This window comes from Mycobacterium sp. DL592 (assembly GCF_011694515.1).
In the GTDB taxonomy this organism is placed as follows: domain Bacteria; phylum Actinomycetota; class Actinomycetes; order Mycobacteriales; family Mycobacteriaceae; genus Mycobacterium.
The window spans coordinates 3,919,089-3,975,798 of the sequence record NZ_CP050192.1 but is presented as its reverse complement, the minus strand read 5'-3'; the positions used below and the strand labels follow the sequence as shown (position 1 = coordinate 3,975,798).

At 67.4% G+C, this 56,710-nt stretch carries 51 protein-coding genes and 1 riboswitch (2 of these 52 only partly in view); of the genes, 27 read left to right on the top strand and 24 right to left on the bottom strand.

The window, feature by feature from the left end:
* Nucleotides 1–935, top strand: the 3' portion of a protein-coding gene (gene guaA, locus HBE64_RS19105) for a glutamine-hydrolyzing GMP synthase (RefSeq protein WP_167105680.1). 634 nt of this gene lie to the left of the window's left edge; only the last 935 of its 1,569 coding nucleotides appear in the window; its start codon lies beyond the left edge, outside the window; the stop codon is at nt 933–935.
* Between the two features lie 7 nt (nt 936–942).
* On the opposite strand, the gene HBE64_RS19100 is transcribed toward guaA, so the two are convergent.
* On the bottom strand, nt 943–1,827 hold the full coding sequence (locus HBE64_RS19100; protein ID WP_167105677.1) for a fructose bisphosphate aldolase: 885 nt from the start codon (nt 1,825–1,827) through the stop codon (nt 943–945).
* Nucleotides 1,828–1,981: 154 nt separating this feature from the next.
* Between HBE64_RS19100 and HBE64_RS19095 the strand changes: the two genes are divergently transcribed.
* Nucleotides 1,982–2,668 (top strand): hypothetical protein, encoded by a 687-nt coding sequence (locus HBE64_RS19095; RefSeq protein WP_167105674.1) that lies wholly within the window; start codon nt 1,982–1,984, stop codon nt 2,666–2,668.
* A 31-nt stretch (nt 2,669–2,699) separates the two neighbouring features.
* Nucleotides 2,700–4,250: a DNA polymerase Y family protein gene (locus tag HBE64_RS19090; RefSeq protein WP_167109430.1), complete on the top strand. Its 1,551-nt coding sequence runs from the start codon at nt 2,700–2,702 to the stop codon at nt 4,248–4,250.
* Here HBE64_RS19090 and HBE64_RS19085 read toward each other — a convergent pair.
* The 4 genes from HBE64_RS19085 to HBE64_RS19070 form a co-directional block, all read right to left on the bottom strand.
* A complete protein-coding gene (locus HBE64_RS19085) occupies nt 4,241–5,242 on the bottom strand; it encodes a nucleoside hydrolase (protein ID WP_243841689.1) in 1,002 nt (333 codons plus the stop codon). The two genes, HBE64_RS19090 and HBE64_RS19085, sit on opposite strands and share 10 nt — an antisense overlap.
* Nucleotides 5,243–5,374: 132 nt before the next feature.
* The gene (locus HBE64_RS19080) at nt 5,375–7,183 is read right to left on the bottom strand and encodes an SDR family oxidoreductase (RefSeq protein WP_167105671.1); all 1,809 of its coding nucleotides are present in this window, start codon (nt 7,181–7,183) and stop codon (nt 5,375–5,377) included.
* Nucleotides 7,123–7,617: an acyl-CoA thioesterase gene (locus HBE64_RS19075; RefSeq protein ID WP_167105668.1), complete on the bottom strand. Its 495-nt coding sequence runs from the start codon at nt 7,615–7,617 to the stop codon at nt 7,123–7,125. Before HBE64_RS19075 ends, HBE64_RS19080 begins: the two co-directional genes overlap by 61 nt.
* An 8-nt stretch (nt 7,618–7,625) precedes the next feature.
* Complete coding sequence (locus HBE64_RS19070; protein ID WP_167105665.1) at nt 7,626–8,333, bottom strand: histidine phosphatase family protein; 708 nt, start codon at nt 8,331–8,333, stop codon at nt 7,626–7,628.
* A 93-nt stretch (nt 8,334–8,426) separates the two neighbouring features.
* On the opposite strand from HBE64_RS19070, the gene HBE64_RS19065 reads away from it, so the two are divergent.
* Nucleotides 8,427–9,296, top strand: coding sequence for a MaoC/PaaZ C-terminal domain-containing protein (locus HBE64_RS19065; RefSeq protein WP_167105662.1), 870 nt, complete (start codon nt 8,427–8,429; stop codon nt 9,294–9,296).
* Nucleotides 9,297–9,488: 192 nt separating this feature from the next.
* Here the strand turns inward: HBE64_RS19065 and HBE64_RS19060 are convergent, their stop codons facing one another.
* A complete protein-coding gene (locus tag HBE64_RS19060; protein WP_167105659.1) occupies nt 9,489–10,394 on the bottom strand; it encodes an AraC family transcriptional regulator in 906 nt (301 codons plus the stop codon).
* Here HBE64_RS19060 and HBE64_RS19055 point away from each other — a divergent pair.
* Together HBE64_RS19055 and HBE64_RS19050 are read left to right on the top strand one after the other, a co-directional pair.
* A complete protein-coding gene (locus HBE64_RS19055; protein WP_243841381.1) occupies nt 10,374–11,348 on the top strand; it encodes an NmrA family NAD(P)-binding protein in 975 nt (324 codons plus the stop codon). The genes HBE64_RS19060 and HBE64_RS19055 overlap by 21 nt on opposite strands.
* A gap of 5 nt (nt 11,349–11,353) precedes the next feature.
* On the top strand, nt 11,354–11,791 hold the full coding sequence (locus HBE64_RS19050; RefSeq protein WP_167105656.1) for a nuclear transport factor 2 family protein: 438 nt from the start codon (nt 11,354–11,356) through the stop codon (nt 11,789–11,791).
* Nucleotides 11,792–11,926: 135 nt separating this feature from the next.
* Here HBE64_RS19050 and HBE64_RS19045 read toward each other — a convergent pair whose 3' ends face one another.
* The gene (locus tag HBE64_RS19045) at nt 11,927–12,661 is read right to left on the bottom strand and encodes a VIT family protein (RefSeq protein ID WP_167105653.1); all 735 of its coding nucleotides are present in this window, start codon (nt 12,659–12,661) and stop codon (nt 11,927–11,929) included.
* Nucleotides 12,662–12,689: 28 nt separating this feature from the next.
* Nucleotides 12,690–13,631 carry an NADPH:quinone oxidoreductase family protein gene (locus tag HBE64_RS19040; RefSeq protein WP_167105650.1) on the bottom strand — a complete coding sequence of 314 codons (942 nt, stop codon included), beginning with the start codon at nt 13,629–13,631 and terminating at the stop codon, nt 12,690–12,692.
* A 53-nt stretch (nt 13,632–13,684) separates the two neighbouring features.
* On the opposite strand from HBE64_RS19040, the gene HBE64_RS19035 reads away from it, so the two are divergent.
* The gene (locus HBE64_RS19035; RefSeq protein WP_243841380.1) at nt 13,685–14,209 is read left to right on the top strand and encodes a helix-turn-helix domain-containing protein; all 525 of its coding nucleotides are present in this window, start codon (nt 13,685–13,687) and stop codon (nt 14,207–14,209) included.
* On the opposite strand, the gene HBE64_RS19030 is transcribed toward HBE64_RS19035, so the two are convergent.
* Nucleotides 14,191–14,892 carry a DUF899 family protein gene (locus HBE64_RS19030; RefSeq protein WP_167105647.1) on the bottom strand — a complete coding sequence of 234 codons (702 nt, stop codon included), beginning with the start codon at nt 14,890–14,892 and terminating at the stop codon, nt 14,191–14,193. The two genes, HBE64_RS19035 and HBE64_RS19030, sit on opposite strands and share 19 nt — an antisense overlap.
* Nucleotides 14,893–14,948: 56 nt before the next feature.
* On the bottom strand, nt 14,949–17,144 hold the full coding sequence (gene helR, locus HBE64_RS19025; protein WP_167105644.1) for an RNA polymerase recycling motor ATPase HelR: 2,196 nt from the start codon (nt 17,142–17,144) through the stop codon (nt 14,949–14,951).
* Between the two features lie 81 nt (nt 17,145–17,225).
* On the opposite strand from helR, the gene HBE64_RS19020 reads away from it, so the two are divergent.
* A complete protein-coding gene (locus tag HBE64_RS19020) occupies nt 17,226–20,519 on the top strand; it encodes an error-prone DNA polymerase (protein WP_208300507.1) in 3,294 nt (1,097 codons plus the stop codon).
* A gap of 78 nt (nt 20,520–20,597) precedes the next feature.
* Here HBE64_RS19020 and HBE64_RS19015 read toward each other — a convergent pair whose 3' ends face one another.
* Nucleotides 20,598–21,014 carry a TIGR03667 family PPOX class F420-dependent oxidoreductase gene (locus HBE64_RS19015; protein ID WP_167105641.1) on the bottom strand — a complete coding sequence of 139 codons (417 nt, stop codon included), beginning with the start codon at nt 21,012–21,014 and terminating at the stop codon, nt 20,598–20,600.
* A 23-nt stretch (nt 21,015–21,037) separates the two neighbouring features.
* Here HBE64_RS19015 and HBE64_RS19010 point away from each other — a divergent pair, with 23 nt between their 5' ends.
* A complete protein-coding gene (locus HBE64_RS19010) occupies nt 21,038–21,679 on the top strand; it encodes a nitroreductase family protein (protein WP_167105638.1) in 642 nt (213 codons plus the stop codon).
* Between the two features lie 8 nt (nt 21,680–21,687).
* Here the strand turns inward: HBE64_RS19010 and HBE64_RS19005 are convergent, their stop codons facing one another.
* Nucleotides 21,688–22,152, bottom strand: coding sequence for a tRNA (cytidine(34)-2'-O)-methyltransferase (locus HBE64_RS19005; RefSeq protein ID WP_167105635.1), 465 nt, complete (start codon nt 22,150–22,152; stop codon nt 21,688–21,690).
* Between the two features lie 261 nt (nt 22,153–22,413).
* On the opposite strand from HBE64_RS19005, the gene HBE64_RS19000 reads away from it, so the two are divergent.
* Genes HBE64_RS19000 through HBE64_RS18980 form a run of 5 tightly spaced genes read left to right on the top strand, consistent with a single transcriptional unit; the run spans nt 22,414 to nt 26,999 of the window.
* Nucleotides 22,414–25,092 carry a sensor histidine kinase gene (locus HBE64_RS19000; RefSeq protein ID WP_167105632.1) on the top strand — a complete coding sequence of 893 codons (2,679 nt, stop codon included), beginning with the start codon at nt 22,414–22,416 and terminating at the stop codon, nt 25,090–25,092.
* Entirely contained in the window at nt 25,089–25,502 is a 414-nt protein-coding gene (locus tag HBE64_RS18995) for a roadblock/LC7 domain-containing protein (protein WP_167105629.1), read from the top strand. The genes HBE64_RS19000 and HBE64_RS18995 overlap by 4 nt, the downstream gene beginning before the upstream one ends.
* Before the next feature lie 6 nt (nt 25,503–25,508).
* Entirely contained in the window at nt 25,509–25,877 is a 369-nt protein-coding gene (locus HBE64_RS18990) for a DUF742 domain-containing protein (RefSeq protein ID WP_167105626.1), read from the top strand.
* Nucleotides 25,858–26,439 (top strand): ATP/GTP-binding protein, encoded by a 582-nt coding sequence (locus HBE64_RS18985; protein WP_167105623.1) that lies wholly within the window; start codon nt 25,858–25,860, stop codon nt 26,437–26,439. The genes HBE64_RS18990 and HBE64_RS18985 overlap by 20 nt, the downstream gene beginning before the upstream one ends.
* Nucleotides 26,440–26,447: 8 nt before the next feature.
* A complete protein-coding gene (locus HBE64_RS18980) occupies nt 26,448–26,999 on the top strand; it encodes a pentapeptide repeat-containing protein (RefSeq protein ID WP_208300506.1) in 552 nt (183 codons plus the stop codon).
* Nucleotides 27,000–27,005: 6 nt separating this feature from the next.
* Here HBE64_RS18980 and HBE64_RS18975 read toward each other — a convergent pair whose 3' ends face one another.
* Nucleotides 27,006–27,737 (bottom strand): TetR/AcrR family transcriptional regulator, encoded by a 732-nt coding sequence (locus HBE64_RS18975; protein WP_167105620.1) that lies wholly within the window; start codon nt 27,735–27,737, stop codon nt 27,006–27,008.
* Between the two features lie 135 nt (nt 27,738–27,872).
* Between HBE64_RS18975 and HBE64_RS18970 the strand changes: the two genes are divergently transcribed.
* The 4 genes from HBE64_RS18970 to HBE64_RS18955 all read left to right on the top strand — a co-directional run bounded on the left by HBE64_RS18970 (nt 27,873) and on the right by HBE64_RS18955 (nt 32,053).
* On the top strand, nt 27,873–28,298 hold the full coding sequence (locus HBE64_RS18970) for an MmpS family transport accessory protein (RefSeq protein ID WP_167105617.1): 426 nt from the start codon (nt 27,873–27,875) through the stop codon (nt 28,296–28,298).
* Nucleotides 28,295–31,207 carry an RND family transporter gene (locus tag HBE64_RS18965; protein WP_167105614.1) on the top strand — a complete coding sequence of 971 codons (2,913 nt, stop codon included), beginning with the start codon at nt 28,295–28,297 and terminating at the stop codon, nt 31,205–31,207. Before HBE64_RS18970 ends, HBE64_RS18965 begins: the two co-directional genes overlap by 4 nt.
* Nucleotides 31,204–31,542, top strand: coding sequence for a DUF732 domain-containing protein (locus HBE64_RS18960; protein WP_371744012.1), 339 nt, complete (start codon nt 31,204–31,206; stop codon nt 31,540–31,542). Before HBE64_RS18965 ends, HBE64_RS18960 begins: the two co-directional genes overlap by 4 nt.
* Before the next feature lie 61 nt (nt 31,543–31,603).
* Complete coding sequence (locus HBE64_RS18955) at nt 31,604–32,053, top strand: DUF5078 domain-containing protein (protein ID WP_371744202.1); 450 nt, start codon at nt 31,604–31,606, stop codon at nt 32,051–32,053.
* 7 nt (nt 32,054–32,060) lie between these two features.
* On the opposite strand, the gene HBE64_RS18950 is transcribed toward HBE64_RS18955, so the two are convergent.
* The gene (locus HBE64_RS18950; protein ID WP_167105608.1) at nt 32,061–32,528 is read right to left on the bottom strand and encodes an MPT63 family protein; all 468 of its coding nucleotides are present in this window, start codon (nt 32,526–32,528) and stop codon (nt 32,061–32,063) included.
* 511 nt (nt 32,529–33,039) lie between these two features.
* Between HBE64_RS18950 and HBE64_RS18945 the strand changes: the two genes are divergently transcribed.
* Both HBE64_RS18945 and HBE64_RS18940 read left to right on the top strand, forming a co-directional pair.
* On the top strand, nt 33,040–33,780 hold the full coding sequence (locus HBE64_RS18945; protein ID WP_371744011.1) for a response regulator transcription factor: 741 nt from the start codon (nt 33,040–33,042) through the stop codon (nt 33,778–33,780).
* A 38-nt stretch (nt 33,781–33,818) separates the two neighbouring features.
* Entirely contained in the window at nt 33,819–35,345 is a 1,527-nt protein-coding gene (locus tag HBE64_RS18940; RefSeq protein WP_167109416.1) for a cell wall metabolism sensor histidine kinase WalK, read from the top strand.
* Nucleotides 35,346–36,952: 1,607 nt separating this feature from the next.
* Here the strand turns inward: HBE64_RS18940 and HBE64_RS18935 are convergent.
* Nucleotides 36,953–39,535, bottom strand: a complete 2,583-nt coding sequence (locus tag HBE64_RS18935; RefSeq protein WP_167105605.1) for an FHA domain-containing protein — start codon at nt 39,533–39,535, stop codon at nt 36,953–36,955.
* Between the two features lie 37 nt (nt 39,536–39,572).
* A complete protein-coding gene (locus tag HBE64_RS18930) occupies nt 39,573–40,772 on the bottom strand; it encodes an NADH:flavin oxidoreductase (protein ID WP_167105602.1) in 1,200 nt (399 codons plus the stop codon).
* 70 nt (nt 40,773–40,842) lie between these two features.
* On the opposite strand from HBE64_RS18930, the gene HBE64_RS18925 reads away from it, so the two are divergent.
* The 4 genes from HBE64_RS18925 (at nt 40,843) to HBE64_RS18910 (ending at nt 44,231) form a co-directional block, all read left to right on the top strand.
* Nucleotides 40,843–41,691, top strand: coding sequence for a bifunctional methylenetetrahydrofolate dehydrogenase/methenyltetrahydrofolate cyclohydrolase (locus tag HBE64_RS18925; RefSeq protein WP_167105599.1), 849 nt, complete (start codon nt 40,843–40,845; stop codon nt 41,689–41,691).
* A complete protein-coding gene (locus tag HBE64_RS18920) occupies nt 41,688–42,017 on the top strand; it encodes a DUF3017 domain-containing protein (protein WP_208300505.1) in 330 nt (109 codons plus the stop codon). The genes HBE64_RS18925 and HBE64_RS18920 overlap by 4 nt, the downstream gene beginning before the upstream one ends.
* A gap of 88 nt (nt 42,018–42,105) precedes the next feature.
* The gene (locus tag HBE64_RS18915) at nt 42,106–42,723 is read left to right on the top strand and encodes a TetR/AcrR family transcriptional regulator (protein ID WP_167105596.1); all 618 of its coding nucleotides are present in this window, start codon (nt 42,106–42,108) and stop codon (nt 42,721–42,723) included.
* Entirely contained in the window at nt 42,720–44,231 is a 1,512-nt protein-coding gene (locus tag HBE64_RS18910) for an FAD-dependent monooxygenase (RefSeq protein ID WP_167105593.1), read from the top strand. Before HBE64_RS18915 ends, HBE64_RS18910 begins: the two co-directional genes overlap by 4 nt.
* 4 nt (nt 44,232–44,235) lie before the next feature.
* Here HBE64_RS18910 and HBE64_RS18905 read toward each other — a convergent pair whose 3' ends face one another.
* The 5 genes from HBE64_RS18905 to HBE64_RS18885 are packed head-to-tail and all read right to left on the bottom strand — an operon-like array spanning nt 44,236 to nt 49,838.
* Nucleotides 44,236–45,399 (bottom strand): diguanylate cyclase, encoded by a 1,164-nt coding sequence (locus HBE64_RS18905; protein WP_167105590.1) that lies wholly within the window; start codon nt 45,397–45,399, stop codon nt 44,236–44,238.
* 11 nt (nt 45,400–45,410) lie between these two features.
* Nucleotides 45,411–46,583, bottom strand: a complete 1,173-nt coding sequence (locus HBE64_RS18900; protein WP_167105587.1) for a GGDEF domain-containing protein — start codon at nt 46,581–46,583, stop codon at nt 45,411–45,413.
* Between the two features lie 11 nt (nt 46,584–46,594).
* On the bottom strand, nt 46,595–47,329 hold the full coding sequence (locus tag HBE64_RS18895) for a class I SAM-dependent methyltransferase (protein ID WP_167105584.1): 735 nt from the start codon (nt 47,327–47,329) through the stop codon (nt 46,595–46,597).
* Nucleotides 47,326–48,465 (bottom strand): homoserine O-acetyltransferase, encoded by a 1,140-nt coding sequence (locus HBE64_RS18890; protein WP_167105581.1) that lies wholly within the window; start codon nt 48,463–48,465, stop codon nt 47,326–47,328. Before HBE64_RS18890 ends, HBE64_RS18895 begins: the two co-directional genes overlap by 4 nt.
* Nucleotides 48,466–48,476: 11 nt before the next feature.
* On the bottom strand, nt 48,477–49,838 hold the full coding sequence (locus HBE64_RS18885; RefSeq protein ID WP_167105578.1) for a bifunctional o-acetylhomoserine/o-acetylserine sulfhydrylase: 1,362 nt from the start codon (nt 49,836–49,838) through the stop codon (nt 48,477–48,479).
* Between the two features lie 44 nt (nt 49,839–49,882).
* A riboswitch (SAM riboswitch) is annotated at nt 49,883–50,003 on the bottom strand.
* Nucleotides 50,004–50,176: 173 nt separating this feature from the next.
* Between HBE64_RS18885 and HBE64_RS18880 the strand changes: the two genes are divergently transcribed.
* Nucleotides 50,177–52,414, top strand: a complete 2,238-nt coding sequence (locus HBE64_RS18880; RefSeq protein WP_167105575.1) for an NADP-dependent isocitrate dehydrogenase — start codon at nt 50,177–50,179, stop codon at nt 52,412–52,414.
* A 10-nt stretch (nt 52,415–52,424) separates the two neighbouring features.
* Here HBE64_RS18880 and HBE64_RS18875 read toward each other — a convergent pair whose 3' ends face one another.
* Nucleotides 52,425–53,267, bottom strand: a complete 843-nt coding sequence (locus HBE64_RS18875; RefSeq protein ID WP_167105572.1) for an alpha/beta fold hydrolase — start codon at nt 53,265–53,267, stop codon at nt 52,425–52,427.
* A 50-nt stretch (nt 53,268–53,317) separates the two neighbouring features.
* Here HBE64_RS18875 and HBE64_RS18870 point away from each other — a divergent pair, with 50 nt between their 5' ends.
* Nucleotides 53,318–54,118, top strand: coding sequence for an exodeoxyribonuclease III (locus HBE64_RS18870; protein ID WP_167105569.1), 801 nt, complete (start codon nt 53,318–53,320; stop codon nt 54,116–54,118).
* On the opposite strand, the gene HBE64_RS18865 is transcribed toward HBE64_RS18870, so the two are convergent.
* Together HBE64_RS18865 and HBE64_RS18860 are read right to left on the bottom strand one after the other, a co-directional pair.
* A complete protein-coding gene (locus HBE64_RS18865; protein WP_167105566.1) occupies nt 54,115–55,134 on the bottom strand; it encodes an alpha/beta fold hydrolase in 1,020 nt (339 codons plus the stop codon). The two genes, HBE64_RS18870 and HBE64_RS18865, sit on opposite strands and share 4 nt — an antisense overlap.
* The gene (locus tag HBE64_RS18860; RefSeq protein WP_208300504.1) at nt 55,134–56,180 is read right to left on the bottom strand and encodes an alpha/beta hydrolase; all 1,047 of its coding nucleotides are present in this window, start codon (nt 56,178–56,180) and stop codon (nt 55,134–55,136) included. Before HBE64_RS18860 ends, HBE64_RS18865 begins: the two co-directional genes overlap by 1 nt.
* Before the next feature lie 48 nt (nt 56,181–56,228).
* On the opposite strand from HBE64_RS18860, the gene trpS reads away from it, so the two are divergent.
* Nucleotides 56,229–56,710: the 5' portion of a tryptophan--tRNA ligase gene (gene trpS / locus HBE64_RS18855; protein ID WP_167105563.1), read on the top strand. Its footprint extends 535 nt past the window's final position; 482 of the gene's 1,017 nt are visible here — the first part of the coding sequence; its start codon is at nt 56,229–56,231; its stop codon lies beyond the right edge, outside the window.

Below are 56,710 nucleotides of genomic sequence, written 5' to 3'. Positions count from 1 at the left end.
GCGAGCAGATCGGTGACGGCAAAGCGATCTGCGGGTTGTCCGGCGGGGTGGACTCCGCGGTGGCCGCCGCGCTGGTGCAGCGGGCCATCGGCGACCGACTGACCTGTGTGTTCGTCGACCACGGCCTGCTGCGCGCCGGTGAACGCGCCCAGGTGCAGCGCGACTTCGTCGCCGCGACCGGCGCCAGGCTGGTCACGGTGGACGCCGAAGAGCGCTTCCTGGAAGCACTTTCGGGTGTGCACGACCCGGAGGGCAAACGCAAGATCATCGGCCGTGAGTTCATCCGCGCCTTCGAGGGTGCGGTGCGCGACCTGCTTGCCGAGGGCGACTCCGACGGCCACCCCGTTGACTTCCTGGTGCAGGGCACGCTGTACCCCGACGTCGTCGAGTCCGGCGGCGGCACCGGCACGGCGAACATCAAGAGCCACCACAACGTCGGCGGCCTGCCTGCCGACCTGAAGTTCAAACTCGTCGAGCCGTTGCGGCTGCTGTTCAAAGACGAGGTCCGCGCGGTCGGCCGAGAGCTCGGCCTACCGGAGGAAATCGTTGCCCGCCAACCCTTCCCGGGTCCCGGTCTCGGTATCCGGATCGTCGGTGAGGTGACGGCGGGACGTCTGGACACGCTGCGGCGCGCGGATTTGATCGCCCGCGAGGAGCTCACGTCGGCCGGGCTGGACGGCCAGATCTGGCAGTGCCCGGTGGTGTTGCTGGCCGACGTGCGTTCGGTCGGTGTCCAGGGTGACGGGCGCACCTACGGCCATCCGATCGTGCTGCGGCCGGTCTCCAGTGAGGATGCGATGACCGCGGACTGGACCCGGGTGCCCTATGAGGTGCTCGAGCGTATCTCCACCCGCATCACCAATGAGGTCCCCGAGGTGAACCGGGTGGTGCTCGACGTCACGAGCAAGCCGCCCGGCACCATCGAGTGGGAGTGATTTTCGGTTAAGTCCCTGAGGCAGCGGCGATTTCGGCGATCGCCGCATCCAGGGTCTTGTCGAACTCGGCGTCGCTCTGCTGGGCGGTCAGCCCCTCGGTGAGGGCGCGGGAGAAACTGGCGATCACACCGTGGTTGCGGGACAACCGCTCGCAGGCTTCAGCACGGGTGTAGCCGCCCGACAGTGCGAGCACCCGCATCACCTTCGGGTGATCGACCAGGTCGCGGTAGAGGTCGTCGGTGTCGGGCAAGGTCAGTTTCAGCATCACCTGTCGACCGTCGGCGAGCGCGCCGAGGTGGCGCAGGATCGCGGTCTTGAGCTGGTCCTCGGCGGCAGCCTTGCCGGGGGAGTGGATGTCGACCTCGGGTTCGATGATGGGCACCAGGCCGGCGGCCAGGATCTGGTCGGCCACCTCGAACTGCTGCTCGACCACCGCGTCGAGCCCACCGCCGGGAAGCTTGATGACCGACCGCATCTTGGTGCCGAAGATGCCCTTGCCCACCGCGCGCGCCAGCAGGTCGTCGAGGCCGCCGATCGGCTTCATCACCTGCGCGCCGTCCGCCTCGGCGGCCAGGCCCTTGTCGACCTTCAGGATCGGCACGACGTTCTTGACGTTCCACAGGTAGTCGGCGCTGGCGCGGCCCTCGATGTCGCGGTCCATGGTGTCTTCGAACAGGATCGCGGCCACGATGCGGTCACCGCCGAAGCTTGGGCTGGTGATGATCCGGGTGCGCATCTGGTGGACCAGATCGAACATCTGCTCGTCCCCGGAGTAGGCGTCTTCGGCGATGCCGTAGAGCTTCAGTGCCTTCGGGGTGCTGCCGCCGCTCTGGTCCAGTGCGGCGACGAAGCCGTTACCGTGGGCGATCTTGTCGGCCTGCTCGGTGTTCATCGTTTCATCGTGCCTGCGAACCTCGGGTCGGTGCGTCGAATCAGTCGATGTGGGGACTCCCGAGCGCTTGACGCTGTCGGTGGCCGGGTGTTTACTCACAGTATCGAACATATTTTCGAACATAGTGGTTCTCGATCGCAGCTGGAGGTGGGCGATGACGGCGGCGCTTGCCCGGGAAGAACACCGATTTAACCGTGCTGAGCAGCTACAACAGCTCCGCAAGCAGATGGCTGCGGTATCCGGCAAGGTAGGTGTCACCCGCCAGGTCGCCGAGCGTGCCGATGAGGTGCTCCCGACGTCGGAATGTTTGCTACCGATCCCTGAATCGCTGGCTGCACTGCTTCCCGGGGGGTTGCCGCGCGGTGCGGTGGCAGTGGTCTCGGGGGCTAGGTCGCTGCCGGTGAGCATGGCCGCTTCGGTGACCGCCGGCGGTGGCCATGTCGCCGTGGTCGGGGTGCCGGATTTCGGCTTGCTCGCCGCCGCGGAGATGGGTGCGGACCTGAGCCGGATCGCGGTGATCCCCGATCCGGGCACCGACCCTGTCGAGGTGGCCGCGGTGTTGATGGACGGCATGGACCTGGTGGTGCTCGGCCTGGCCGGTCGTACGGTCACCGCCACCCGGGCGCGGGCCGTGGTGGCGCGGGCCCGGCAGAAGGGCTGCACCCTGGTGGTCGTGCGGGGAGAGTGGCACGGCGCCTCGATCCGGCTCGACGCGCGGGTGCGTGGCTATGAGATGACCGCCGGGCGCAGTGGTGTCCCGGTGCCCGGCTGCGGGCGGATCAGCCGGGTGCGGTTGTCGGTCCGGGCCAGCGGGCGCTCCATCCGGTCGAGGACCGGCTGACGTGACCGCCCGGGTCCTGGCGATCTGGTGCATGGATTGGCCCGCGGTCGCTGCGGCGGTGGCGGCGGGGCTGGAGGCCACCGCGCCGGTAGCGGTCACCCTGGCCAACCGGGTGATCGCCTGCTCGTCGGCGGCCCGTGCGGCCGGGGTGCGCCGCGGACTGCGGCGGCGCGAGTCGCAGGCCCGCTGCCCGCAGTTGCATGTGGTCGCCGCCGACCCGGCGCGTGACGCGCGGTTCTTCGAAGGGGTGACGGCCGCGGTCGACGAGGTGGTGCCCCGCGCCGAGGTGCTGCGGCCCGGCCTGCTGGTGTTGGCTGTCCGCGGTGCGGCCCGGTATTTCGGCTCCGAGCAGGACGCCGCCGAACGGCTGGTCGACGCTGTCGCCGCCGCAGGTGTCGAATGCCAGGTGGGGATCGCCGACCAGTTGGCGACCGCGGTGTTCGCCGCCAAGGCCGGTCGGATGATCGAACCGGGCGGGGACGCGGAGTTCCTCTCGGCGCTGTCCATCCGGCAGCTCGCCGCCGAGCCGAGCCTGTCCGGCCCCGGCCGCGACGACCTGGCTGACCTGTTGTGGCGGATGGGTATTCGCAGTTTCGGCCAGTTCGCCGGATTGTCCCGCAGCGATGTGGCCTCCCGGTTCGGCGCCGACGCGGTGGCCGCGCACCGATTGGCGCGCGGGGAGCCGGTGCGCGGACCTTCGGGCCGGGAGGTGCCTGCCGAACTCGACGCCGTGCTCGACTGCGATCCGCCCATCGAGCGGGTCGACGCCGCCGCCTTCGCCGGCCGGACGCTGGCAGCGGCGCTGCACCGCAGCCTGGAGTCCGCCGGTGTCGGGTGCACCCGGCTGGCCATCCACGCCGTCACCGCCGACGGCGGTGAACTGACCCGGGTGTGGCGGTGTGCTGAACCGCTGACCGAGGACGCCACCGCCGACCGGGTGCGCTGGCAGCTCGACGGCTGGCTCAATCAACGCAAACCACAGGACCGACCGCGTGCGCCGGTGACGCTGTTGCGGCTGCAGCCGGTGGAAGTTGTTTCCGCAGAAGCACTTCAGCTGCCGCTGTGGGGTGGGGTGGGGGAGGAGGACCGGTTGCGGGCCCGCCGCGCACTGGTCCGGGTACAGGGGCTGCTGGGCCAGGAGGCGGTGCAGCTGCCGATGCTGTCCGGCGGCCGGGGCCCGGCCGAGCGGATCACCCTGACCCCGCTGGGTGACGAACAGGTGCCCAGGGCCGACCCGGACCGGCCGTGGCCGGGCCGGCTCCCGGAGCCGGCTCCTACGGTTCTGCTCGATGATCCGGTGGAACTTCTTGATGCGCAGGGCAATCCGGTCAAGGTGACCGCCCGGGGAATGTTCACCGCCGAGCCGACACATCTCGACGGCCAGTACCGCGGCGAGCTCAGGTGGTGGGCCGGCCCGTGGCCGGTGGACGAACGATGGTGGGACCAGGCCGGACAATCCCATACCGGACACACGGCACGAGCCCAGGTGCTGGTGGGTGGGCAGGCCGGGGAGGAGTCGGGAACCGCGCTGCTGCTGTGTTATCGGCAGCGCCGGTGGTACCTGGAAGGGGTTTACGAATGACCCAGCGCCCGGGCGAACGGCCCCACTCGTTCGATGAACCGGTCGAAGAAGGCCGCCGGGTCCACGCCGACACCGATGTGCGCGTTGGGTTCCCGTCCCCAGCGGCGGCTCCAGTCCGCGATCGTCATGGCCCGGGTCAGCGTCCCGGTCAGTTCTACATCGACGGTCGCCGCCCGGGTGGTGATGACGCCCGGGTCCAATGCGACGGCTGCTGCCAGCGGGTCGTGCAGGTGAGCCAGGAACCCTTCGCCCTGGTCGAAGTGGAACTCGAAGTAGAACCGCATCGCGTCCTCGAGCGCGCGGATCAGCGGATTGTCGGCCACCGACCGGGTTCCCCTGGCATCGAGCACACTCATCGCCACCGTCGCCGACTCCGCCGCAGCGGCCAGGCGGCTCAGGATCGCCGGCGTCAGCGCGATGTTCTCGGTCAAATTCAGCCCGCACACGATCGGAAGTTGATGCGGTTCAATCGCATTCGACTCCACAGCCCGCCCCCAGGCAGCGAACACCTCGGCGGCGGCCTCCGGGTCGACGCTGATGTTCCACTCGGCCACCGGGGTGGTGTTGCCGCGGTAGTCGAAGGACCCGCCCATGATCACCAGACGGCGCAGCAGCGACGGCAGCTGCGGGTCGGCCCGCACGGCCAGGGCGAGGTTGGTCAGCGGGCCGGTCACCAGACCGATCAGCTCTCCGGGGTAGGCGTGTGCGGCCCGCACCCACGCCTCGGCGGAGTCGTAGGACGTCAGTTCGCGGCGGTGAGCGGGGAGCTCGGCATAGCCGAGGCCTGCTGGACCGTGGGTGTCCTCGGCGGTGCGCATCGTGTCAGCCAGCGGCTGCTCGGCGCCCCGCGAGACCGGGATGTCGCCGGCCTCGCACAGTTCCAGCAGTCCGAGGTTGTTGCGGCACACCTGGTCGACGTCGACGTTGCCGCCCGTGGAGGCGATGCCCACCAGATCGGCGTCGGCACTGGCGAGTAGGTAGACCAGGGCCATCGCATCGTCGACGCCGGTGTCCACATCGGCGAAGACGGGCAGCCCTGCCACCTGGTCGTTCCCCGTCGTCACCGCGGTAACGATACCGGCCGGGTCGGCGCTACGCGCTCAGGCTGCTTCTCGGACGGCACCTCACCAGTGCACGCCCGGAACCAGCCGCACCGCCCGTTTCACCGGCCGTGGTGTGCGCAACCGCACGACCCGACGGCGCGGCCGGTCGCGGGCCGGTCGTGCCGGCGGTGGGGCGGGAGCTTCACCGCGGGCGGCAGGGGAGTCCGGATAGCCGAGGTAGAGCTGATGCAGGGCCCGCCGGGCCAGCTTGGGGGTGAAGTACTGGCCGACATCGGCCAGTGTGCCCAGCGGGGTGTCAATGCGGACCGGCTTGTCGACCAGGGCGCGCACCACCATCGCGGCGGCGTGCTCGGCGCTGATCGGCGGCACCGGATTGCGCCATCCCGACGGCGCGATCATCGGTGTCTTCACCAGCGGCATGTGGATCGTCGTGAATGTGATGTTGTCCGAAAGGGTTTCGGTGGCCACCACATCGGCGAACGCATCGAGTGCGGCCTTGCTCGGCAGGTAGGAGCTGTACTTCGGGTTGCGTGCCTGCACCCCGGCGCTGGACACGTTGACCACATGCCCGAAACGCCGCACGCGCCAGTGCGGCAGCAGTGCGAGCACCATCCGCACCGCGCCGAAGTAGTTGACCGCCATCACCCGCTCGTAGTCGTGCATGCGGTCGGTCGAGGCACTCACCGAACGGCGGATCGACCGGCCGGCGTTGTTGACCAGATAGTCGACGTGGCCGAAGCGGCCCAGGATCTCGGCGATCGTCGTGTCCACCGACTCGTCGTCGGTGACGTCGCAGCTGAAGCTGTACGCCTGACCGCCGTCCGCGCGGATCTCGGCCACCAGTTCGTCGAGCGCCGCCCCGTTGCGTGCCAGCGCGAACACCGTGGCGCCGCGCTGCGCCACCGCCAGTGCCGACGCGCGGCCGATGCCGCTGGATGCGCCGGTGATGATCACGTGCCTGCCCACCAGCGGTCCGGCCGGGTCGCCGGTGCGGGTCCGCTTCGGATCGAGGTGGGCCGCCCAGTAGCGCCACAGTGCCGGGCCGTACGAGCGGAACGCGGGCGGATGAATACCACTGGACGCCAATGCTTCCCGCGTCAGATCAGCGGTGAACGTCGTCGGCGTATCGGCGGAATCCAGCGCTCCCGTTGGGACGCCGAGCTGCGTTGCGGCCATGTCCCGCAACACTTTTGCCCGGCCGCGTGCATGTAGCACAGGCCCGCCGATAGCTGCCGGCAACGACCCGCGCACCGGCGGGAGGCCCGCCTCGCGCGCCACCGCGCGGTAGACCTGCCGTAATCCGACCGTATCGTCGGCGGTGAGGTGGAACGTCTGACCGTCGTAGCCGTCAGCGTGCATCAGTTCGACCAGGGCGTCGCAGACGAAGTCCACCGGCACTACGTTGGCGCGGCCGATGTCGGGCAGCAGGATCGGCGTGATCGCCGGCAGCGCGGACAGCCGGGCCAGTAGCGGAAACAAGTGCAGCGGCCCGACGATCCGGTCGGACTCTCCGCTGTGTGAGTCGCCGACGACGACGCCGGTCCGGTAGATCCGGAACCCGACCCCGGACATGCGGACCAGATGTTCGGCGGCGAACGCGGCGCGGTGCTGGGCGCCGGGCAACTGCTGGCCGACGTCGAAGTCGTCCTCGGTGAACTCGCCACGGTAATCACCGGCGACCGCGATCGACGACACGTGGTGCAGCCGGGCGCCGGTGGATCGAGCCAGCGCGACGGCCTCTTCGGTGGACCCGGGTGCGCAGTTGACGACGTGCTCGACCGGCCCGTCGTCGGCGTCGTCGAGGGCCGTCAGTCGGGCCGCGACCCGGCGGCCAAGAAACCCGGTACCGCCGGTAACGACATAGCGCATGGGGACATCGTGGTCGGCCCGCAGGCTGCGGTCAAGACGCGGCGGCGACCTCGTTGCGGAACCAGTCCGGCCACTGCCGCTTCTCGAACGTCGTCGCATCGACGCAGACGTGGATCATGGTCGCCTCGGCCACCCACGTCCTCGCCGCGCCGGATCACATAGGTGCTGCGCAGCGACGTCCGGCCCGGTGGGTCGAGGGCGACCTCGATGACCAGGTCGTCGTCGAACCCGGCCGGCCGCCGGAACTGCAGCTCAGCGGCGGCCACCACCACGTCGATCCCGCGTTCCACCAGAATCTGGATGCCGCCCACCAGCTCGCGCAGCGCCTCTGTGTGGGCCATGTCGACCCAGGTCAGGTAGTGGCCGTTGAACGCTCGGCCCTGCATATCGCATTCGACGTAGCGCACGCGCAACGGCATGCTGAAGTTGGCCACACCGGAGCTTAGAACTCAGTGATGCCGTCCCAGTCGACCAGCGTCCACCCGTCGACGGGGTTGCCGGTGATCACGACCCGGCCGGTGTTGGGCAGCGGGTGGTCGGTGGCCAGGCTGTCCTTGCCGTTACGCACGTTCAGCAGTGTCCACAGCATGATCGAGGCGGCGCTGGAGAACGCGACGGGTTTGGTGTCGCCGCTTTCGTAGATCCGCTGCACCGCGGAGCTGAACTTGCTGTTGAACTCGGTGCCGCTGACCGATCCCGGAATGCTGAAGTTGGTGAAGCCGCGCATCCAGTCCATCGGCGCCACCAGGTACGTCGCGGCGGCGCTGTCCATGCTGGCGCCGTTGAACCAGCCCGCCGAGATCTCGTTGAGGCCGGGCAGCACGTTCACCGGCTCGCCCAGTGCTTTCGACATCGGGGCCGCCGTCTGCTGCGTACGTACCATCTCCGAGGCGTAGATCCCGTCGTAGCCATTGCTTTTCAGCCGATTGGCCACCGAGTCGGCCTGCTGCTCGCCGGTCGCCGTCAGCGACGGCCCGGGCACCGATGTGTCGATGATCCCGTCCTTGTTGGCCTGAGACTCCCCGTGCCGGATGAAGGTCAGGGTGATCGACCGCGCCTTGGGTGCCGAAGAACCGCAGGAGGCGACGAGAGCGACCGCCATCAGTGCGGCCAGGACCGCGACGAGAGACCGAAGACGCGAACGATGCATGCCAATAGCGTGCCTTGTCCCCGGCTTCGGCGTGCGAGATTTTCGGGAGTGCGACTATTGAGTCGACTATCTAAAGACCCCAGGAGCGGCGCAATGGCACTTGATCCCACGGCAATCGGAGCCCGGACCGAACCACAGCTCTACGAGTGGACCGAACGCGACACGCTGCTCTACGCATTGGGCGTGGGCGCCGGCGTCGACGATCTGGCGTACACCACCGAGAACAGCCACGACATCGCCCAGCAGGTGCTGCCCACATTCGCGGTGATCTGCTGTACGGGCTTCGCCGCGGTCGGCAAAGTGGGGTCGTTCAACTTCGGCCTGCTGCTGCACGGCTCCCAGGAGATCCGGCTGCATAAGCCGCTGCCCGCTTCCGGGTCGCTGTCGGTGGTATCCGAGGTCGCCGACATCCAGGACAAGGGTGAGGGCAAGAACGGCATCGTGATGATGCGTGGGATCGGAACCGACCCGGCCACCGGTGAACTGGTCGCCGAGACGTTGTCGACGGCCGTCATCCGAGGCGCCGGAGGATTCGGCGGGCAGCCCGGTCAGCGGCCGGCCGCCCCGGAGTTCCCCGACCGCGAGCCGGATGCCCGTGTCGTCGCACCGACCCGGGCCGATCAGGCGTTGATCTACCGGCTCTCCGGTGACCGCAACCCGCTGCACAGCGATCCGTGGTTCGCCCGTGAGATGGCCGGCTTCCCGACGCCGATCCTGCACGGGTTGTGCACCTACGGTTTCGCCGGGCGCGCGCTGCTGGCCGAGCTGGCCGGCAACGACGCCTCGAAGCTGACGGCGGTCGCCGCGCGGTTCTCCGCTCCGGTGTTCCCCGGCGAGACGCTGACGACGTCGATCTGGCGAACCGAGGCGGGCAAGGCCATCTATCGCACCGAGGCGGCCGGACCCGACGGCGCGGGCGCCCGGGTGGTACTCGACGACGGCGTCGCCGAGTACACGAACTGACCGTCAGGCGGCATGGGTGATCGTCGGCGTTGAGTTGGGGGTTGCGGGCCGGGCCCCATGCACGCGGTTGACTCTGTCCTATGAGCACATTCCGTCGTCGATTCGGAGTTGCCGACGGCACCTCACTTTGCCTTCTAGACAGAATTCCTTACGTATCAGGCGCACTCGGTCAGCAGGTTGGTCACAGTTGGCTCATGGGTGGCTGATGGTCGCGAGTTGCCAACGTCGGGGCGGCTGGCCGTGGTGGCGATGGAACGCGGTGGTGAACGCGTAGACCGAGCTGTAGCCAATCTGGGCGGCGATCTGTCCAAGGGTTGCGTCGGAGGCGAGAAGCAGGTCGCGAGCTAGAGCCATGCGCCAGTCGGTGAGGTAGCGCATGGGTGATTGTCCGAGCACCTGCTGAAATGCGCGGGCGAAAGTAGCCCTGGACATGTGCGCGATCGCGGCGAGTTCGTCTACAGTCCACGGCTTTTCGGGCTGGCCGTGGATAGCGTGCAGGGCCGGTGCCAAGCGCGGATCTGAAGCTGCATGGAACCACGCTGGCGGATTTGAGCTGCGTGTCAGTCCAGAGCGAAGCCCGAACACGACGAGCACGTCGAGCAGCCTGTCGAGCACTGTTTGGCGGCCGGGCTGCGCGTGCAACATTTCTCGGGACAGCAGTGTAACGACGGCGTGAATCGGATCGTCAACGGTCGCCGGCAGCGGGAGCATCGGAGGAAGTGCGTCGACCAATCCTTGTCCAATGTCACCGGCGAAACGGTAAGCGCCGCACAGAAACACCGAGGCGCCGCCCTGTGAGTCGGCTTCCTCCGCATCGGGCAGCGACTGGAACTCTTCGTGCGTCACGCACGTCGCCCCGGGCTGGTCGCCGATGAAATGATCCGGGCCGCCGCGCACCAATGCCAGATCGCCGGGGCGCAGTTCAATTGGGTTGCCGATGCCGTCGAGCCACAGCCACGCGCTGCCCTGAACGACGGCGTGGACGGCCAGCTGGATCGTGCCGGGTAGCCGCAATCCCCACGGAGGTACCGCCGTAGAGCGCGCGAAGACGCCGCCAGAAGCGCGAGCACGCACCAGATGCTCCTGCAACAAATCCACACGTTGAGTGTTTGGCACAATTTATTGAGTGTCAAGATCATTGAAACGCTCATCTGGTGTACCGAGTATTGGGTTATGAACAACGTCAACAAACCCGTGCTGGTCCTCGGTGCTACCGGTAAGACCGGATCGCGGGTGGCTGCCAGACTGGCCCGCCAAGGGGTGACAGTTCGCACGGCGTCACGCTGCGGCCGTCAGGTCCGGTTCGACTGGGACGACCCCACGACCTATCGCCTGGCACTCGACGGCGCCGGAGCCGTCTACCTTGTCCCACCGGTGATGCGGATGGATTATCAGGGAATTGTCTCGGAATTCCTCGACCAGGCCGAGCACGCGGGGGTCAGGCACATCACTTATCTCAGCGCGTACGGCGTGCAAGACGCTGCACCCGAGCTTGCACTGCGCGCGGTCGAACTGGATTTGTTGGAACGATCGGCGCTGACTCATTCGATCATCCGGCCCGCGTGGTTCATGCAGAACTTCAGTGAGGGCTTCCTGGCGCCGGCCAACAACACGATCGTCGCACCCAACGGCGACGGCGCCGAAGCTTTCGTCGATGTCGACGACATCGCTGCCGTGGCCGCGGCCACATTGGCCGATCCCACCACACACGCAGGGGCGACGTATGCCCCGACCGGCCCTGAAGCGTTGACGATGACCCAGGCCGCCGAGATCATGTCCGTGGCCGCCGGTCGCGCGATCACCTACTCCGCCATCGATCAGAACGCCTGGATCGAGGCGATGCTCGCCGCCGGCGTGCCACACGACTACACGGTCATGCTGCGCTTGCTGACCTCCACCATCGCCAGCGGCAACGGGTCACAACCCAACGATGATGTCCGTACCGTGACCGGTCGACCACCGATCAGCTTCACCACCTTCGCCGCGCAAGCGGCGGATGCGTGGACGTGGATGCGTGGACACAGCATCGCCGCAACCGGACAAGGAAGGTAATGACAATGAGCACCATCGCGAACCTGGACGACTTCGCGGCGCTGGACCCGTTCTTCCGGATCATCGAACAAGGACTGCACGGCCTTGTCGATCCCGGGCACTTCTTCGACCTGATGGCCGAGAACGTCGTGACCGAATATGTGATCACCGTGCCCGGATACCCGCCACGGGTCGAGGGCCGACAAGCACTCGCCGAGCTCTACCGCCCCTACGGGACCGCCATACAACTGGAGCGCTGCTTCGACCTGGCCGCCTACCACGACCCCGCCAAGAACGTCGTGATCCTCGAATACGCCTCCGAAGGCCACACCGTCAACGGAAACCACCCCTACACCAACCGATTCATCTCCGTAATTACCCTGCGCGACCGCAAGATTGTGCACTGGCGCGACTACCTCAACCCTGTCGCGGTATTCAATGCACTCGGCTGGCCCACCCATTGAGCGACCTCCGGCCAGCGTCACACAACACCCGCGCCAGTATCAGGCCACGTCTGATGTTCCAAAGCTCGCGGCGTCCAGGTTGCCGGAGGTTCTCCAAGCCACCACGCCTGCGACCAAGGTCATGTTCAGCTGACGCTAGGTGACGGCGCCGCCGACGAGGTGGCCGATGCCGAACGTGATCGCCATGGCCAGTGCCCCGCCGATGACCACCCGCTGAATCGCGCGGGTGACGTTGGCCCCGCCCAGGCGGGCGCTGATCCAGCCGGTGAAGGCCAAGGCGACGAGCACGCCGACGAAGGTGATCGGGATACGCAACGCCGGCGGCGGCAGCAGGATCGCCAGCAGCGGCAGGATCGCACCGGCCGTGAACGCGACGGCCGAGGAGATCGCGGCCTGCCACGGATTGGTCAGTTCCTCTGGGTCGATACCGAGTTCGATGTCGATGTGCGCGGCGAACGCGTCGTGGTCGGTGAGTTCCTCGGCCACTGTGCGGGCCGTGGCGGGCGAGAGTCCCTTGGCCTCGTAAAGCGCAGCCAACTCCTCGAATTCGGCACTAGGCTGGGTGTCCAGTTCGCGGCGCTCCTTGTTCAGCAGGGCCTTCTCGGTGTCGCGCTGGGTGCTGACCGAGACGTACTCGCCGACGGCCATCGACAGTGCGCCTGCCGCCAGCGCGGCGATGCCCGCGGTGAAGATCGGGCCGCGCTCCACCGTGGCGGCGGCGACGCCGACGACGATGCCGGCGGTCGACACGATCCCGTCGTTGGCACCGAGCACCGCCGCTCGCAGCCAGTTCAGTTTGCTTCCGACACCGCTGTGGTGCGGCTCGGCGGCATGCAGCTGCGGATCGGGGGAATCAGGTGTCGCGGTCACAGGGAGAGCCTAGAGCCACCGGCAGGTGTCAGCCGAGTTCGACGACCACTTTTCCGGTGGAGCGGCGCTCGGCCAGGTCGGCAAGCGCGGACGCGACGTCCTCGAGTGGGTACACCGCACCGATCAGCGGATCGATTGCGCCACTGACCGCTAGGTCCTGCAGCTGCGTGACGGCGGCCTGCCGCACGTTCGGGTCGACCGCGAGCACACCGAACGAGCAGCCGCGCACGTCGACATTGCGCAGCAACAGCAGGTTCGCAGCGACGTTCGGTATCTCGCCTGCGGCGAACCCGACCACGACGATGCGGCCCTCCGGGGCGAGCGCGCGCAAGCTGTCCCGGAATCGCGTCTGGCCGCCGACAGGGTCGACGACCATCTGGACCGGACCCTCGAGCTGAGTCCGCCACTTCTCGCCGACGACCACCCCGTCAGCTCCCAAAGCTGTTGCCACCGAGGCTTTTTCCTCGGTCGATACGCATCCGATGACCCGTCCCCCCAGGGCTTTGGTGATCTGGACGACGGCGCTTCCGACACCGCCGGCGGCGCCGTGCACCAGCACCGTCTCGCCTGGCTGCAGCCCGCCGCGGCGCTGCACCGCAGCCAGCGCCGTGAGGTAGTTCAGCGGGAGCGCCGCACCCTGCCGGTAGGTCATCGGGTCGGGTAGCGCGAACGTCGTCTCCTCGACCGCGGCCACCCGTTCTGCGTGGGCGCCGAAGCTGAGGGTCATCACCCGGTCGCCCACCCGGAACTGGCTGCCCGGCGGCGCCTTGATCACATCTCCGGCGGCCTCCCAGCCGAGCGTGAATGGAAGGCGTTGTCGCACTTGGTATTCCCCACGAGTCATCAGCAGGTCGGGAAACGACACCCCGGCTGCACGAACCGCGACGACGAGTTCACCCTCGGGTTCGGGTGCGTCACTGAGCACGACCGCCGCCGGCCCGCTCTCCTCGATGACCTGCACTGCGCGCATCCCGGCTTCCTCTCAGTCTTAAAATGGAATGCAGCGCACAGTATCAGAATGAGATGCAGAAAGTCGATGCAGAGTCTCAAACTGATACGCTGACCGTCGTGCGCTATGAAGAGCTCGCCGACGTCGCCTGCTCGATCACCCGCCCGCTGGTGGTACTCGGCGACAGATGGACGTTCTTGCTGGTCAAGCAGGCATTTGCCGGCACCACGCGCTATGAGGACTTCCTGGAATCGCTCGGGATTCCGCGCGGCCGGCTCGCCGACCGGCTCGATCGTTTGGTCGACGAGGGCATCCTGCGGCGCGAGCCCTACAAGGCTGCCAACAGCCGAACCCGCGATGCCTACCGGCTGACCGACAAGGGCCTGGCGCTATACCCCGTGCTGATGGCACTACGCGACTGGGGCGATACCTACATGGCCCCCGACGGCCCGCCCGTCCACTATCGCCACCGCGGCTGCGGCGGCGAGGCTCACATTCGCCTCGAGTGCGACACCTGCCACGAGGAACTCACCGCGCGCGACGTCGCCCCCGAGGCGGGGCCGGGAATGACGGCGTTGGCTCAAACCTCGTCGCCGTAGGCCGCAGCGATGGTCGGCGAATCGGCCCAACCCGAGTAGGTCGGCCGCTGCGGCCATCCGTCGGGGGAGTCCTGCCATTCCTCCTGCCGCCCGTACGGCAGCACGTCGATCAGCGCGAAGGAGTGGCTCAGCTGCTCGGTGCCGCGGCCGTTGGTATGCCATGTGCGGTAGACGGTTTCGCCGTCGCGCAGGAAGACGTTGACCGCGAAACCTTCACCGGGGGCCGCGTCGACGTCGGCGCTGAACGAACTCTCCGACGAGGAGTACCAGTCCATCTTGTTGCCAACCCTCTTCTTGTAGGCCAGCGCCTCCTCGATGGGACCATTGGTGACGATGACGAAGCGGGCGTCGTAGTTGTCGAGGAATTCCAGCCGGGTGAACTGTGAGGTGAAGCCGGTACAGCCCGGGCACTGCCACTGGGCTCCGTCGGTCCACATGTGGTTGTAGACGATCAGCTGCGGCCGGCCGTCGAACACCTCGGCCAGGGAGACCGGCCCGTCCGCCCCGATCAGGACGTACTTCGGCATCTCGACCATCGGCAGCCTGCGGCGCTGGGCGGCGATGGCGTCGAGTTCACGGGTTGCGGCCTTCTCGCGGGCGCGCAGCTCGTCGAGTGCGGTGCGCCAGGCCTGCTGGTCGACGATCGGCGGTAGAGCGGTCTTGGGCGGTGCGGTATCGGTCACGGTGAATTCTCCTGTCCTGGGTTCTTTCGTCTATCGACTCCGCAGCGGGCCAGAACTCATCGCACCGCGAGCCCGGTCAGGGCCGCGGGCAGTGGCCGCTGATGCAGCACGCCCAACCGCTGGGTGGCCCGGGTGAGCGCCACATAGAGTTCGGCGGCACCGCGCGGCCCGTCGGCCAGGATGCGGTCCGGCTCGACCACCAGCACCGCGTCGAACTCCAGGCCCTTGGTCTCCGCCGGGGTGACCGCACCCGGAACACCCGGCGGCCCGATCACCACGCTGGTGCCCTCGCTGGCGCCTTCGGATGCGACGAATTCGTCGATGGCGGCCGCCATCGTCTCCGCGGTGACCTGGTGGGACCACGGCCGCACCCCGCACGCGCGCACCGATTCCGGCGGCCGGACATCGGGGGCGAAGTCGGCGAGCAGCGCCGCGGCGACCGCCATGATCTCGGCGGGGGTGCGGTAGTTCACCGACAGCGGCCGGTGGACCCACCGGCCGGGGACGTAGGGCTCGAGCATCTCCGCCCACGATGTCGCCCCGGCCATCGAACGGCGTTGCGCCAGATCGCCGACGACGGTGAAGGACCGGCTCGGGCAACGTCGCATCAGCACCCGCCAGTCCATCTCCGAGAGCTCCTGGGCCTCGTCGACCACCACATGCCGGTAGGTCCAATCCCGGTCGGCGGCGGCACGTTCGGCCAGATCGCGGTTGTCGCGTTCGAGGAAGCGCTCGGCGAGATCCTCGGCGTCGAGGAGGTCCTGGGCCAGGAGGTGGTCTTCGTCGTCCATCATGTCTTCGCGGTCGACCATGTTCTCCAAGACGCCTGCGGCATAAGCCGTTTCGGCTTGCCGTGCCCGCTCGGCGGCATCGTCGGCCGGCTTGTCGGGGCCCAGCAGGTCGGCCAGCTCGTCGAGCAGCGGAACGTCCGACACGGTCCACGCGGTGCCGTCCTCGCGGTGCAGCGACGGGTCGGCACCGGCGGAGCGAAGGCGCTCCGCCGAGGTGTAGAGGGTGCTCAGCACGTCCTGCGGGCTCAGGATCGGCCACAGTTCGTCGAGGGCCTTACAGAACTGTGCGTTGTCGTCGAGCTCGGAGAGCAGGTCCGCGCGCACCTTCTCCCAGGCGTCGGGATTGTCCCGGGTCAGCCAGCCCCGGCCGATGCGGGCGATCGCGCGTTCGGTCAACACATAGGTGACGATCTCCTGGAACACCGCGCGGGCCTGGTTGTGCGGTAGCCCGCTGGCGCGGGCCTCGTCGATGGCCCACTGGGCGGCGTCGGCGGCGATCTGCATCTCGACATCGGCCAGCGGGATCTGGATCGGCTCCTCGGGCAGCCGTTGCCGGTCGGCGATCGCCGCAGCCAACACATCCAGCATCGCGCGGGATCCCTTGATACGGGCGACATTCGGGGAGTCCTCGGCGGTGACGTGCAGGCCGGGGACCAGATCGCCGACCGTCATGAAGACCACCTCGGACTCGCCGAGGGAGGGCAGCACCCGGCTGATGTGGTTCATGAACGCCTGGTTGGGTCCGACGACCAGCACCCCGTGACGTTCGATCCGCGCCCGCTGGGTGTAGAGCAGATAGGCGACGCGGTGCAGGGCCACCACGGTCTTACCGGTGCCGGGGCCGCCCTCGATGACCAGCACGCCGGGATGGTCGAGCCGGATGATCTCGTCCTGCTCGGCCTGGATCGTCGCGACGATGTCGCGCATACCGTCGCCGCGGGGTGCGTTGACGGCGGCAAGCAGGGCGGCGTCACTGCTGAACGGGCTGTCGTCACCGGCGTCGGCGTCGGGGCGGCCGAACACCTCGTCGGTGAAGTCGAGCAGGCGGCGACCCCGCGAATGGAACTGCCTGCGCCGCCGCATCCCCTGTGTACTGGCGGCGGTGGCGACGTAGAACGCGCTGGCCACCGGTGCCCGCCAGTCGATCAGCAGCGGCTCATGGTCATGCTCGTCGGAGATCCCGATGCGGCCGATGTAGAGCCGTTCACCGGTAACCGTGTCCAGCCGTCCAAAGCACAAGCCGTGGTCAGCCACGTCCAACCGGGCGACGGATTGGGCCAGCGCACGCACCTCGGCGTCGCGGGCGACCAGCGTTCCGCCGTCCTGAACGTCGATCGGGCCGCCGTACGCGGCGCGGTACTGGGCCTTGACCCGTCTGCGCTTGCCGTCGAGCCTCTCGTAGAGACCGGCCAGGTAAACCCGCTCGGACTCCAGTTCACGATCGTGCCTTTCGGACGTCATACCCCTCGTTTCCATTGCTCCTATCCGTCATTGTCCGCTACCACCTGGTCTTAGAACATATGTTCGATTAGGCTGACCGGGGTGGGATGGCACAACGGCCCGCCGAGTTGGGGCGAGATGGAGCGGGTGCTCAACGGCAAGCCGCGCCGCACCGGTCAAGCCCTGGGGGAGCCGCACGCCGACGGCGGGGACAGCCCGGCCTGGTCCCGCAAGCGGCAACCCTACGAACCGGCCGGTGCGCAACCGCTGCGTTCCGGTGTTCCCTATGCCGAGTTGCACGCGCATTCGGCCTACAGCTTTCTCGACGGGGCCAGCACCCCGGAGGAGCTCGTCGAGGAGGCGGCGCGGCTCGACCTGCGGGCCGTGGCGCTCACCGACCACGACGGCCTCTACGGGGTGGTGCGCTTCGCCGAGGCCGCCAAGGAACTCGACATGCGCACCGTCTTCGGTGCCGAGCTGTCGCTCGGCAACACCCCGCGCACTGACGCCCCCGATCCGCCGGGCCCGCATCTGCTGGTGCTGGCCCGCGGGCCGGAAGGTTACCGCCGGCTGTCCCGTGCGATCGCCCGCGCGCACCTGGCCGGCGGGGAGAAGGGCAAACCGCTCTACGACTACGACGCGCTGGCCGAGGCGGCCGGCGGGCACTGGCACATCCTGACCGGATGCCGCAAAGGCCATGTCCGGCAAGCGCTCTCGGCTGGCGGTCCGGAGGCTGCCGCGCAGGCTCTTGCCGACCTGGTCGACCGGTTCGGGGCCGACCGGGTCAGTGTCGAGCTCACTCATCACGGTGACCCGCTCGACGACGAACGCAACGCGGCCCTGGCCGCTCTCGCGCCGAGATTCGGGCTGACGGTGGTCGCCACCACCGCCGCGCATGTGGCCGAGCCCGGGCGGGGCAGGCTGGCCATGGCGATGGGTGCGATCCGGGCCCGCCAGTCTCTGGACTCCGCGGCGGGTTGGTTGGCCCCGCTGGGCGGGTCGCACCTGCGCTCCGGTGACGAGATGGCCCGGCTGTTCTTCGAGTATCCCGAAGTGGTCACTGCCGCAGCCGATCTCGGTGAGCAATGTGCCTTCGGGCTCGCGCTGATCGCCCCCCAGCTGCCGCCTTTCGACGTCCCCGCGGGGCACACCGAGGACAGCTGGTTGCGCGAGCTGACCATGCTCGGGGCCGCCCGACGCTACGGCCCGCGGGACGGTGCGCCGAAGGCCTACGCCCAGATCGAGCGGGAGCTCGATGTCATCTCCCAGCTGAAGTTCCCGGGCTACTTCCTGGTGGTACACGACATCACCGAGTTCTGCCGTCGCAACGACATCCTGTGCCAGGGGCGCGGATCGGCGGCCAACTCGGCGGTCTGCTACGCACTGGGGGTCACTGCCGTCGACCCGGTGGCCAACGGTCTGCTCTTCGAGCGGTTCCTGTCCCCGGCTCGCGACGGGCCGCCCGACATCGACATCGACATCGAATCCGACCTGCGCGAAAAGGCCATCCAGTATGTCTACGACCGCTATGGCCGTGACTATGCCGCTCAGGTCGCCAACGTCATCACCTACCGCGGGCGCAGCGCGGTGCGCGACATGGCCCGTGCGCTGGGCTTCTCGCAGGGCCAGCAGGACGCCTGGAGCAAGCAGATCAGCCGCTGGGACGGGCTTGCCGACTCGCCCGATATCGAGGGCATCCCCGAGTCGGTGATCGAGCTGGCATGTGAGATCAAGAACCTGCCCCGGCACATGGGCATCCACTCCGGCGGCATGGTGATCTGTGACCGGCCGATCGCCGACGTGTGCCCGGTGGAATGGGCGCGGATGGCGAACCGCAGTGTGCTGCAATGGGACAAAGATGACTGTGCGGCAATCGGTTTGGTGAAATTCGACCTACTCGGCCTCGGCATGCTCTCGGCGCTGCACTACTGCATCGACCTGGTTGCCGAGCACAAGGGTATCGAGGTCGACCTGGCCCGGCTGGACCTGTCCGATAAGCGCGTCTACGAGATGCTGCAGAAGGCCGACTCGGTCGGGGTGTTCCAGGTGGAGTCCCGTGCGCAGATGGCCACCCTGCCGCGGTTGAAGCCGCGGCTGTTCTACGACCTGGTGGTGGAGGTGGCCCTGATCCGGCCCGGCCCCATTCAGGGCGGCTCGGTGCACCCCTACATCAAGCGGCGCAACGGCCTGGAACCGGTGATCTACGACCATCCTTCGATGGAACCGGCCCTGCGAAAGACGCTGGGGGTGCCGCTGTTCCAGGAACAGCTGATGCAACTGGCGGTGGACTGCGCGGGGTTCTCGGCGGCCGAGGCCGACCAGTTGCGCCGAGCCATGGGTTCCAAACGCTCCACCGAGAAGATGCGGCGCCTGCGTGACCGGTTCTACGCCGGGATGGCGCAGCGGCACGGCATCACCGGGGAAGTCGCCGACCGGATCTACGAAAAACTGGAGGCATTCGCCAATTTCGGCTTCCCCGAAAGCCATTCGCTGAGCTTCGCCTCGCTGGTGTATTACTCCTCGTGGTTCAAGCTCTACCACCCGGCGGCGTTCTGCGCGGCACTGCTGCGTGCCCAGCCGATGGGCTTCTACTCCCCGCAGTCGCTGGTCGCCGACGCCCGCCGCCACGGCGTCACCGTGCACGGACCTGACGTCAACGCCAGCCTTGCCCACGCCACGCTGGAGAACCACGGGCTCGAGGTGCGGCTGGGGCTGGGTGCGGTGCGCCACATCGGTGACGAGCTCGCCCAGCGCATCGTCGATGAGCGGGCGGCTAACGGAGCGTATGCCTCGCTGCTGAATCTAACTGAGCGCGTTGTACTTTCGGTACCGCAGACCGAGGCGCTGGCCACCGCCGGGGCGCTGGGCTGCTTCTCGATCACGCGTCGCGAGGGGTTGTGGGCGGCCGGGGCGGCGGCCACCCAGCGTCCCGATCGGCTGCCCGGGGTCGGCTCGTCGTCGCATGTGCCTGCGTTGCCGGGAATGACCGAGGTGGAACTGGCCGCCGCCGACGTGTGGGCCACCGGCATCTCTCCGGACAGCTACCCGACACAGTTCTTGCGCGAGGACCTCGATGCGATGGGCGTCGTTCCGGCCGATCAGCTTCTCGGCGTGCCTGACGGCAGCCGGGTCCTGATCGCCGGGGCGGTGACCCACCGCCAGCGCCCGGCCACCGCCCAGGGCGTGACGTTCATGAACATCGAGGACGAGACCGGCATGGTCAACGTGCTGTGCACCCCGGGGGTGTGGAGCCGGCACCGCAAGCTGGCGCAGACGGCCTCAGCCCTGCTGATCCGCGGTCAGGTGCAAAACGCCACCGGCGCGGTGACGGTGATCGCCGAACGGATGGGCCGCATCACCATGAAGGTGAGCTCGCGCTCGCGGGACTTCCGTTAATGGGCGTCGGGTGTGCGGTTTCATCCGCGACATGCCGCGGTTGGGGTATGGGAGCGCACACTCGACCGAGCGGGCGCGTTAACCCTCGGCCGTCGGCGTGGTCCACACCTTGTCGACGCTGATCCGAAGCCGCAGGTTGTAGCCGGCCATCGCCTCGGTCAGGCCGAACCGGTCGGCGGCCTCGCGGTACTTGGCCCAATACGGTTCGTCGTCGCGGGGGTCGGCATCCTCGGAGTCCACCACGGCGGCGCCGCCGATGACGATGATGCCCGACCCGTTTCCGTCGGAGTCCAGGTTCAGGCTCACCTGCGGGTGGGCCCGAACGTGGCGCACCTTGGCCGCAGTCGGGGTGGTGTAGACGACGACGTCGGTGCCGTCGAAGTAGAACCACACCAGTTTGGGCACCGGCTGGCCGGATTTCGCCACGGTGGTGAGCCAGCCGTAGTGATCGGCGACGAGTCGATCGGTTACTTCAGGAGTCAGGTCGGGGGCCATGAACCCGAATGTAGTCTCCAGACATGACACTCGATCTGACCGCTGATGAACTCCTGACCTCCACCCGATCGGTGCGCAAGCGGCTCGACTTCGACAAGCCGGTGCCGCGCGAGGTTCTGATCGAGTGTCTCGACCTGGCGTTGCAGGCGCCCACGGGATCCAACGCCCAGGGCTGGCAGTGGGTCTTCGTCGAGGACCCCGCCAAGAAGAAGGCCATCGCCGACATCTATCGCGCCACCGCCACTCCGTACCTGGACATGCCCAGCCCGGTCCGTGGCGACATCCGCGACGAGCAGCAGGGCGCGGTGCGCAGTTCAGCGTCGTACCTCAACGAGAACCTCGAGAAGGCGCCGGTGTTCCTCATTCCGTGCCTCGAAGGCCGTCCCGAGGGTGCCGATGCGGGAATGCAGGCCTCGTTCTGGGGTTCGCTGCTGCCCGCGGTCTGGAGCTTCATGCTGGCCCTGCGCTCACGTGGCCTCGGCACCGCGTGGACCACGCTGCACCTGATCGGGGAGGGTGAGAAGAAGACCGCCGAGCTGCTCGGGATCCCCTACGAGCAGTACACCCAGGGCGGGCTGTTCCCGATCGCCTACACCAAGGGCACCAGCTTCAAGCCGGCCAAGCGGCTGCCCGCCGAGCAGCTGACCCACTGGGACACCTGGTGATCTAGCCGCTAGACGCCACCGGCGAAGCCGTGCTGCCGCCACGCCTCATAGGCGGCGACGGCTGCCGCGTTGGACAGGTTCAGTGAGCGCCGCCCCGACAGCATCGGGATGCGCACCCGGGCGGTGATGTGCGGGTCGGCCAGCGTCGCCTCGTCCAGCCCGGTGGGTTCGGGCCCGAACAGCAGCACATCGCCGGGCAGGTAGTCGACGTCGGTGAACGGCTGCTCGGCGTGGGCGGTGAATGCGAACACCCGCGCGTCGCCGACCGCCGACCACGCCGCCTCCAACGACGGATGCACGGTCACCGACGCCAGGTCGTGGTAGTCCAGGCCGGCTCGGCGCAGCTTGGGTTCGGACAGGTCGAAGCCCAGCGGCTCGACCAGGTGCAGTTCGCATCCGGTCGCGGCCACCATCCGGATCGCGTTACCGGTATTCGGCGCGATGCGCGGTTGGTAAAACATCACCCGGAACATCCGATGATGATCTCAGTTGTGCCGCAGTGCAATTTGCTCGCCACCCCGAAAAGCCGCGCACTGCTCTCCGCGCAACCTCTCTGTTCAGTAACGACTATGGAGATGCCGGGCCAACGCTGTCATACTCGACGGATTGCCAGGCGTAATTCGCTGTCTCGTCGGCATGCCACGGGTGAGCGATGACCAGGAAGTCTCAATGAAGCAGGCGGGAACACTGAATAACGGTGCAGCGGTCGTCAGCCCGGCCGCAGTGCAGTGACCATGTTCGCCACCCCGGACGGGGTGGGGCAGTTGCCGCCGGACCCTCAGCAGCCGGCCGCGCCGGTGAAGCGTCCCTCCCGGTGGTCACTGCGGAACTGGCCGGTACGCCGCAAGGTGTTCGCGATCGTCGCGATCCCGCTCGCCCTTGCCCTGGCCTTCGGCGGCGCCCGGGTCTACGCCGGCCTCAACTCGGCCCGCAATCTGCAACTGGCCGCCGACCGCGTCCAGATGATCCCGTCGATCGAGAACTACATGACCTCGCTGGAGGGGGCGCTGCTGGCGTACTCGTCCAACGGCGACACCGCGGCGGCCACCAACACTTTCGACAGCGCCAGGGCGTCGCTGCAGCGCAAGCTCAACGACACCGATGTCGCCGCCGACGTCCGCACCGGCGTCACCAACATCCTGGCCGGCGGCCAGAAACTGCTCGGCGCGGTCTCGTCGAACTCGATCGGGCTGCGGGAGCGCATCACCACCTATGCGCCGATCCTGCTGACCGCCGAGGACGCCATCAACGGCTCGGTCCGCCTCGACGACGAGACGCTGCGCGCCCAGACGCAGGGCCTCAGCCGTGCCGTCGGTGCCCGCGGCCAGATGTTCATGCAGGAACTGCTCGTCGAGCAGGGCGGTGAGCTAGCCGAGCCGGAACTGCGGACCTCGATGATCACCCTGGCCGGCACCGAGCCGTCGACGTTGTTCGACATGAGCCAGGTGCTCGGCGTCGGCTCGCCGGACGCCAAGATCCTCCAGGGTGAGATGGTTCGCCGGATGGGCATCATGTCCAACCCGGACGCCGTCCTGGTCGGCAACCTCGACCTGCGCCAGTCACTGCAGGCCACCGACAAGATCGCCGCGGATCTCGTCACCAGCACCACCGCGCAGATCACCAAGTCCGTGCAGGCACTGGCCGACGACCGCCGCAACGCCGCCATCCGCGACGGCCTGCTGGTTCTGGCCGCGTTCGTCATCGCGCTGATCATCGTGTTCCTGGTGGCCCGGTCGCTGATCCGGCCGCTGCGCACGCTGCGCGACGGCGCCCTGAAGGTGGCCCACACCGATCTCGAGCAGGAGATCGCCCGGGTCCGCGGCGGTGACGAGCGCGAACCTGAGCCGTTGCCGGTCTACACCACCGAGGAGGTGGGCCAGGTCGCGCACGCGATCGACGAGCTGCACATCCAGGCCCTGCTGCTCGCCGGTGACGAAGCCCGCCTTCGGCTGCTGGTCAACGACATGTTCGAAACAATGTCGCGGCGCAACCGCTCCCTGGTCGACCAGCAGCTCGCGCTGATCGACCGGCTCGAGCGCAACGAGCAGGATCCCGAACGGCTGGAGAGCCTGTTCCGGCTGGACCACCTCGCCACCCGGATGCGGCGGATCGGCGCCAACCTGCTGGTGCTCGCCGGCGCCCAGGTGTCCCGTGAGCAACGAGACTCGCTGCCGCTGGCCAGTGCGATCAACGGTGCGGTGTCCGAAGTCGAGGACTACAAGCGGGTGGAGATCGGCGCCGTGCCGGACTCGGCCCTGGTGGGCAGGGTCTCCGGCGACGCGGTCCACATGCTCGCCGAGCTGATCGACAACGCGCTGCGCTATTCGCCGCCGATCTCGCCGGTACGCGTCACCGCGGTGCACACGAGCAACGCCGGTGTCCTCATCGAGGTCCACGACGACGGTATCGGCATGACCGATTCCGATCTGCGGATCAACAACATGCGGTTGCACGCCGGCGGTGAGGTCAGCCCCGACAACACCCGGCACATGGGCCTTTTCGTCGTCGGCCGGCTCGCCCACATGCACGGCATGGTGGTGCGGCTGCGCAACACGATCGCCGGACAGCCGTCCTCGGGCACTACCGCCGAGCTCTACGTGCCGCCGTCGCTCCTCGAACACGGCGCACCCATCGGCCCGGACGCCCGGCCGTTCGACGCCGAGACCCGATCGCAGGCCCACGACGACGAGGATGCCCGGGCAGCCCTGTTCGCCGCACCCGCGCTCGAGGGCCAGCCCGTCGCCGAACCATCCGGGCTGCCTCGGCGCTCGCCGGGATCCAGCGGAATCACCGGTGCCCCCGCCCCAGCGCCCGAACCGCAACCAGAGCCAGAACCCCAGCCGTCGCGATGGTTCGCCGACGCCGAAACACCCGCCGCCGAGCCGGCAGCCGCACACGATCAGCCGACCAACACCTCCTCGTTCTTCACCTCCCGGGAACGCGCGGAGAAGGACCTCGAGGAGACACCCATCGACATCGGCGACCTCGACGCGCTGGCCGTAGACCTGGCGGCACCGGACGCCGAGGACACCGACACCGACTTCATCTACCAGAAGATGCTCTCGGAGTTCCTGGTCGACCCCAAGACGGTCGCGGTGCCGCAGGACTGGAAGTCGGTGTGGGACAACGGCTGGGCCACCGCGGCCGACGTCGACAACGTGCCGGTGCAGGCGCACACCGAAAACGGCCTGCCGGTGCGTGAGCCCGGCGCCCGGCTGGTTCCCGGAGCGGCCGAGCCGAACACCCTGGCGGCCAACGGAATCCAGCCCGCTGCACCGCCCGCGGCCCCTGAGCTTCCGCGCCGCGATCCCGAGGCCGTCCGCAAGTCTTTCAGCAGCCACTTCGGCGGGGTGCGGGCCGCCCGCGCCAACACCCAATCCGGTCCCACCGAGAACGGACGAGATCAGCAATGACCTATCCGCCACGCGCGCAGAACAACTCGCTGGACTGGCTGGTGTCAAACTTCGCCCGCGAGGTGCCCGGTGTGTCGCATGCGGTGCTGGTGTCGGTGGACGGTCTGCTGATCGCCGCCAGCGAGGCGCTCCCGCGCGACCGTGCGGAGCAGCTGGCCGCCGTCACCTCGGGCCTGGCCAGCCTGGCCGCCGGTGCCGCGCAGCTCTTCGAGGGCGGCCAGGTGCTGCAGTCGGTGGTCGAGATGGCCGGCGGATATCTGCTGGTGATGCGGGTAGGGGACGGCTCGCAGCTGGCCACGCTGGCCACCCCGAACTGCGATATCGGCCAGATCGGTTATGAGATGGCTGTTTTGGTCGAGCGGGTGGGCAACGTCGTCTCCTCGTCGCGTCGAGCCCCGCAACCGTCGTGATCCGCCATGGACGAATGGGCGGCACCTGAGGCGCAGGCGAACATCGTTCGCCCGTATGCGCTGACGTCCGGCCGCACCGACACCACCGTCGAGTTGCCGCTGGAGGCTCCGGTCCAGACCGTGGGCTCGGCTACGACGCCGCACTGGCCCTCCGGTGACGTCCGCGGGAGGATCTGTAACCTGTGTGCCGACAGCCCGTCGGTGGCCGAGATCTCGGCCAAGCTGGGATTGCCGCTCGGTGTCGCGCGGGTCCTCGTCGGTGACTTGGTCGCATCGGGATATCTTCGGGTACACACAACACTGACCGACCGCTCCTCGGTGGACGAGCGCCGTGAACTCATAGGGAGGACCCTGCGTGGCCTACGAGCCCTCTGAGGGGCGCCCTGCTGCCTCGACGAAGATCGTCATCGCCGGTGGGTTCGGCGCCGGCAAGACGACGTTCGTCGGAGCGGTGTCCGAGATCATGCCGCTGCGGACCGAAGCGATGGTGACCGACGCCTCGGCGTCCGTGGACGTACTCGAGGCGACGCCGGGCAAGTCGACGACGACGGTGGCGATGGACTTCGGCCGGATCACGCTCGACAGCGATCTGGTGCTCTACCTGTTCGGCACGCCCGGGCAGCGCAGGTTCTGGTTCATGTGGGACGACCTGGTGCACGGGGCCATCGGAGCGATCATCCTGGTCGACGTGCGTAGGCTGCAGGACAGCTTTCCCGCGGTCGACTTCTTCGAACACCGCAATCTGCCATTCCTGATCGCGGTCAACGAATTCGACGGTGCCCCAAGCTATCCCACTGACGAAGTCCGCAAGGCACTCACCCTGCCGGACACCACGCCGGTGATCACCGTCGACGCCAGGGACCGCAAGTCGGCCACCGACGCGCTGATCGCGGTCAGCGAATACGCTCTGGCCAGCCTCGCGCCGAGCCACCCCTAGAGGCGCAGGTGCCGACCTGGGCCGACCAAGAGTTCGTCGGCCACGACTTCCGTGACGAGGACCTCGCCGGTCTGCAGACCGAACGGGTGGTGTTCACCGAATGCGACTTCGGTGGTGCGAACCTGGCCGAGTCCGTCCACCTGGGCTCGGCGTTCCGCAACTGCCGCTTTCTGAGAACAACACTGTGGCACAGCACCTTTCGCAACTGCAGCATGCTGGGTTCCACATTCGAGGGCTGCCGGATCCGGCCCGCGGTCTTCGACGAGGTCGACTTTACGCTGTCGGTGCTCGGCGCCGCCGATCTGCGCGGGGTCGACTTGTCCGGGTGCCGGCTGCGGGAAGCGGGCCTGGTGCAGGCCGACCTGCGAAAGGCGGTGCTACGCGGGGCTGATCTCAGTGGCGCCCGGACCAACGGTCTGCGCCTCGAGCAGGCTGACCTGCGCGGCGCACGGGTGGACGCCTCCCTGTGGACGACCGCGGCATGCCGGGGCGCGAAGATCGATGTCGCCCAGGCGCTGGCGTTCGCCGTCGCCCACGGCCTCGACGTCACCGGGCAGTGACGACGGCTACTGCCCCCGGGCGGAGGTCGCGGGTGTACCCGCAGGCTCCCAGGTGTTCATGGCCAGATCGAGTTCGTCCTCGCTGAGTGCCCCGACCGGCAACGGAACCTGGTCGGGGCGACAGCGCAGACCCTCGATGAACAACGCCACATAACGCCGCCATAGGTCAGGTCTGACCTCACCGGCGAACTCGCTGACCGTGCCGGCAAGCAAACTGATGAGCGGCATGTCCGGGGCGGCGATTTCCGGGCGGAGGTGGCCGTCGGCCTGCGCACGGTCGACGAGTCTGGTCAGCGCGGGGACCAGGTTTTCCTTGACGGCGTCGACCCGGCTGCCCGCGTAGTGCTTGCTGAATGCGATCTCGCGAAGGCCCCGGTCGGTCGCTGTCACCGAGCACATCTGCTCGACGAACCACACAAACCCCTGCCACGAATCCGCGTAATGCATCGCCTGCTCGGCGAGCGCAGTCAGCTCGGTCAGCCCGTCTTCGAAGATCGCCTCCAGCAGCTCCTCTTTGCTCGCGAAGCGCCGGTACACCGTGCCGACTCCGACGCCTGCGTGGTGAGCCACCTCGTTGAGGTTGGGCTCCAGACCTTTTCGAGCGAACAGGTCGCGAGCGGCGTCGATGATGCGCTGCCGGTTGCGTTGCGCATCCTTGCGCAGCGGGCGATCCGATGTCGAGTGGGGCGTCACCTGAGTCAGTGTAACGACCGACACAGCGAAGCGGATTGACTTCATCCGCTTATCCGGTTAGCTTTTCTGCTTAGCAATGCTCAGTACCGCGCTGGCCGCCGAATTCGGGGTCGCTGTCCACGCTGAAAGGCCACATGTCATGAGATTTGTCGACGGCACACCACTCGAGCGGTGTTCGCAGTGACGCGGGTTCTGAGCCGGCTGTGGATTCCCGTGCTCGTGGTGGTCGTCGCGACGGTGGGAGCGGTCGCGGTAACGAACGCCCGCACGGTCTTCGGTTCCAACCCGGTGATCGTGACGCAGAAAACCTCGGACAGCGCAGAGGACTTCGATCCCAAGGTGGTGACCTACGAGGTGTTCGGTTCGGGCGCAACGGCAGTGGTCAACTACGTCGACCTCGACGGCCGGCCCCAGCGGACCGGGAGCGTGACGCTGCCCTGGTCGGTGACGCTGACCACCACAAACCCCTCGGCGTCGCCGAACGTCCTGGTTCAGGGCGATGGGGATTCAATCGGATGCCGGATCACCGTCGATGACGTGGTCAAAGAGGAGAGGACCGCAACGGGCATGAATGCCGCGACCTACTGCCTGGTGAAGTCCGCATGAGCCTCGACGTCGGTGACGCGCCGATCGACGCCATCCCCGCGGCGCGCCATCGCGCGCACCCGCGCATTCCGCGGTTCATCCGCGCGTTCGCAGTCCCGATCATCCTGGGCTGGATCGCGCTGATCGTGGTGCTGAGCACCATGGTGCCCTCGCTCGAGGACGTCGGAAAGTTGCGCTCGGTGTCGATGAGCCCCAACGACGCGCCGTCGCTGATCGCGACCAAGCGGGTCGGTCAGGTGTTCAAGGAGTACGACACCAGCAGTTCGGTGATGGTGGTTCTCGAAGGAGATCAACCCCTCGGCGCTGATGCACACGCCTTCTACGACAAGATCGTTCAACAGCTGCGCGCCGACCCCAAGCATGTCCAGCATGTCCAGGACTTCTGGGGGGATTCGTTTACTGCGTCCGGCGCCCAGAGCGCCGACAACAAAGCCGCCTATGTGCAGGTGTACATCGGCGGCGATCAGGGTGAAACACTCGCCAACGAGTCGGTAGAGGCGGTCCGCAAGGTCATCGCGGACACTCCGGCCCCGCCTGGGGTGAAGGCCTATGTCACCGGACCTGCTGCCACCACCACAGACCAGAACGCCGTCGGCGACAAGAGCATGCAGGTGATCGAACTCGTCACATTCGCCGTCATCGCCGTCATGCTGTTGATCGTCTATCGATCGATCGTCACCACGCTCATCGTGATGGTGATGATGGGGCTCGGACTGTCCGGCGCTCGGGGGTTGGTCGCGTTCCTCGGCTACCACAACGTTTTCGGGCTGACGACATTCGCGACCAACATGGTCGTCACGCTGGCGATCGCCGCGGCGACGGACTACGCGATCTTCCTGATCGGCAGATATCAGGAGGCCCGCCGCGCAGGCAAAGACCGCGAGTCGGCCTACTACGACATGTTCCACGGCACCGCCCATGTGGTGCTGGCATCGGGTTTGACCATCGCCGGTGCCACCTTCTGCCTGCACTTCACTCGGCTGCCCTATTTCCAGACCATGGGAATCCCACTGGCGTCCGGCATGGTGATCGTGGTCGCCCTGTCGCTAACTCTGGGCCCGGCGTTGATCTCGGTAGCGAGCCGCTTCGGCCGCGTCCTGGAGCCCAAAGGAGTTGGGAAGCAGAAACTGTGGCATCGAGTTGGGACTACAACCGTTCGTTGGCCCGGTGCCATCCTGGTCTGCGCTGTGGCGGTCTCACTGGTGGGCCTTCTCACCCTGCCCGGCTACCACACCACCTACAACGACCGAATCTACTTGCCCAGCAGTGTGCCGGCCAATGTCGGCTACGCAGCGGCGGAGCGCCATTTCTCCCGGGCCAAGATGAACCCCGACCTGCTCATGGTCGAAGCCGACCACGATCTGCGCAATCCGGCCGACTTCCTGGTGATCGACAAGATCGCCAAAGCCCTGGCCCGGGTGCACGGGATCGCCCAGGTCCAGACCATCACCCGGCCGGATGGCAAGCCCATCGAACACTCCACGATTCCATACTCGTTGAGCCAGAACGCCACTGGCCAGCTGATGAACAATGACTACCAGCAGACCATCATCGCCAACACTTTGAAACAAGCCGATGACATGCAGGTGACCATCGATTCGATGACCAAGATGGAGGGCATCACGCAGCAGCTCTCCGATGTCACCCGAAGCATGTCCGACAAGATGAGCGTCACCTCGGACGACATCGCGACGGTGCGCGACCACCTTGCCGACTTCGACGACCAGTTCCGGCCGATACGCAACTACTTCTATTGGGAGCCGCACTGTTTCGACATCCCGATGTGTCAGTCGCTGCGCTCGGTGTTCGACTCGCTGGACGGCATCGCGACGATGTCGGACGACTTCCAGCAGCTGCTTCCCGATATGCGGCGCATGTCCGACTTGACGGGGCAAATGGTCGCGGTGATGCCGGGGATGATCGAGTCGATGAAGAGTCAAAAGCAGTTGATGCTCAACCAGTATCAGGCCCAGAAGGCACAACAGGACCAGACCATGGCCTCGCTCAAGGACAACACGGCGATGGGCCAGGCCTTCGATCAGGCCAAGAACGACGACTCGTTCTACCTGCCGCCGGAAGCGTTCGACAATGACGATTTCAAGCGCGGCATCAAGCTGTTCCTGTCACCGGACGGGCATGCCGTGCGGTTCACCATCGTCCACCAGGGTGACCCGCTGACCGAGGAGGGCACCTCGCGCATCGAGCCGCTCAAGATCGCCGCCGAGGACGCCATCAAGGGAACGCCGTTGGAGGGGGCCAGGATCTACCTGGGTGGCAGTGCGGCGATGTACGCCGACATGCAGCAGGGTGCCAACTGGGATCTGATCATCGCCGCGATTGCTGCACTGATCCTGATCTTCGTCATCATGGTGATCCTGACCAGAGCGCTGGCCGCCGCGGCCGTCATCGTCGGGACCGTGGTGCTGAGCCTGGCCGCATCCTTCGGCCTGTCGGTCCTAATCTGGCAACACCTGATCGGCCTCCCGCTGCACTGGATGGTGATGCCGATGTCGGTGATCGTCCTGCTGGCCGTCGGCGCGGACTACAACCTTCTTCTGGTGTCGCGGATGAAGGAAGAGATTGAAGCCGGCGTGAACACCGGGATCATCCGGGCGATGGTGGGTACCGGCTCGGTGGTCACCGCGGCCGGTATGGTCTTCGCGTTCACCATGGCCTCGATGGCGGTCAGCAAGATGATCGTCATCGGACAGGTCGGAACGACGATCGGGCTTGGTCTGCTGTTCGACACCCTGGTGATCCGGTCCCTGATGACACCGTCGATCGCCGCCTTGCTGGGACGCTGGTTCTGGTGGCCGCAGCGCATTCGTCAGCGTCCGCGTCCCCAGCCGTGGCCCGCGCCCAAAGCGCCGCAGCAGGTCACCCCGCAGCCCGAGGAGGCCCTGGCGTGAAAAAGATTGCCGCACTGGCTGTTCTCACCACCCTGATGATTCAGGGAGCACCTGCCGCCCATGCCGATCCGGACACCGATTTCGCAAACCAGCTGCACGCCGTCGGGGTCTACGGCCCGCGCGACTACAACGCGTGGATCGCGAAGATCGCCTGCGAGCGGCTGGACGGCGGCATCGATCACAGCGCAGCTGACTCGGCGCGGTTTGTCGCCAGGCAGCTGTCGAAGGATGCGACCACGGTGCAGTCATGGCAGTTCGTGGCGCTGGCCTACTCCATCTACTGCCCGGACCGCCAGCTGCTGTTGCAGCAGGCGGCGAACGCCCGGCCGGTCTGAGACCGCCCGTCTCCGTCACAACGAAAAGCAAGGATTATCAATGTACGTTCGCCGAACAGCTATGGTCTTCGCAGCAGCGGTCGCGGGTCTGACAATGGTTTCCGGGGTTCCCGGCACGGCGGCAGCAGACGCCACCGACGACTACCCGATCCCCAAGCGGATCATCCAGACCACATGCACCGTCGACCAGTACATGGCCGCGGCGCGCGACACCTCGCCGATCTACTACGAGCGCTACATGATCGACTACAACAACCGGCCCGTCGACATCGAGGATGCCGCCCGCGACCGCATCTACTGGTTCTTCGCACTGGACGCCGCGGGCCGCCGCCAGTACTCCGAAGACACCGCGACCGACATCTACTTCGAGCAGATGGCCACGCACTGGGGCAACTGGGCGAAGCTGTTCTTCAACAACAAGGGCGTCGTCGCCAAAGCCACCGACGTCTGTGCCCAATACCCGCAGGCCGACCCGGGCGTCTGGAACTGGGGACCCAACCAGCGGCAGTGATAACTGGCTACTTCCAGACCAGCAGGTCGGTCACACCGTTGTTGTAGACGACCTGGGTCGGAGCCGGCCCGGTCACGTCGAAGTACAGCTTGCCTGTCGACTTGGCGCCCTGCGGCAGCGTCGCGGCGCTGATGCCGGCCGGGGTCGCCGCCTGCCACAGCACCTGGTAGTTGGTGCCGTTCGCGGCGCGGGCATTGAAGTCCGGAATGATCGGCGTCACAGTACCTTTGGCCGCCCGCACCGCCGCGGTGGCCTCCCACAGCTTGCCTGCCAGCGGGTAGCCGGGGATGGTGTCGCTGCTCGGCTTGAGGTTGCTGACCTGCCACACCGTGATCACGTTGCCGCCGTCGTCGGCAAGGTGGTTCCAGCCACCGAACGTATCCGTCGTCGGGTCCGTGGGTGCCCCGGCCGCTGTCGGCGCCATCGCGATCGACAGGCCCACTGCTGCGGCGACAATAGCCGTCCTCATCGTCATGCCGGGCACCGTACGGGCGTTCGGTGAACATCTTCTGACCATTGAGCCAACGTTTCGCGTTGCTCTGTCCCCGCGTCGCCATGAGGCTGTGGCCCGGCTGTTTCACATCGCGGCCAGATTCACAACCGCCATCGCGGCCGTGCCGATCGAAACTGCACGATCGCGGACCCAGCATAGATGCATGGCCGCTTTGTCCGTCCATGATCCATCTCACCTCGTCGAGCTTGGCTGCCGTGCGCTCAAGCAGCTTCTCGAAGAGGACGGCGTCTAACGCGTGGGCGAGTGTTCCTAAGATCCGTAAAGTGTTGAGCCGCGGCCTGGTTCGGCCCCGACGTGCCCCCGGCCGTGCTGGCCCGGACTGGACGTACGACGTAAGCGCAGATGTGGGATGCGTCACGCGCGAGCGGCGCAGTCATAGGTTCACGACAGGCTCTCCATACTTCGAACCTAGTTCAGCGGGCGAGACTGGCACAGTGGCACAAGATCACGATCTGGAGCGAGGGTGACAGCCATGGCTGGCATCAGGCTCGCAAGCCTGTGCCGCCTGGACGGTATGCCTATCCATGCGCTGGTCGTCGATGATGAGCCGATATTGGCAGAAATGGTCTCGATGACGCTGCGCTATGAAGGGTGGCGCGTGGACACCGCTGGAAGCGGGGCGGCAGCGCTCAAGTCCGCACGCGAGAGTCCGCCAGACGTGGTCATCCTGGACATAATGTTGCCTGATATCAGTGGCCTGGAGGTCCTGGAGCGACTGCGAGCGGACCGCCCTGGCCTGCCACTGCTGTTGTTGACTGCCAGGGACTCCCTAGAAGATCGCATCGCGGGCCTCAGCGCCGGTGGCGACGACTACGTTACGAAGCCCTTCAGCCTCGAAGAACTCGTGCTGCGACTGAGGGCATTGTTACGCCGCGCGGGCGTAGCTGTGTCCAACGACGCCGCAAAAGTGGTAGTCGGTGATCTGGTGCTGGACGAGGACACTCGTGAGGTAACGCGTGGCGGAGACGCGATCAACCTGACTGCAACAGAATTCGAGGTGCTGCGGTACCTGATGCACAACGCTCGTCGAGTGGTCAGCAAGAGCCAGATTCTCGACGAAGTGTGGGACTACGACTTCGGCGGCCGCTCCAACGTTGTGGAACTTTTCATCTCTTATCTCAGGAAAAAGATTGACTACGGACGTCAACCGATGATCCACACACTTCGAGGCTCCGGCTATTTGATCAAGCCCGCCGGACTTCATCAGTTGTGAGTTCGCCGGTCGACGAACGCTGGGGTGAGACGACTCTGATGTCCCGGCGACTACCCCCGGTTCCCGATCCGGAGCCGGGGATTCGGTATCGGCTGCGCCATCCCAGTGCGTGGTCGTTGAGGATCCGCCTGCTGGCGGCCCAGGTGGTTCTACTGGCAACGGTGTGCATCGGAATCGGCGTCGGCACATTGACGGCCATGCATCGGTATCTACTCGATCAACTCGATGAACAGGTCATCGATGCGGCGACGCGTTCCTCCCTGCTGTATGCCCTTGGTCCGCCGCCGCCGATGCCTGGTGTCTCCAGTGCGGCTCCTTCCGGCGCCTTCTTCCTCAACGCACCGGGCCAATCTGCCGGCACATTGGGAGCATTGCTGTCGGAAGGGCGCGTTCTGGACGGCGCGGTTGTCACTGGCAGCGGAGCGCTGAAACCGTTGAGCGAGAGCGCTTGTCGGGGGATATCCACCATGTTCTTCGCAGAGCCTACGACGATCAACATTGACGGCCTCGGATCGTATCGGGTCATCACTTCCCCGGCTCGCAATGGGCGACACATCGTTACCGGCTTGCCGACCAATGGTCCAGATCAGACTCAATTGTCACTGTTGTGGATGCTCGGCGTGATGGTCGCGGTGGGGCTGGGCGCCGCGGTGTTGGTTGGCCTTCTGATTCTGCGCCGCCAGCTAGCTCCGCTGTCGGCGGTGGCCGCCACCGCGGCACGGGTTGCGGACTCCGACCTCGACCATGGCGAGGTGACGATGCCAAGGCCATTGGCGGCGGCAGAATCGCCCTCGCGCTACACCGAAGTGGGACGGCTCGGTGCCGCCTTCGATCGGATGCTGCAGCGTATCGGCGATGCGATGGCGGCGCGGCACGCAAGTGAGACGCGGGTGCGCCAGTTCGTGGCTGACGCCAGCCACGAGTTGCGGACCCCGTTGGCGGCCATCCGGGGGTATACCGAACTGGTGCAACGTGATCAGACTGAATTCTCCGACAATGTCGTCCATGCGTTAGGCCGAATCGACTCCGAAGCCAAGCGCATGTCCAGCCTGGTTGAGGACATGCTGTTGTTGGCCCGTCTAGATGCGGGGCGAGTGATCGATGCTGAGCCAGTAGACCTGTCGCAGTTGGCGATTGACGCGGTCAGCGACGCACACATCGCGGGGCGTGATCATTCGTGGGAGCTGCGTCTACCTGATGAACCGGTTGTGATGATCGGTGACGGTGCACGACTTCACCAGGTGCTGGCCAATCTGCTTTCCAATGCCCGTGTGCACACCCCGCCGGGCACAGCTATTGCGATCTCGCTGAGGACAGTGAACGGGCGGATCGTCATTGAGGTGACGGACGATGGCCCTGGCATACCGGTTGCGCAGCAACCCGAGATCTTCGGTCGCTTCGTGCGCGGTGACAGCTCGCGCTCACGTCGGGGCGGTAGCACCGGCCTGGGTCTGGCGATAGTGAGCGCGGTGGTCAACGCTCACAGAGGTGAGGTCATGGTGCGCAGCATCCCCGGTGCCACCACCTTCACCGTCGTACTGCCCGCTGCGCCCGAAGGGCGGTAGGTGCAGTTGCGAATGCTGTCGGCGGCCGCGATCTCACGGCCGCCAACAGCTTTCGCCCGGTTGCTTACTGGAGGTTAGAGCGGTGGGCAGGGGGTCAGCGGTGGGCAGGGCTGCGGGCCGGCGGGACCTGGGCCCACTGGACCCGGGCCGGGACCACCGGGACCTCCTGGTCCCGGGCCGGGACCACCCGGGCCTGGGCCGGGGCCGGGTCCGCCCACGCAGGGTGTCCCGGGCAAACATGGCGGCGGCGGTCCGGCTGCCGCCACCTGCGTTCCGAAGCCGGCGACGGCGAACATCAGCGTCCCCGCGACAACCGACGTGTGCAGGACACTACGACGCAATGACTGTTTTTTCATGTGATCGCTCTCCCTAGAGAAATTGTGAAACATATTGTGCAGCAACGGCTTATTTGTTGACTTGTGCGGCCGTCTCATGCCGATGGGGTGTTGGTGGAGGGCGGGGGCGTTTGGTGCCGGCCACGCTGCGCCGGTGCGCCCCGAATTCAACATAACTCCTTCTGTGTGAAATGTGCTGTGCCACATCGACCATAGCTAGCGATCCTGTGACCGGGCTGCTACTGGTTATGGCCACGCTATGGATTCGGTTTTGTTATTAGGAGACTGGTGACGATGGTGGCACGTCGCGGCGTGTCTGCTCGACACCGCGTATCCGTTGGTGGTTCTCACGACGCTGCTAAGTCATTGATATTGGGTGTACAGCGCGCGGGCCTAGCGTTCTCGTTATCTGGTCGGCACTTCGAGGAGTCGGTGATGGCAGCTGTCCGGTCCGCCAAGTCCGCGTGGCTATCAATCTGCGTGTTGGGGACTGCGTTATCGAGCACGGCATGTTCGCTGTCCGGTGACGTGGCACCGTTTCCGGCGCCTGCTCCGGCGACGTGGTCGAGCATCGAGACTCAGGCGCCGCAGGTGGGGCTCGGGTTTTCCCGGTGCTTGATCGAACACGGCGTGCCGCGCGGCGAACAGCCACCGAGTGCCGACGAGAAAGCGTGGGAAAGCGCTGTCAGGGCTTGTGTTTCAGAGACCTCCCCGCCAGCGCCCTAATGGGTCTCCGCCGAGATGTCTCGGCGGTGTAAGTAAGTCGCAGTGAGCAGTATCAACAGGTAAGGAGGGGCGATGTTCCCCAAAACAGTAGTGACCCGGATGGGGCGCACGGCCGCGGTGGCGATAACCGGCGGTGGTGTGCTGTTGGCGCTCGGCGGCGTGGCCGCACCAGTCGCACAGGCCGAACCACCGGGGATGTGCATGCCCGGAATGCCCTGTGGCCCCGGCGGTCCCGGTGGTGGTCCCGGTGGTTTCGGACCCGGCCCGGGTGGTCCCGGTGGTTTCGGACCCGGCCCGGGTGGTCCCGGTGGTTTCGGCGGTCCCGGGGGTCCAGTTGGTCCCGTTGGATTTGGTGGCCCAGGCGGTCCGGGTGGTCCCGGCGGTTTCGGACCCGGCCCGGGTGGTCCCGTGCTCGGCCCAGTGGGTCAGTTTCTGTCGGACCTGTGCATTCTGCCGATCGTGTGCCCGCCGCACTGATCGGATCTCCACTGCATCAAGGAGTGGCGTGCAGCTGCGCTGCGCCCCACTCCTTGATTGCGTGGCTGGTTATGCGCTCTTGAGCCGAATCTTCCATCGCACGAAGCTCAGGTAGCCGACGCACAGCGCGCCGAGCATCCCCATGTCGAACCACCACGCCGACGCCGTGTGTTCCCAGTGCCGGTCCTTGGGGGTCAGCGGTCCCGGCACCAGCTTGATGAGGTCGACCGTCGAGGCCGAGGCGGCGAAGCCCCAGCGCGCCGGGGTGAACCAGGACAATTGGTCGAGCACTAGGCGGCCGGTCACCGGGATCATGCCGCCGGAGAACACCAGCTGGCTCATCACCGCCACCACGAGAAGCGGCATGATCTGCTCGTTGGACTTGGCCAGCGCCGACAGCGCCAGACCCACCATCGCGGCGGTGACCGTCGTCGCCGCCATCACCACGAACAGCTCCAGCGTCGGCGACAGGAACGTCAGCGAACCCTGCGTCGGGGCGCCCTTGCCGGCGATGGTGATGGCCGTGACGATCGAGGACTGCACGATCGCGAACACCGCGTAGATGCACACCTTCGCCAGCAGATACGCCGTCGTCGACAACCCGACCGCCTGCTCACGGCGGAAGATCGCCCGCTCGCCGATCAGATCGCGCACTGTCAGGGCGGTGCCCATGAAGATTGCACCGACGTTCAGCAGCACGAGGATCTGACCCGGTTCGTTGGGGGCGTTGCCCATCGGGTCGGGCACCCCGAAGCCGACGGTGCCCGGCACCGACAGCGAGAGCACACCCATGATGAACGGCAGCAGCGCCAGGAACGCGAAGTAGCCGCGGTCGGAGATGATCAGCCGCATCTGGCGCCGCGCGATCGTCGAGAATTGGCGCAGCAGACTGGTATGAGTCGGCTCGCCGATGTCCGACGGCGCCTCCACCGGCGGCGGTGGGGGAGTCGGACCGGTCTGGGCCAGGTAACGCTGATAAGCGGCGTCGGGATCGCCGGCCACGGCGCTGAAGATGTCGGCCCAGTTTGTGGTGCCCATCGCCGGGCCGATCTGGCTAGGGGTGCCGCAGAACGCGGTCTTGCCTCCCGGCGCCAGCAGCAGCACCTGATCGCACACGTCGAGATAGGTCAGCGAGTGGGTGACCACCAGCACCACGCGGCCGGCGTCGGCCAGTTGGCGCAGCATCGTCATGACCTGCCGGTCCAGCGCGGGGTCCAGGCCCGAGGTGGGCTCGTCCAGGATCAGCAGCGACGGGCCGGTCAGCAGTTCCAGCGCCACCGAGGCGCGCTTGCGCTGCCCGCCCGACAGCTTGTCCACCCGGGTGTCGGCGTGCTGGGTCATCTCCAGCTCCCCGAGCACCTGGGCCACCACCTGCTGGCGGTCCTCCTTGGTGGTGTCCGGCGGCAGCCGCAGCTCGGCCGCGTACATCAGCGCCTGGTTGACCGTCAGCTGGCCGTGGACCACGTCGTCCTGGGGCACCATCCCGATCCGGGAGCGCAGTGAGGCGTACTCGGCGTGGACGTTGTGTCCCTCGAAAGTGACTGTGCCACTTGTCGGATGGGTGTAACCGGCGACCAGCCGCGCGAACGTCGACTTGCCCGCACCCGAGGGACCGATGACCGCCGTGAGGGTGCCGGGGCGCGCGGTCAGCGAGATGTTGTCCAGCAGCGTCTTGTTGTTCTCGATCGTCCACGTCACGCCGCGCACGTCCAGACCGCCGGTGGCGGTGGCGGCCTCGGTCTCAGTGCGCCGGGCCAGCGTGCCGCCGGCGAACACCAGGTCGATGTTGCCGATGGTGACGGTGTCGCCTTCGTTGAGCATCGCGGTGTCGACCCGGGTGCCGTTGACGAACGTGCCGTTGATGCTGCGGTTGTCGACGATCTCCGTGCCGCCCGGGGTCGGGATCAGCGTCGCGTGGTGGCGCGAGGCCAGCACGTCGGGAATGACGATGTCGTTGTCGGTCGCGCGGCCGATCTTGATACCGCCGGGCGGCACCTCGCTGGGCGCGCCGGGCCGCAGGATCTTGAGCATCGACGTCGCGATGTTCGACGACGCGGCGGGCTTACCTGCCGCGGGCCGCATCTGGGTCGGTGCGGCGGCCGGCGGCGGGGGCACCGGTGCCGGCGCGCTCGGCGGCCGGGTCGGATACGTCGGCTGCGCGGGTGAACCGCTGGTCGGGTAGGCCGGCGGCGGCTGATAGGCGGGCTGCGGTCGCGCCGGTGGCGGCGGCCAGGCGTTGGCGGTCGCCGGTCCCTGGCTGGGCGCGGCCGGCCACGAGGGTGACGACGGCGGCGCCGAGACGCGCACCGAGGAAGTCTGCGGTGGGCGTCCTACCGTCCCCTGATGACGGCCGACCGCGAAGCGCAGGGCGGGCCCGTCCGGGTTGCCGACGTTGACGGTCATCCCGTCGGCGATATCGACCGACGGAATCCGCCTGCCGTTGATGAACATCCCGTTGAGCGAGCCGTTGTCGATGGCCAGCCAGCGGCCGTTGTCGAAGCGAAGCACCAGATGTGCGCGCGAGATCAGCGGGTGGGCAACACGGACATCGGCACGAAGGTCGCGGCCGACCACGACGTCGTGGCCTGCGGCGAAGGTGCGCTCCGCCCCGTCGTACCGAACGGTCAGCGCGGGTGCGGAAGGTCGACTCATCGCTACCAACTCTATCGGTAGCGCCCCGCCTCGCCCGTCAGGCGGGAGCGCCCGTTTCGACGCAGATCGTCCGCGAGTAGATCGTCGGCATGCATTTGTTGCAGTGCGTGCACAGCGACTGCACGGAATGCGCATCGCCGTCGGCCTTGATGCGGTTGAGCAGGTCCGGTTCGGCCAGCAGGGCGCGGCCCATCGCCACGAACTCGAAGCCGTCGGCCATCGCGCGGTCCATGGTGTCGCGGTTGGTGATGCCGCCGAGCAGGATCAGCGGCAAGGTCAGCTCGGCGCGGAACTTCAGCGCGTCGCGCAGCAGGTAGGTGTCCTCGTAGGGGTATTCCCGCATGAACTTCGTGCCGGTCATCCGCATGCCCCAGTTGAGCGGCCACTTCTGCGCCGCGGCGAACTCCTTGACCGGTGCGTCGCCGCGGAACAGATACATCGGGTTGAGCAGCGAGCTTCCGGCGGTCAGCTCGAGGGCGTCCAGACCGCCGTCGTCTTGCAGCCAGCGCGCGGTCTGCAGCGACTCGTCGATGCTGATGCCGCCGCGCACGCCGTCGGACATGTTGAGCTTGGCGGTGACCGCGATCGGTGCCGGGCCCAGCCGCTCGACCTCGCGGCGCACCGCCATCACGACCGAGCGGGCCACCTTGGCGCGGTTCTCCAGCGACCCGCCGAACTCGTCGGAGCGCCGGTTGATCATCGGCGACAGGAACGAACTGGCGAGGTAGTTGTGGCCCAGGTGGATCTCGACGGCGTCGAAACCGGAGTCGATGGCGAACCGGGCGGCCGCGGCGTGCGCGGCGATCACGTCGGTGATGTCGTCACGGTTGGCGTGCCGGGCGAACTTCATCGACAGCGGGTTGAAGAAGCGCACCGGTGCCAGCGCGGGCGCCTTGTTCGAACGCGCGTTGGCCACCGGGCCGGCGTGGCCGATCTGCGCGCTGATCGCGGCGCCCTCGGCGTGGACGGCGTCGGCGAGGCGTTGCAGGCCGGGAACGGCCGCCGGGCGCATCCAGATCTGCCCGCCGTTGGTGCGCCCGCCCTGGCTCACCGCCGTGTAGGCGACCGTGGTCATGCCCACCCCGCCGGCCGCGATTTGGCGGTGGAACGAGATCAGATCGTCGGAGACGACATCGTCGGGGGTGCGGGCTTCGAAGGTGGCTGACTTGAGGATGCGATTGCGCAGCGTAATCGGGCCGAGTTTGGCCGGACTGAACACATCTGGCGCACTGTTCATGAGCGCAGCTGACCACGTGGTGATCAGTGCTGTCAACGATGGGTAGCCGGTCAATGGAACAATACGATCCGTGGTCGCTATCACCTTGGACGGCAAGCTCACCCGCGACGAGATTTTCGTCGACCTGACCGAACGTGTGGCGGCGTTGACCGCGGCCGGACGCACTCCCGGACTGGGCACCGTTCTCGTCGGCGACGATCCCGGTTCACACGCCTACGTGCGCGGTAAGCACGCCGACTGCGCCAAGGTCGGTATCACCTCGATTCGCCGGGACCTGCCCGCTGACATCACCCAGGCGCAGCTCGAGGACACCCTCGACGAGCTCAATGCGAACCCGGACTGCACGGGCTACATCGTGCAGCTTCCGCTGCCGCGCCACCTCGACGAGAACGCCGCGCTCGAACGGATCGACCCGAGCAAGGACGCCGACGGACTGCACCCGATCAGCCTGGGCAGGCTGGTGCTCGGCAAGGACGCGCCGCTGCCGTGCACCCCGCGCGGCATCGTGCACCTGCTGCGCCGCTACGACGTCCCGATCGACGGTGCCCACGTGGTGGTGATCGGCCGCGGTGTCACGGTGGGCCGCCCGCTGGGGCTGCTGCTGACCCGCCGCACCGAGAACGCGACAGTGACGTTGTGCCACACCGGAACCCGCGATCTCGCCGCGTTGACGCGGCAGGCCGACATCATCGTCGCCGCCGTCGGGGTGCCGCACATGCTGACGCCCGCCATGGTCCGTCCGGGCGCGGCGGTGGTCGACGTCGGGGTGAGCCGGGTCGAGGGCAAGCTCACCGGAGACGTCCACCCCGACGTGTGGGAGATCGCCGGGCACATCTCGCCGAACCCCGGCGGGGTCGGGCCGCTGACGCGGGCCTTCCTGCTGACCAACGTCGTCGAGGCCGCCGAAGGGGCCCGGTGACCGCTCGGGTGCGCCGCCGGCCGCCGACGCGCGACGAGGTGGTCTCCTTCGCCCGACGTGTTGTGCGGTCGCAGTGGCCGATCCTGAGTGTGATCGCGGTGTTCCTGCTGGCCTTCGTGCTGGTGGCCGCGGGCTTCTGGCGGCGCGGTTCGCTGCTGATCGGCATCGCGGTCGGGGTGGCCGCCGCGCTGCGGCTGGTGCTCTCCGACGAGCGCGCCGGTCTGCTGGTGGTGCGCTCCCGCAGTCTGGACTTCGCCACCATGACAACGTTGTGCGTGGTCATGATCTACGTGGCTTCGACCATCGACCCGCTGGGCACGTCGTAGCCCGGCCGAGTGGCCACTGGACGCCCCGGCAGAACTTGCCTACTAGGCAATTTTGCATGGTAGGCAAGTTCGGGCGTACGGTGGGCACATGACTGCACCGCAGGGCTTGCGTGAGCGCAAGAAGGTTGAAACCCGCCGGGCATTGAGCGATGCCGCACTCCACCTGGTCCTCGAGCGCGGAATCGACAACGTCACCCGAGAGGCCATCGCCGAGCGGGCCGGTGTGTCACTGCGGACGTTCAACAACTACTTCGCCGGCAAGTACGAGGCGGTGGCATACCGTCAGATCGAGCGGATGCGCCGCAGCCTCAAGGTCTTTCGGGAATGGCCCGCACACGAGCCGCTGTGGACGGCAATCACCGAGTCGGTGCTCGACCCGCTTGTTGCCGAACTGGGCGAGGATCACGCGCCGACCCGCAAGCAGCTCGACCAACTTGTCGAACTCAGCATGGCAATCGAAGTGCGTAATGCGCTGGCCAACAACCTGATGGCCGAATGGGTGCAGGCCATCGCCGAACGCACCGGCACCGACCCAGAGCGGGACATGTATCCCCGCCTCGTCGCCGCCAGCATCCGGGCCGTCGCCGAAGCTGCCATGGACGCCTACGTCAGGGCCGATCCGCCCGTTCCGGTGGTCGGCTTGATGCGGCGCGGTTTCGCCGACGTCGCCGCGGGCCTGCCCGAACCGAACAGAAAGTCGTCATGAAAACCCATCACGTCGTCATCTCCGGTGCGGGCCCCAACGGACTGATGCTGGCCTGCGAGCTCGCGCTGGCCGGCATCACGCCCGTCGTGCTCGACGCCCTGCCCGGGCCCAGCGACGAGCCAAAGGCCAACGGCCTTGTCGGCCAGGTGGTTCGGATGCTCGACATGCGCGGGCTGTTTGGCCCGCTCACCGGCTCCACCGAGCCGCCTCAGCCCGCGGCCGCCTGGATGTTCTCCGGAATGTCACTAGATCTGACCGGGCGCGCCGACAATCCGATGCGGGCGATGCTGATGCCGCAACCTCGTCTGGTTCGGTTCCTGGCGCAGCGGGCGCTCAATCTCGGGGTGGACCTGCGGTGGGGCCACGAGCTGTCCGGGTTGCAACCGGGCCACGACGACGTGGCGATCGCCGTGGCGGGCCCGGGCGGCGGCTACACCCTCAACGCCCGCTACCTCGTCGGCGCCGACGGCGGGCGCAGCCTGGTACGCAAGAGCACCGGCATCGGCTTCGCGGGCACGACGTCGAACACCGTCGCCAGGCTGGCCCACGTCCACGTTCCGCCGGAGTCAAAGGCCGAGGACGGCAGCTTGCTCGTCCCTGGATTCGGCCGGATTGCCTTCGGTCACAATCGGTTCGACAACGGAATGGTGATCTTCGCGCCCTTTCAGCCGGGGGATCCGCTGCTGGGCACCCTCGAGTACGGTCAGGCCGGCGAACAGGGGCCGATGTCGATCCCGGAGCTACGTGCCAGCCTTCACCGCGTGCTCGGTGTCGACGTGCCGATCGAGGCACCGCATGGGCCGGGCCCGCATGCGCTGCGCCGCATCAATGGCCAGAACACCAGGCAGGCCGAGCGGTACCGGGCCGGGCGGGTGCTCTTGCTCGGCGACGCCGCCCACGTCCACTCGGCGATGGGTGGCCCGGGACTCAACCTCGGCTTGCAGGATGCGGTGAACCTCGGCTGGAAGCTGGCCGCCGACACCAACGGGTGGGCGCCGCCGGGGCTGCTCGACACCTACGAAGCCGAACGCCATCCCGTGGGCCAGCGGGTCATGATGCACTCGCTGGCGCAGATCGCCCTGATGGCACCTGGTCCCGAAATCGGATCATTGCGAACGCTGTTCGGTGAGTTGATGAACATCCCCGACGTAGTGGACTACTTCGCCAACCTGCTCGCAGGCTCAGACGTGCGCTATGCCACCGGCGACGACCACACCCTGTCGGGACACCTGGTGCCCGACCTCACCCTCGACGACGGGCGCCGCGTCGCCGATATGCTGCACCGGGCCCGGCCCGTGCTTCTCGACCTGGGCGGCGGCGCGGCGGCCGACGCCGCGCGCGGCTGGACGCAGCGCGTCGATGTGGTGACCGGGCGGCTCACCGGAGGGCCTGACGCGATACTGATCCGGCCCGACGGCTATGTCGCTTGGGCGACAGACCAATTCGCGGCCGGCGACGACACAAACCTCGCGGTGGCGCTCGAGCGCTGGTTCGGGGCGGCCGCCTGACGGGCTAGCGCCGGGCGGTACGGCGGGACTTCTCCTGATACATCAGCCGATCCACCCGCGTCATGAGATCGGCCACCGCGACATCGTTGTCATCGGCGGTCGCCAGGCCGATGCTCACGCTGACGCCATACTCGCTGCCGTCGACGCGATAGCCGCCGATGCGCCGGCGAATCCGCTCGGCAGTCGCCCCGGCCCGTGCGGCGTCGGCATCGACGAGGGCGACACAGAACTCGTCGCCACCGAGGCGGCCGACGAAATCGTCGGGTCCGGCTTCGAGTTGGAGCGCTTCGCCGATGGCCTTCAGCACGTTGTCGCCCGCGAGATGGCCGAACGTGTCGTTGACGGACTTGAAGTCGTTGACGTCGAGCAGCAGCACGCTCAGCCTCCCGCGGCCGTCGCGTACGCGGGAGAGCTGCGTCTGCAGTCGTTCGGTGAAACCGCGCTGATTGAGTACCGACGTCAGGGGGTCGGTGCTGGCCAGTTCGGCCAACTGGCGCTGCAGTGCCTTGAGATGGGTGATGTCGTGGGACGTGCTGAGCACGGTGCGGACGACGCCGTCGGCGGAACGTTCGGGGACCGCGCGGGTCAGGAAGGTGCGAGGCCCGTGCAGCGTGGGAAGCTCGTGCTCCTCTTCGGCGGGCTGCTGGCTATCCACCACCCGGTCCACCAGCGACTCCCACTGCGCCACCAGTTCCGGCGGCAGCCCGAGTTCCCGCTTGCTCTTGCCGATGAACGCCTGGGCCGGAATCCCGGTCACCCGCTCGATGCTGGGGTTGATGTAGACATGGCGATGGCTGCGGTCGATGCGCGCAACGATGTCGGGTAACGCCTGCGCGATCGCATAGAACGCCTCGTTGTAGCGCTGGCGGGGCGTCGTCCGCCGCAGAATTCCGAGGCACTGGTCGGGCGGGTTGTCGAGCGCCTGTACTACGCACTGCCAGTCCGGCGAAGCGGGCAGATGTGCGATCGCGGGCGAACTGGCGTTCTCGGGCCACGCCGATTCCAGCCTGCTGCGGATGGCGAGTTCGTCGAGCTGGCCGGTCCGCGGATCGACGGCAGCGGCGAACTCGGGTGTTCGAGAGACGATCTCGACGTGCAGCCCATCTCGCCGGCACAGGAAAGCCGGGACTGCCGATGCGGCAAACCAGCGCAGCCACTGATCGCCCATGGCTACGGACTTTAGCCCTGGTTCCCGCCCGACTTCACCTTGTACATCAGCACGTCGACGCGTGACAGGAGGTCCTGTGCCGTCATGTCCTGCTGCTCTGCCGCAGCGACACCGACGCTCACCGACAACTCGAGTGGCCGGCCGTCGTCGTGGGTGATACCGCTGACCCGTCGGCCGATCCGGTTTGCGACGAAGTGGGCGCTGGTGGCGTCGGTGTCGATGAGGGCGACGCAGAACTCGTCGCCGCCCAGCCGCGCGGTGATGTCTCGCGGGCGGGTTTCCGCGGTCAGGATTCGCCCCACCGTCTCGAGCACCCGGTCACCCGCGGTATGGCCGAACCGGTCATTGATGTCCTTGAAATTGTCGAGGTCCAGCAGCAGCAGGCTCAAGCCGCGCTGGCCGCTCCGGACCAGATCCAGCTCGCCCTCGAGCAGCGCGGTGAAGCTGCGCCGGTTCAGCAGTCCGGTCAGCGGGTCGGTGCGGGCGAGTTGCTCCAACTGGAGCTGCAGCCGCCGGACCTCGCTGATGTCGCGGACCACCGACAGGATGGAACACACCTGTCCGGTCTCATCGAACTCGGGGGTGGCCCGGCCCAGGTAGTGGCGTACGCCGTCCGGCCCGGGATAGTCGAAGCCCATCTCGACCGGGTCGCCGGTGTCGATCACCCGCTGGTAGGCGGCCTCGAAATCGGCGGTGAGCTCGGCGGGGGCGCCGATCTCGGCGTACGTCTTGCCCAGGCGGGCTTCGGCGGGCGTGCCCGTGATCGTGCTCAGTGCCGGATTGGCATACATGCAGCGGAAGTCGAGGCTGTAACGGGTGACGACGTCGGGCAGGTTCTCCACAATCGTGAAGAAGGCGTCGTCGCGTGTCGGCAGGTCTTCGGGCATGCGCACGATCGCCAGGTAGTCGCCCTGCGCGGGGTCGGCACTGCGAAGGACGCATTCCCAGTCGGGTTCGCTGTCGGCGGCAATCGTGAACGGCGCCGGGCCGGGCCCTGTCGGCCACTGGTCAGCCAGCCGGTCCAGCAGGGACCGCTCGTCGAGCCGGCCGCTGGCCTCCTGCATGACGCCGATGAACCCGGGCGTGCGGGCCACGATCGACAATCCGTCAGCCGCCCGCCGGCAGTGGAAGGCGGGCACGCCGGCGGCCGACAGGGTGGCAAGCCATTGCTGAGCGGAGACCATCGCCCACCACCCTAATTGCGCAGCGTCGCCCGAACACACACCGTGATGTAAGGCAGCGCCAGACCGGTCGAGTTGACCAGTGCCGGATGGGTGGCCAGCAGTTCGCGAACCTCGGCAAGGGTACGGGTGCGCACCGCCGCCGGCGAGGTGATGCAGTAACTGCGGGAGGCCACCAGGTCGATCAGCGCCTGGGGTGTCAGGTAACTCGTCCACTCGACGTGGTGGCGCTCCTGGTCGACGAACGGCTCCGGCAGAGTGACCTCGTCGTTGAACGGATCGTTCTCGTGGCCGATGATGCGGCCCAGATCCTTGACCCAGCCTGACCGTTCGTCGCGGGTGTTCCACACCAGCCCGAGCCGGCCGCCGGGACGCAGCACCCGCGCCACCTCGGCCACCGCTTGCTCGGGATCGAACCAGTGCCATGCCTGTGCCACCAGTACCGCGTCAACGCTGTTGTCCGGCAACGGGATCTGCTCCGCAGTCCCGAGCAGAGCCGGGGTGTCGGGCAGGGCCGAGCTCAGTAGTTCCAGCATCTCGGCGATCGGGTCGACGGCGATCACATCGAGCCCGCGCTCGACCAGGCGGGTCGTCAGCTTGCCGGTCCCCGCACCCAGGTCGAGCACGTCACGTGCACCCGGCGGCAGCAACCAGTCGATCGCCTCGGGCGGATACGACGGGCGGCCCCGTTCGTAGGCGGCGGCTTCGGACCCGAATGACAGTGAACGTTGGCGCCGTGACTCGGTCACCGCCGGCGTTCCCCGTCACCGTCGGCGATATCGAGCGTGCGGCGAATCAACTGGCCCACCGCCTCGGTCTCGACCAGGAAACCGTCATGGCCGTAGATCGACTCGACCACGTTGAGTCCGGTGCACCCCGGCAGCAGGTCAGCCAGCTCCTGCTGCAGCCGAAGCGGATACAGGCGATCTGAGGTGATCCCGCCGACCACCGCGGGCACCGGGCAGGACCGCAGCGCGGCACCCACCCCGCCACGTCCGCGGCCCACGTCGTGGTTGGACAGCGTCTCGGTGAGCGTCACGTAGCTGCCTGCGTCGAACCGGTCGACCAGCTTGGCGCCCTGGTATTCCAGGTAGCTCTGCACGGCGTAGCGGCCACCGGTCAGCGGATCCTCGTCACCCTGGGCGTCGTTGCCGAACCGGGTGTCGAGCTCCACCTCACCGCGGTAGGTCAGGTGGGCGAACCGGCGGGCCAGCTGCAGTCCGACATCGGGATTGCGGCCGGTGCCGTGATAGTCGCCGCCCTGCCAGTTCGGGTCGGCCTCGATGGCCGCGATCTGGGTGCTCTGCGTGCCGATCTGGTCAGCCGTCGCCCTCGCGCCGACCGCGAGCACCAGTCCGGCGCGCACCCGGTCGGGGTAGCCCACCATCCACTCCAGGGCCCGCGCGCCGCCCATCGACCCGCCGATGACGGCGGCGACGTCGGTGATGCCCAGCGCGGCGAGCGCGGCGACGTCGGCGGCCACCTGGTCGCGCACGGTGATGATGGGGAAGCGCGAACCCCACGGCTTGCCGTCGCGGGCCCGCGAGCTGGGTCCGGTCGAGCCGCGGCACCCGCCGAGCACGTTGGTGGCCACCGCGCACCAGCGGTTGGTGTCGATCGGTGCGCCGGGTCCGGCCACGCCGTCCCACCAGCCCGGGGTCGGGTGTCCGGGGCCGGCAGGTCCGGTCAGATGGGAGTCGCCGGTGAGGGCATGCAGCGCCACCACCACGTTGTCGCGGTCGGGGGAGAGCTCGCCCCAGCGTTGCACCGCGATCGAGACGCTCTCCAGTACCTCGCCGCTTTCCAGCGTCAGCGGGCCGATGTCGACCACACCGATCTCGCCCTCGGCGGGCAGTGTCACAGTTCGCTCATCAGAGATGGTCACGTCGGGCTCCCTCAAAAGGCCGCGACGGCCCGCGGGTCGGAAGCATCCGCGGACAGTGACGAGGCCGCGGCGAAGCCGCGTTCGAGGTCGGCCAGGATGTCGTCGATCCCCTCCAGGCCGACTGCCAGCCGAACCAGACCCGGGGTGACACCGGTGGCCAGCTGCTCTTCCGGCGAGAGCTGCTGATGGGTGGTCGACGCCGGATGGATCACCAGGGAGCGCACGTCGCCGATGTTGGCGACGTGGCTGTGCAGGGTCAGCGCGTCGACGAAGGCCTTTCCTTTTTCGATGCCCGCAGGACCATCGCCCGCCAGTTCGAAGGACAGCACCGCGCCGGTTCCCTTGGGCGCCAGCTTCTTTGCCCGCTCATGCCACGGCGAGCTGGGCAGTCCGGCGTAGTTAACCGACACCACGTCCTCGCGGCCCGCCAGGAATTCGGCGACCCGCTGGGCGTTGGCGACGTGGCGTTCGATCCGCAAGCTCAACGTCTCCAGGCCCTGGGCGACCAGGAAGGCGTTGAACGGCGACGCCGCCGAGCCCAGGTCGCGCAGCAACTGCACCCGGGCCTTGAGCGCATAGGCCGGCGCCCCGAGATCGGCGAACACCACACCGTGGTAACTCGGGTCCGGGGTCGTGAAGCCGGGGAACTTGCCGCTGGTCCAGTCGAAGTTGCCGCTGTCGACGATCACACCGGCGATCGCGGTGCCGTGCCCGCCGAGGTACTTGGTGGCCGAGTGCACGACGATGTCGGCGCCCTGGGCGATCGGCTGGATCAGGTACGGCGTCGCGATGGTGTTGTCCACGATCAACGGCACGCCGTTGCGGTGGGCCACACCGGACACCCCGGGGGTGTCGAGGATGTCGATCTGCGGGTTGGAGATCGTCTCGGCGAAGAAGGCCTTGGTGTTGGGCCGCACGGCCTTCTGCCACGAGTCCAGGTCGTCGGGGTCCTCGACGAATGTCGTCTCGATGCCGAGCTTGGGCAGCGTGTAATGCAGCAGGTTGTAGGTGCCGCCGTAGAGGCGGGGCGAGGCCACGATGTGGTCGCCTGCGCCGGCGATGTTGAGGATCGCGAGTGTCTCGGCGGCCTGGCCGGAGGCCAGGAACAGGGCCGCGACCCCACCTTCGAGGGCGGCGATGCGCTGCTCGACGGTGTCCTGGGTCGGATTCATGATCCGGGTGTAGATGTTGCCCGGTTCGGCCAGACCGAACAGCGCCGCCGCGTGATCGGTGTTATCGAACGTGTAGGACGTGGTCTGGTAGATCGGGAGGGCCCGGGCATGCGTCGCCGCGTCCGGGGTCTGCCCGGCGTGGATCTGCTTGGTCTCGAACGACCAGTTGGCGGTCGGGTCCTCGTTTTCAGGTGTGCTCATGACAGAACTGCCCCTATCTCTCGTCCGGGGCCCGTCGTCGTGCGGACCCGCGCTTGCCGTGCAGCCGGCTACAGCTGCTCAACCTGGTCAATCACCCGGGGCACCCCACCGCGGTTGGAGGGTTGCCGGCCAGCGAGCCGGGGCTTGACGCTGGCACTCATGACCGTCGTCAAGGTTAACGCACAGGATGGACCGCTGGCCAGCGGGTTACCGGTAAGCAGAATGTGACGCAGACCTCTTCACGGATGCGTGGACCGCCCTCACGTAGCGTCGGGTGCGACGCGATACTGATAGCCGCCACTGAATCTGACGCAAGACGACGCCTGGAGAAACAGCACATGAGCGACCAGCAGCCGACCATCATCTACACGCTCACCGACGAGGCGCCGCTGCTCGCGACGTACGCATTCCTGCCGATCCTGCGCACCTTCGTGGAGCCGGCCGGTATCAACGTCAAGTCCAGCGACATCTCCGTGGCGGCCCGCATCCTGGCCGAGTTCTCCGACGTCCTCACCGAGGAGCAGCGGGTGCCGGACAACCTCGCCGAACTCGGCGAGCTCACCCAGGACCCGTCGGCCAACATCATCAAGCTGCCCAACATCAGCGCCTCGGTGCCCCAGCTGGCGGCTGCCATCAAGGAACTGAAGGCCAAGGGCTACAACCTGCCGGACTACCCGGACGACCCCAAGACCGACGAGGAACGCACGATCAAGGCCCGCTACGCCAAGGTGCTCGGCAGCGCGGTCAATCCCGTTCTGCGGGAGGGCAACTCCGATCGTCGGGCGCCAAATGCGGTCAAGGAGTTCGCCCGCAAGCACCCGCACAGCATGGGTAAGTGGTCGCAGGCGTCGCGCACCCACGTGGCGACCATGAAGCACGGCGACTTCTACCACGGTGAGAAGTCGCTGACCTTGGACAAGGCGCGCAGCGTGCGGATGGAGCTCAAGACCTCGCGCGGGGAGACCATCGTGCTCAAGCCCGAGGTCAAGCTCGACGCCGGCGACGTCATCGACAGCATGTTCATGAGCAAGAAGGCGCTGATCGACTTCTACGAGGAGCAGATCGAGGACGCCTACAAGACGGGCGTGATGTTCTCCCTGCACGTCAAGGCGACCATGATGAAGGTCAGCCACCCGATCGTGTTCGGACATGCGGTCAAGGTGTTCTACAAGGACGCCTTCGCCAAGCACGAGGCCCTCTTCGACGAACTCGGCGTCAACGTCAACAACGGCCTGTCCGACCTCTACGACAAGATCGAGGCGCTGCCCGCCTCACAGCGCGAAGAGATCATCGAAGACCTGCACCGCTGCCACGAGCACCGGCCGGAGCTGGCTATGGTCGACTCGGCGAAGGGCATCTCGAACTTCCACTCGCCCAGCGATGTCATCGTCGACGCCTCGATGCCCGCGATGATCCGCCTCGGCGGCAAGATGTACGGCGCCGACGGCCGTACCAAGGACACCAAGGCCGTCAACCCCGAGTCGACCTTCTCCCGGATGTACCAAGAGGTCATCAACTTCTGTAAGACCCACGGCCAGTTCGACCCGACCACCATGGGCACCGTGCCCAATGTCGGGCTGATGGCGCAGAAGGCCGAGGAGTACGGCAGCCACGACAAGACATTCGAGATCCCCGAGGCCGGTGTCGCCGACATCGTCGACAACGAGACCGGCGAGGTGCTGCTGAGCCAGAACGTCGAAGAGGGCGACATCTGGCGGATGCCGATCGTCAAGGATGCGCCCATCCGGGACTGGGTCAAGCTGGCCGTCAACCGGGCCCGGGTATCGGGGATGCCGGTGGTGTTCTGGCTCGACGACGAGCGTCCGCACGAGAACGAGCTGCGCAAGAAGGTGAAGACCTACCTCAAGGACTACGACACCGAGGGCCTGGAGATCACGATCCTGCCCCAGGTGTGGGCCATGCGCTACACCCTGGAGCGGTTGATCCGCGGGCAGGACACCATCTCGGCCACCGGCAACATCCTGCGTGACTACCTGACCGACCTGTTCCCGATCCTGGAGCTGGGCACCAGCGCCAAGATGCTCTCGATCGTGCCGCTGATGGCTGGTGGCGGGATGTACGAGACCGGTGCTGGCGGTTCGGCACCCAAGCACGTCAGCCAGCTGGTGGAGGAGAACCACCTGCGCTGGGACTCCCTGGGCGAGTTCCTCGCCATCGGTGCCAGCCTGGAGGACCTCGGCAACAAGACCGACAACGTACGGGCGAAGCTGCTCGCGACCACGCTGGACACCGCCGTCGGAAAGCTGTTGGACGAGAACAAGAGTCCGTCCCGAAAGACCGGCGAGCTGGACAACCGGGGCAGCCAGTTCTACCTCGCGCTGTACTGGGCGGCCGAACTGGCGGCGCAGACCGAAGATGCCGAGCTGGCAGCGCATTTCGCCCCGCTGGCCAAGGAGCTGGCCGCGAAGGAAGACACCATCGTCGCCGAACTCAACGAGGTCCAGGGCGGCCACGTCGACATCGGCGGCTACTACTACCCGGATCCGGAGAAGACCGCCGCGGTGATGCGGCCGAGCAAGACGTTCAACGCCTTGTTGGAGACCGCGAAGGGCTGAGACCCGGGGGTTAGGCTCCGCGGCCGTCGGCGCGCTGCTGCGTGGTGTGCGCGTCGACCCAGCCGGCGATCAGCTCGACGATCCGGTCCGGTGCCTCGAACATCGGAATATGGCCCACGCCATCGAGTGTGGTGACTTTGTCGATGGCCGGGATGTGCGCCAGGAAGTGCTTGGTGAAGCGCGGGTGGGGCAGGACGCGGTCACGCTCGCAGACCACGAGGTGGGTCGGGGTGCTGGTCTCGGTGAGCTCCATCAGCCCCGGCAGCAGCAGGGCCTTGATCAGCAGTTGGTAGTAGGCCCGGCAGTGGGTGACGTCGTCGATGATCTCGGTCAGCTCGGTGTCGGACAGACCCGCCGGGGTGGCGCTGATCGGCACGCTGGCCGCCCGCTTGGCCAGCGGCAGCCGCAGCGCCCGCTCGCGCAGGATCAGGGCGGTCAGCCAGACCGGGGCGCCGGCGACGAACTTCGCCACGATCTCGTACTTCACCGGCGACCACCGGTGCCAGCCGCCGGCCGGTGCGATCGCGGTCAGGGTGCGGGCGCGGCCGCGCCGTTCGAGTTCGAAGGCCACCCAGCCGCCCAGCGAGTTGCCGACGATATGGGCTGTGCCCCAACCGAGTTCGTCGAGCTGGCGCTCCACGTGGTCGGCCAGTGTGGCGGTGTCGAGGAACCAGGACCGGGTGGGTGGGCCCCCGTTGTGGCCTGCCATCGACGGTGCGAACACCTCGTAGTCGCCGCTGGCCGCGAGCCGCGGTGCGACGTCCTTCCACACATACGACGACATCATGAACGGGTGCAGCAGCAGGACCGGTTCACTACCGGAACCGCAGTGGATCGGTTCGCGTGGTGCCATACCCCGACCGTAAGGTGATACCGCCGGTACCGCAAGGTAGGTTTTCTCCCGTGATCGTCACGACCATCAATGTCAACGGGGTGCGTGCCGCGGTGCGCGAGCGTTCACCGGAGAACCTGGGCCTGCTGGCCTGGCTGTCGAACACGGCATCCGACGTGGTGTGCCTGCAGGAGACCAGGGCCGATGACGAGCAGTTGGCCGAGGCGCTGGCTCCGGCGGTGGCCGACGGGTGGCACGTGGCTTCGGCGGGCGCCCATCTCAAGGGCCGCAGCGGAGTCGCCGTGCTGTCCCGCACACCCTTCTCTGCAGTCCGAATCGGGCTGTCTGCAACAGAATTCGAGCTGCATGGTCGCTATATCGAGGTCGATGTGGGCGAGGCGACGGTCGGCAGCGTGTACGTACACACCGGTGAAGCCGGCACCGACCGGCAGCTGGAGAAAGAGCGGTTCATGTCCGCCATGTCCAAGCGGATGAGCGAGCTGGCCGCCGACGGGCGTGACGCGGTGATCTGCGGCGACTGGAACATCGCGCACACCGAGAACGACATCAAGGCATGGAAGGCCAACGTGAAGAAGGCGGGCTTCTTGCCCGGCGAGCGGCAGTGGCTCACCGAGGTCATGGAGTCGGGCTGGGTGGACGTGATGCGCCGGCTGAACCCCGACGTGCCCGGGCCGTACAGCTGGTGGTCGTGGCGGGGCAAGGCGTTCGACAACGACGCGGGCTGGCGTATCGACTACCACTTGGCCAGCGAATCCCTGGCTGCCCGGACAGTTGCCGCGCGGGTGGAGAAGCCCGCGGCGTACGCGTTGCGGTGGTCCGACCACGCCCCGGTGACAGTCGAATTCGGTTAAGCCGGGCAATCTGTGCGGTTCGGCCCGTCGAGGCTGCTGTGCTCGATCGCGGCGCGGACGGCATCGAGCACCCGCGGGTCCCACGTCAGCGCGGTCTGTCTGGGCAGGTTGCTGACCATCGAGACGTAGTCGCTGTGGGTGTCGTCGACGGTGTAGCAGCGCCGGTGCGGCAGGACCCTGTCGCTGACGTCGACGGCCAGCGCGCTGCGCAGGGCGACGATGCCGTCGTTGGGCCACACCGCGGGATCGCCGGGCCTGGCGAACCGGCTGCCGCCGATCAGGGTGACGGGGATGGCGTCGAGCGCGCCGACGTGAGAGTCGTTCCAGCCCTTGAGGAATCCCGCGTCGAGCTGGTGCGCCGAGCCTGACGGGTACACCTGCGCGACGTCCTTGACATACCCGCGCATCTGGCTCTCGCAGAACTGGTCACCGGCACACGCCGTCAGTGGCACCGCTCCTTCGGCGTAGTCGGCCAGATACGAGCCCTGCCAAGGTGTTCCGATGGTGACCAGTGAGCGCACCCTCACCGGGGAGCCGGCGGCGGTGAGTGCCCGGATGGCCGCGCGGGCGTAGAGCCCGCCCATCGAATGGCCGACCAGGTCGACCTCGTCGACGCCCTTGTCGGTGTGCAGATAGTCGAGGAACCGGGCCAGGTGGTCGCCGGCGGTGTCGATTCTGCCGGTGCTGTCGATCGTCATGGTGTCCGGTAGCGGCGCAGGGCATTGACCGAAGGCGCCGAAGCCCGACTGGTCGCGCACTTGCCCGGGGCCGGGGTAGGCGGGTGCGGTGAAGACCGCCTTGCCAGCGCTGACCAGGTCGTCGCGGATGGCGGAATCGGCACTGCCGGCGGGCAATCCGTCGGCGCAGGCGCTCTGCGTTGTGGTGAACGGGCTGTCGCTGGCCAGTCCGGAGACGACGACCACGGCGCGGGCGGTGCTGTCGTGCGCCGGGGTGCCGTCGTTGCTGCAGCCGCTGACGAGCAGGAGGCAGGCGGCAGCAGCGAGCAGCCGCCGCACTAGCTCGGGCAACCTTCCCGATTGGGGGTCTCCAGCTCCTTCGGTGCGCCCTCGATGGCCTTGTGCACCACCTCGAACACCTGCGGATCCCACGTCAGCGCTGTCTTCCACTCCAGCCCGGCCGCATTCGAGACGAAGATGCTGTGGGTGTCGTCAAAGGTGAAGCAGCGCCGGTGCGGCAGCACCGGGTCGCTGATGTCCTTGGCGAGCGCGCTCTGCAGGGCCACCAAACCGTCATTGGGCCATACGGCGGGGTTCACCTGCCCGTCCTTCGTGAACTTCTTGCCGCCGATCAGCACCACCGGGATCTTGTCGAGCACCCCGGACTGGAATTCGTTCCAGCCGTCCTTGCCCATCAGGTAGGCCTGGTTGACCTCGCGCCCGGAGCCGGCCATCAGCTGCAACACCCGGTCTTTGAAGACCTTCATCGCGGACTCGCAGAGCTTGTCGCCCAGGCAGTCGGTCAGCGGGACCAGATTGTTGGCGTAGTCGGAGAGATACGAGCCCTGCCACGGGGTGCCGAGGGTGGTCAGTGAGCGGATCTTCACCGGTGAGCTGGTCGACGTCAACACCCGGATCGCCGCCCGCGAATACAGCCCGCCCATCGAGTGGGCGACGATGTCGACTTCGTTGACGCCCTTGTCGGTGTGCAGCCAGTTCAGGAAGCGCGCCAGATGCTCACCGGCGGTATCGATGCTGCCGGTCGAGTTGACCGTCATGTTCTCCGGCAACGTGATCGGGCAGACCCCGAACGGGCCGAACCCGGTCTGGTCGGTCACCTGACCGCGACCGTTCATCGCCGGTGAGGTGTAGACGGCATAGCCCTGCTTGAGCAAATACTCGCGCAGCGCGGTGTCGGTGTTGCCGGCCGCCAGCCCGGTGGCGCACGCCTGATCCGGGGTGGTGAACGGGCTCGTCGCGTCGCCGCCGGAGACGATCACCACCGCGGTCGAGGCCGCCCGCTTCTCCTGACCCGAGCCGCCCCCACCTCCGCAGGCCGCCAGGAGCAACGCCAATGACGACAGCAGAACGGCGAAGGTGCGCACGAAGCAGGATGCTAGCCCCACTGCACCACATGACAGGATTGATCCATCATGAGCACCTCACCGCGTCGCGTCGTCTTCTCCGGCGTCCAGCCGACCTCCGACTCCCTGCATCTGGGTAATGCGCTCGGCGCGATCAAGCAGTGGGTGGAACTCCAGAACGATGTGGACGCCTTTTTCTGCGTCGTCGACCTGCACGCGATCACCGTGCCGCAGGACCCCGCCACGCTGCGCTACCGGACCCTGGTCACCGCGGCGCAGTATCTGGCGCTGGGGATCGACCCGGCCCGCGCGACGATCTTCGTGCAGAGCCATGTGCCGGCCCACACCCAGCTGGCCTGGGTACTCGGCTGCTTCACCGGCTTCGGCCAGGCTTCCCGGATGACGCAGTTCAAGGACAAGTCGCAGAAGCAGGGCGCCGAGGCCACCACCGTCGGGCTGTTCACCTATCCGGTCCTGATGGCTGCCGACATCCTGCTCTACGACACCGAACTCGTCCCGGTTGGCGAGGACCAACGTCAGCACCTGGAGCT

Excerpts from the sequence above, each read along its gene's own strand:
- HBE64_RS19100 (WP_167105677.1), bottom strand. The coding sequence starts at position 1,827 with ATGAACACCGAGCAGGCCGACAAGATCGCCCACGGTAACGGCTTCGTC.
- HBE64_RS19095 (WP_167105674.1), top strand. The coding sequence starts at position 1,982 with ATGACGGCGGCGCTTGCCCGGGAAGAACACCGATTTAACCGTGCTGAG.
- HBE64_RS19090 (WP_167109430.1), top strand. The coding sequence starts at position 2,700 with ATGGATTGGCCCGCGGTCGCTGCGGCGGTGGCGGCGGGGCTGGAGGCC.
- HBE64_RS19085 (WP_243841689.1), bottom strand. The coding sequence starts at position 5,242 with ATGGCCCTGGTCTACCTACTCGCCAGTGCCGACGCCGATCTGGTGGGC.
- HBE64_RS19080 (WP_167105671.1), bottom strand. The coding sequence starts at position 7,183 with ATGCGCTATGTCGTTACCGGCGGTACCGGGTTTCTTGGCCGCCGGGTC.
- HBE64_RS19070 (WP_167105665.1), bottom strand. The coding sequence starts at position 8,333 with ATGCATCGTTCGCGTCTTCGGTCTCTCGTCGCGGTCCTGGCCGCACTG.
- HBE64_RS19065 (WP_167105662.1), top strand. The coding sequence starts at position 8,427 with ATGGCACTTGATCCCACGGCAATCGGAGCCCGGACCGAACCACAGCTC.
- HBE64_RS19055 (WP_243841381.1), top strand. The coding sequence starts at position 10,374 with ATGCTCCTGCAACAAATCCACACGTTGAGTGTTTGGCACAATTTATTG.
- HBE64_RS19050 (WP_167105656.1), top strand. The coding sequence starts at position 11,354 with ATGAGCACCATCGCGAACCTGGACGACTTCGCGGCGCTGGACCCGTTC.
- HBE64_RS19040 (WP_167105650.1), bottom strand. The coding sequence starts at position 13,631 with ATGCGCGCAGTGCAGGTCATCGAGGAGAGCGGGCCGGCGGCGGTCGTG.
- HBE64_RS19035 (WP_243841380.1), top strand. The coding sequence starts at position 13,685 with ATGCAGAAAGTCGATGCAGAGTCTCAAACTGATACGCTGACCGTCGTG.
- helR (WP_167105644.1), bottom strand. The coding sequence starts at position 17,144 with ATGACGTCCGAAAGGCACGATCGTGAACTGGAGTCCGAGCGGGTTTAC.
- HBE64_RS19015 (WP_167105641.1), bottom strand. The coding sequence starts at position 21,014 with ATGGCCCCCGACCTGACTCCTGAAGTAACCGATCGACTCGTCGCCGAT.
- HBE64_RS19010 (WP_167105638.1), top strand. The coding sequence starts at position 21,038 with ATGACACTCGATCTGACCGCTGATGAACTCCTGACCTCCACCCGATCG.
- HBE64_RS19005 (WP_167105635.1), bottom strand. The coding sequence starts at position 22,152 with ATGTTCCGGGTGATGTTTTACCAACCGCGCATCGCGCCGAATACCGGT.
- HBE64_RS19000 (WP_167105632.1), top strand. The coding sequence starts at position 22,414 with ATGTTCGCCACCCCGGACGGGGTGGGGCAGTTGCCGCCGGACCCTCAG.
- HBE64_RS18995 (WP_167105629.1), top strand. The coding sequence starts at position 25,089 with ATGACCTATCCGCCACGCGCGCAGAACAACTCGCTGGACTGGCTGGTG.
- HBE64_RS18990 (WP_167105626.1), top strand. The coding sequence starts at position 25,509 with ATGGACGAATGGGCGGCACCTGAGGCGCAGGCGAACATCGTTCGCCCG.
- HBE64_RS18975 (WP_167105620.1), bottom strand. The coding sequence starts at position 27,737 with ATGAAGTCAATCCGCTTCGCTGTGTCGGTCGTTACACTGACTCAGGTG.
- HBE64_RS18965 (WP_167105614.1), top strand. The coding sequence starts at position 28,295 with ATGAGCCTCGACGTCGGTGACGCGCCGATCGACGCCATCCCCGCGGCG.
- HBE64_RS18955 (WP_371744202.1), top strand. The coding sequence starts at position 31,604 with ATGGTCTTCGCAGCAGCGGTCGCGGGTCTGACAATGGTTTCCGGGGTT.
- HBE64_RS18950 (WP_167105608.1), bottom strand. The coding sequence starts at position 32,528 with ATGACGATGAGGACGGCTATTGTCGCCGCAGCAGTGGGCCTGTCGATC.
- HBE64_RS18945 (WP_371744011.1), top strand. The coding sequence starts at position 33,040 with ATGGCTGGCATCAGGCTCGCAAGCCTGTGCCGCCTGGACGGTATGCCT.
- HBE64_RS18940 (WP_167109416.1), top strand. The coding sequence starts at position 33,819 with ATGTCCCGGCGACTACCCCCGGTTCCCGATCCGGAGCCGGGGATTCGG.
- HBE64_RS18935 (WP_167105605.1), bottom strand. The coding sequence starts at position 39,535 with ATGAGTCGACCTTCCGCACCCGCGCTGACCGTTCGGTACGACGGGGCG.
- HBE64_RS18930 (WP_167105602.1), bottom strand. The coding sequence starts at position 40,772 with ATGAACAGTGCGCCAGATGTGTTCAGTCCGGCCAAACTCGGCCCGATT.
- HBE64_RS18915 (WP_167105596.1), top strand. The coding sequence starts at position 42,106 with ATGACTGCACCGCAGGGCTTGCGTGAGCGCAAGAAGGTTGAAACCCGC.
- HBE64_RS18910 (WP_167105593.1), top strand. The coding sequence starts at position 42,720 with ATGAAAACCCATCACGTCGTCATCTCCGGTGCGGGCCCCAACGGACTG.
- HBE64_RS18905 (WP_167105590.1), bottom strand. The coding sequence starts at position 45,399 with ATGGGCGATCAGTGGCTGCGCTGGTTTGCCGCATCGGCAGTCCCGGCT.
- HBE64_RS18900 (WP_167105587.1), bottom strand. The coding sequence starts at position 46,583 with ATGGTCTCCGCTCAGCAATGGCTTGCCACCCTGTCGGCCGCCGGCGTG.
- HBE64_RS18885 (WP_167105578.1), bottom strand. The coding sequence starts at position 49,838 with ATGAGCACACCTGAAAACGAGGACCCGACCGCCAACTGGTCGTTCGAG.
- HBE64_RS18880 (WP_167105575.1), top strand. The coding sequence starts at position 50,177 with ATGAGCGACCAGCAGCCGACCATCATCTACACGCTCACCGACGAGGCG.
- HBE64_RS18875 (WP_167105572.1), bottom strand. The coding sequence starts at position 53,267 with ATGGCACCACGCGAACCGATCCACTGCGGTTCCGGTAGTGAACCGGTC.